At 50.7% G+C, this 57,095-nt stretch carries 59 protein-coding genes (1 of these 59 running past the window's edge); 41 read left to right on the top strand and 18 right to left on the bottom strand.

Going from position 1 to position 57,095, the window contains the following annotated elements:
* Positions 1–50 carry the 5' end (the start) of an AAA family ATPase gene (locus tag B3355_RS10170; RefSeq protein WP_422655875.1) on the bottom strand. Its footprint begins 2,110 nt before the window's first position, so 50 of the gene's 2,160 nt are visible here — the first part of the coding sequence; it begins with the start codon at positions 48–50; its stop codon lies beyond the left edge, outside the window.
* A gap of 238 nt (positions 51–288) precedes the next feature.
* On the opposite strand from B3355_RS10170, the gene B3355_RS10165 reads away from it, so the two are divergent.
* The 3 genes from B3355_RS10165 (at position 289) to pepN (ending at position 3,524) form a co-directional block, all read left to right on the top strand.
* A complete protein-coding gene (locus tag B3355_RS10165) occupies positions 289–468 on the top strand; it encodes a hypothetical protein (RefSeq protein ID WP_019883446.1) in 180 nt (59 codons plus the stop codon).
* A 48-nt stretch (positions 469–516) separates the two neighbouring features.
* Positions 517–774, top strand: a complete 258-nt coding sequence (locus B3355_RS10160) for a hypothetical protein (protein ID WP_194754838.1) — start codon at positions 517–519, stop codon at positions 772–774.
* A gap of 143 nt (positions 775–917) precedes the next feature.
* Positions 918–3,524, top strand: coding sequence for an aminopeptidase N (gene pepN, locus B3355_RS10155; protein ID WP_292783386.1), 2,607 nt, complete (start codon positions 918–920; stop codon positions 3,522–3,524).
* Between the two features lie 49 nt (positions 3,525–3,573).
* On the opposite strand, the gene asd is transcribed toward pepN, so the two are convergent.
* The 4 genes from asd to ilvB form a co-directional block, all read right to left on the bottom strand.
* Positions 3,574–4,422, bottom strand: a complete 849-nt coding sequence (gene asd, locus B3355_RS10150; protein WP_292783383.1) for an archaetidylserine decarboxylase — start codon at positions 4,420–4,422, stop codon at positions 3,574–3,576.
* Between the two features lie 163 nt (positions 4,423–4,585).
* Complete coding sequence (gene ilvC, locus B3355_RS10145; protein ID WP_019883440.1) at positions 4,586–5,602, bottom strand: ketol-acid reductoisomerase; 1,017 nt, start codon at positions 5,600–5,602, stop codon at positions 4,586–4,588.
* A 56-nt stretch (positions 5,603–5,658) separates the two neighbouring features.
* Positions 5,659–6,150, bottom strand: a complete 492-nt coding sequence (gene ilvN, locus B3355_RS10140) for an acetolactate synthase small subunit (RefSeq protein WP_018987330.1) — start codon at positions 6,148–6,150, stop codon at positions 5,659–5,661.
* Positions 6,150–7,913: a biosynthetic-type acetolactate synthase large subunit gene (gene ilvB / locus B3355_RS10135; protein ID WP_024930601.1), complete on the bottom strand. Its 1,764-nt coding sequence runs from the start codon at positions 7,911–7,913 to the stop codon at positions 6,150–6,152. The genes ilvN and ilvB overlap by 1 nt, the downstream gene beginning before the upstream one ends.
* Positions 7,914–8,118: 205 nt before the next feature.
* On the opposite strand from ilvB, the gene B3355_RS10130 reads away from it, so the two are divergent.
* The 24 genes from B3355_RS10130 to B3355_RS10015 all read left to right on the top strand — a co-directional run bounded on the left by B3355_RS10130 (position 8,119) and on the right by B3355_RS10015 (position 31,564).
* Entirely contained in the window at positions 8,119–8,442 is a 324-nt protein-coding gene (locus tag B3355_RS10130; RefSeq protein WP_019883438.1) for a hypothetical protein, read from the top strand.
* 63 nt (positions 8,443–8,505) lie between these two features.
* Positions 8,506–9,123: a 30S ribosomal protein S4 gene (rpsD, locus tag B3355_RS10125; RefSeq protein ID WP_019883437.1), complete on the top strand. Its 618-nt coding sequence runs from the start codon at positions 8,506–8,508 to the stop codon at positions 9,121–9,123.
* Between the two features lie 194 nt (positions 9,124–9,317).
* Positions 9,318–9,539 carry a hemin uptake protein HemP gene (gene hemP, locus B3355_RS10120; protein ID WP_047516238.1) on the top strand — a complete coding sequence of 74 codons (222 nt, stop codon included), beginning with the start codon at positions 9,318–9,320 and terminating at the stop codon, positions 9,537–9,539.
* A 74-nt stretch (positions 9,540–9,613) separates the two neighbouring features.
* On the top strand, positions 9,614–10,489 hold the full coding sequence (locus tag B3355_RS10115) for an energy transducer TonB (protein ID WP_235273036.1): 876 nt from the start codon (positions 9,614–9,616) through the stop codon (positions 10,487–10,489).
* 63 nt (positions 10,490–10,552) lie between these two features.
* A complete protein-coding gene (locus tag B3355_RS10110) occupies positions 10,553–11,296 on the top strand; it encodes a MotA/TolQ/ExbB proton channel family protein (protein WP_019883434.1) in 744 nt (247 codons plus the stop codon).
* Positions 11,296–11,712 (top strand): ExbD/TolR family protein, encoded by a 417-nt coding sequence (locus B3355_RS10105; RefSeq protein WP_019883433.1) that lies wholly within the window; start codon positions 11,296–11,298, stop codon positions 11,710–11,712. The genes B3355_RS10110 and B3355_RS10105 overlap by 1 nt, the downstream gene beginning before the upstream one ends.
* A 21-nt stretch (positions 11,713–11,733) precedes the next feature.
* Positions 11,734–12,873: a PepSY-associated TM helix domain-containing protein gene (locus B3355_RS10100; RefSeq protein ID WP_292783365.1), complete on the top strand. Its 1,140-nt coding sequence runs from the start codon at positions 11,734–11,736 to the stop codon at positions 12,871–12,873.
* Positions 12,874–12,933: 60 nt separating this feature from the next.
* Positions 12,934–13,140, top strand: coding sequence for a hypothetical protein (locus B3355_RS10095; protein ID WP_019883428.1), 207 nt, complete (start codon positions 12,934–12,936; stop codon positions 13,138–13,140).
* A gap of 359 nt (positions 13,141–13,499) precedes the next feature.
* A complete protein-coding gene (locus B3355_RS10090; RefSeq protein WP_019883427.1) occupies positions 13,500–14,048 on the top strand; it encodes a HugZ family protein in 549 nt (182 codons plus the stop codon).
* 2 nt (positions 14,049–14,050) lie between these two features.
* Positions 14,051–15,094: a ChuX/HutX family heme-like substrate-binding protein gene (locus B3355_RS10085; protein WP_292783357.1), complete on the top strand. Its 1,044-nt coding sequence runs from the start codon at positions 14,051–14,053 to the stop codon at positions 15,092–15,094.
* Between the two features lie 5 nt (positions 15,095–15,099).
* Entirely contained in the window at positions 15,100–16,020 is a 921-nt protein-coding gene (locus B3355_RS10080) for a heme/hemin ABC transporter substrate-binding protein (protein ID WP_292783354.1), read from the top strand.
* Between the two features lie 46 nt (positions 16,021–16,066).
* Positions 16,067–17,143: a FecCD family ABC transporter permease gene (locus B3355_RS10075; RefSeq protein WP_292783351.1), complete on the top strand. Its 1,077-nt coding sequence runs from the start codon at positions 16,067–16,069 to the stop codon at positions 17,141–17,143.
* 2 nt (positions 17,144–17,145) lie between these two features.
* Positions 17,146–17,970, top strand: coding sequence for an ATP-binding cassette domain-containing protein (locus B3355_RS10070; RefSeq protein WP_292783348.1), 825 nt, complete (start codon positions 17,146–17,148; stop codon positions 17,968–17,970).
* A gap of 110 nt (positions 17,971–18,080) precedes the next feature.
* Entirely contained in the window at positions 18,081–20,258 is a 2,178-nt protein-coding gene (locus tag B3355_RS10065) for a TonB-dependent siderophore receptor (protein WP_292783345.1), read from the top strand.
* Positions 20,259–20,489: 231 nt separating this feature from the next.
* Positions 20,490–21,776: a PepSY-associated TM helix domain-containing protein gene (locus B3355_RS10060; protein ID WP_292783342.1), complete on the top strand. Its 1,287-nt coding sequence runs from the start codon at positions 20,490–20,492 to the stop codon at positions 21,774–21,776.
* A gap of 186 nt (positions 21,777–21,962) precedes the next feature.
* Entirely contained in the window at positions 21,963–24,155 is a 2,193-nt protein-coding gene (locus tag B3355_RS10055) for a TonB-dependent receptor (protein ID WP_081979319.1), read from the top strand.
* An 8-nt stretch (positions 24,156–24,163) separates the two neighbouring features.
* A complete protein-coding gene (locus tag B3355_RS10050; RefSeq protein WP_292783337.1) occupies positions 24,164–24,844 on the top strand; it encodes a Fe2+-dependent dioxygenase in 681 nt (226 codons plus the stop codon).
* Between the two features lie 6 nt (positions 24,845–24,850).
* Positions 24,851–25,891 (top strand): alpha-hydroxy acid oxidase, encoded by a 1,041-nt coding sequence (locus B3355_RS10045; RefSeq protein ID WP_292783334.1) that lies wholly within the window; start codon positions 24,851–24,853, stop codon positions 25,889–25,891.
* A gap of 18 nt (positions 25,892–25,909) precedes the next feature.
* Positions 25,910–26,191, top strand: a complete 282-nt coding sequence (locus tag B3355_RS10040) for a PepSY domain-containing protein (RefSeq protein WP_292783331.1) — start codon at positions 25,910–25,912, stop codon at positions 26,189–26,191.
* 7 nt (positions 26,192–26,198) lie between these two features.
* Entirely contained in the window at positions 26,199–26,744 is a 546-nt protein-coding gene (locus B3355_RS10035) for a cytochrome b/b6 domain-containing protein (RefSeq protein ID WP_292783328.1), read from the top strand.
* A 195-nt stretch (positions 26,745–26,939) separates the two neighbouring features.
* Positions 26,940–28,355 carry a TolC family protein gene (locus tag B3355_RS10030; RefSeq protein WP_292783324.1) on the top strand — a complete coding sequence of 472 codons (1,416 nt, stop codon included), beginning with the start codon at positions 26,940–26,942 and terminating at the stop codon, positions 28,353–28,355.
* Positions 28,356–28,370: 15 nt separating this feature from the next.
* Positions 28,371–29,621 (top strand): efflux RND transporter periplasmic adaptor subunit, encoded by a 1,251-nt coding sequence (locus tag B3355_RS10025; RefSeq protein WP_292783321.1) that lies wholly within the window; start codon positions 28,371–28,373, stop codon positions 29,619–29,621.
* Positions 29,622–29,625: 4 nt separating this feature from the next.
* The gene (locus B3355_RS10020; RefSeq protein ID WP_292783318.1) at positions 29,626–30,342 is read left to right on the top strand and encodes an ABC transporter ATP-binding protein; all 717 of its coding nucleotides are present in this window, start codon (positions 29,626–29,628) and stop codon (positions 30,340–30,342) included.
* On the top strand, positions 30,335–31,564 hold the full coding sequence (locus tag B3355_RS10015) for an ABC transporter permease (protein WP_292783399.1): 1,230 nt from the start codon (positions 30,335–30,337) through the stop codon (positions 31,562–31,564). Before B3355_RS10020 ends, B3355_RS10015 begins: the two co-directional genes overlap by 8 nt.
* A 25-nt stretch (positions 31,565–31,589) precedes the next feature.
* On the opposite strand, the gene B3355_RS10010 is transcribed toward B3355_RS10015, so the two are convergent.
* Together B3355_RS10010 and nadC are read right to left on the bottom strand one after the other, a co-directional pair.
* Positions 31,590–33,380 carry a GspE/PulE family protein gene (locus B3355_RS10010; RefSeq protein ID WP_292783315.1) on the bottom strand — a complete coding sequence of 597 codons (1,791 nt, stop codon included), beginning with the start codon at positions 33,378–33,380 and terminating at the stop codon, positions 31,590–31,592.
* A 309-nt stretch (positions 33,381–33,689) separates the two neighbouring features.
* Positions 33,690–34,562 carry a carboxylating nicotinate-nucleotide diphosphorylase gene (gene nadC, locus B3355_RS10005; RefSeq protein WP_292783313.1) on the bottom strand — a complete coding sequence of 291 codons (873 nt, stop codon included), beginning with the start codon at positions 34,560–34,562 and terminating at the stop codon, positions 33,690–33,692.
* Between the two features lie 176 nt (positions 34,563–34,738).
* Here nadC and B3355_RS10000 point away from each other — a divergent pair, with 176 nt between their 5' ends.
* The 4 genes from B3355_RS10000 to B3355_RS09985 all read left to right on the top strand — a co-directional run bounded on the left by B3355_RS10000 (position 34,739) and on the right by B3355_RS09985 (position 39,072).
* Positions 34,739–35,362: a glutathione S-transferase family protein gene (locus B3355_RS10000; RefSeq protein ID WP_047516283.1), complete on the top strand. Its 624-nt coding sequence runs from the start codon at positions 34,739–34,741 to the stop codon at positions 35,360–35,362.
* Between the two features lie 260 nt (positions 35,363–35,622).
* A complete protein-coding gene (locus B3355_RS09995) occupies positions 35,623–35,811 on the top strand; it encodes a hypothetical protein (protein ID WP_019883400.1) in 189 nt (62 codons plus the stop codon).
* Between the two features lie 158 nt (positions 35,812–35,969).
* Complete coding sequence (locus B3355_RS09990) at positions 35,970–36,632, top strand: PEP-CTERM sorting domain-containing protein (protein WP_019883399.1); 663 nt, start codon at positions 35,970–35,972, stop codon at positions 36,630–36,632.
* An 85-nt stretch (positions 36,633–36,717) separates the two neighbouring features.
* Positions 36,718–39,072: a TonB-dependent receptor domain-containing protein gene (locus B3355_RS09985; protein WP_292783304.1), complete on the top strand. Its 2,355-nt coding sequence runs from the start codon at positions 36,718–36,720 to the stop codon at positions 39,070–39,072.
* 66 nt (positions 39,073–39,138) lie between these two features.
* On the opposite strand, the gene B3355_RS09980 is transcribed toward B3355_RS09985, so the two are convergent.
* The 7 genes from B3355_RS09980 to B3355_RS09950 form a co-directional block, all read right to left on the bottom strand.
* Entirely contained in the window at positions 39,139–40,071 is a 933-nt protein-coding gene (locus B3355_RS09980; RefSeq protein ID WP_292783301.1) for a PEP-CTERM sorting domain-containing protein, read from the bottom strand.
* On the bottom strand, positions 40,068–40,907 hold the full coding sequence (locus tag B3355_RS09975; protein WP_292783298.1) for a PEP-CTERM sorting domain-containing protein: 840 nt from the start codon (positions 40,905–40,907) through the stop codon (positions 40,068–40,070). Before B3355_RS09975 ends, B3355_RS09980 begins: the two co-directional genes overlap by 4 nt.
* Positions 40,908–41,208: 301 nt before the next feature.
* Complete coding sequence (locus tag B3355_RS09970; protein ID WP_292783295.1) at positions 41,209–41,538, bottom strand: hypothetical protein; 330 nt, start codon at positions 41,536–41,538, stop codon at positions 41,209–41,211.
* 80 nt (positions 41,539–41,618) lie between these two features.
* A complete protein-coding gene (gene mnmA, locus B3355_RS09965) occupies positions 41,619–42,713 on the bottom strand; it encodes a tRNA 2-thiouridine(34) synthase MnmA (RefSeq protein ID WP_019883394.1) in 1,095 nt (364 codons plus the stop codon).
* Positions 42,710–43,141, bottom strand: coding sequence for an NUDIX hydrolase (locus B3355_RS09960; RefSeq protein WP_019883393.1), 432 nt, complete (start codon positions 43,139–43,141; stop codon positions 42,710–42,712). Before B3355_RS09960 ends, mnmA begins: the two co-directional genes overlap by 4 nt.
* Before the next feature lie 144 nt (positions 43,142–43,285).
* Complete coding sequence (locus B3355_RS09955; protein ID WP_019883392.1) at positions 43,286–43,927, bottom strand: YchE family NAAT transporter; 642 nt, start codon at positions 43,925–43,927, stop codon at positions 43,286–43,288.
* A gap of 74 nt (positions 43,928–44,001) precedes the next feature.
* Positions 44,002–45,936: a peptidase U32 family protein gene (locus tag B3355_RS09950; RefSeq protein WP_292783292.1), complete on the bottom strand. Its 1,935-nt coding sequence runs from the start codon at positions 45,934–45,936 to the stop codon at positions 44,002–44,004.
* Positions 45,937–46,013: 77 nt separating this feature from the next.
* On the opposite strand from B3355_RS09950, the gene B3355_RS09945 reads away from it, so the two are divergent.
* The 7 genes from B3355_RS09945 to B3355_RS09915 all read left to right on the top strand — a co-directional run bounded on the left by B3355_RS09945 (position 46,014) and on the right by B3355_RS09915 (position 50,931).
* On the top strand, positions 46,014–46,331 hold the full coding sequence (locus B3355_RS09945) for a CopG family ribbon-helix-helix protein (RefSeq protein ID WP_292783290.1): 318 nt from the start codon (positions 46,014–46,016) through the stop codon (positions 46,329–46,331).
* Positions 46,331–46,630, top strand: coding sequence for a type II toxin-antitoxin system RelE/ParE family toxin (locus tag B3355_RS09940; RefSeq protein WP_047516303.1), 300 nt, complete (start codon positions 46,331–46,333; stop codon positions 46,628–46,630). The genes B3355_RS09945 and B3355_RS09940 overlap by 1 nt, the downstream gene beginning before the upstream one ends.
* 134 nt (positions 46,631–46,764) lie before the next feature.
* A complete protein-coding gene (gene bioA, locus B3355_RS09935; protein WP_414683421.1) occupies positions 46,765–48,018 on the top strand; it encodes an adenosylmethionine--8-amino-7-oxononanoate transaminase in 1,254 nt (417 codons plus the stop codon).
* On the top strand, positions 48,019–49,428 hold the full coding sequence (gene dacB / locus B3355_RS09930) for a D-alanyl-D-alanine carboxypeptidase/D-alanyl-D-alanine endopeptidase (RefSeq protein ID WP_292783288.1): 1,410 nt from the start codon (positions 48,019–48,021) through the stop codon (positions 49,426–49,428).
* A 112-nt stretch (positions 49,429–49,540) separates the two neighbouring features.
* Positions 49,541–49,954, top strand: a complete 414-nt coding sequence (locus B3355_RS09925) for an FKBP-type peptidyl-prolyl cis-trans isomerase (protein WP_198289772.1) — start codon at positions 49,541–49,543, stop codon at positions 49,952–49,954.
* Between the two features lie 125 nt (positions 49,955–50,079).
* Positions 50,080–50,505 (top strand): OsmC family protein, encoded by a 426-nt coding sequence (locus B3355_RS09920; RefSeq protein WP_019883384.1) that lies wholly within the window; start codon positions 50,080–50,082, stop codon positions 50,503–50,505.
* A 21-nt stretch (positions 50,506–50,526) separates the two neighbouring features.
* A complete protein-coding gene (locus B3355_RS09915; RefSeq protein WP_292783285.1) occupies positions 50,527–50,931 on the top strand; it encodes a VOC family protein in 405 nt (134 codons plus the stop codon).
* Positions 50,932–51,017: 86 nt separating this feature from the next.
* On the opposite strand, the gene B3355_RS09910 is transcribed toward B3355_RS09915, so the two are convergent.
* From B3355_RS09910 to B3355_RS09900, 3 genes are all read right to left on the bottom strand, one after another.
* Positions 51,018–51,335 carry a DUF2322 family protein gene (locus tag B3355_RS09910; protein ID WP_019883382.1) on the bottom strand — a complete coding sequence of 106 codons (318 nt, stop codon included), beginning with the start codon at positions 51,333–51,335 and terminating at the stop codon, positions 51,018–51,020.
* A 25-nt stretch (positions 51,336–51,360) separates the two neighbouring features.
* Entirely contained in the window at positions 51,361–52,020 is a 660-nt protein-coding gene (gene coq7 / locus B3355_RS09905) for a 2-polyprenyl-3-methyl-6-methoxy-1,4-benzoquinone monooxygenase (protein ID WP_292783280.1), read from the bottom strand.
* A 61-nt stretch (positions 52,021–52,081) separates the two neighbouring features.
* A complete protein-coding gene (locus B3355_RS09900; protein ID WP_019883378.1) occupies positions 52,082–53,509 on the bottom strand; it encodes a S41 family peptidase in 1,428 nt (475 codons plus the stop codon).
* Between the two features lie 173 nt (positions 53,510–53,682).
* On the opposite strand from B3355_RS09900, the gene B3355_RS09895 reads away from it, so the two are divergent.
* Positions 53,683–53,979 carry a SelT/SelW/SelH family protein gene (locus B3355_RS09895; protein ID WP_292783276.1) on the top strand — a complete coding sequence of 99 codons (297 nt, stop codon included), beginning with the start codon at positions 53,683–53,685 and terminating at the stop codon, positions 53,977–53,979.
* A gap of 35 nt (positions 53,980–54,014) precedes the next feature.
* On the opposite strand, the gene B3355_RS09890 is transcribed toward B3355_RS09895, so the two are convergent.
* Entirely contained in the window at positions 54,015–54,569 is a 555-nt protein-coding gene (locus B3355_RS09890) for a C40 family peptidase (protein WP_019883375.1), read from the bottom strand.
* 186 nt (positions 54,570–54,755) lie between these two features.
* Between B3355_RS09890 and B3355_RS09885 the strand changes: the two genes are divergently transcribed.
* Both B3355_RS09885 and arfB read left to right on the top strand, forming a co-directional pair.
* On the top strand, positions 54,756–56,702 hold the full coding sequence (locus B3355_RS09885; protein ID WP_292783272.1) for an ATP-dependent DNA helicase: 1,947 nt from the start codon (positions 54,756–54,758) through the stop codon (positions 56,700–56,702).
* 2 nt (positions 56,703–56,704) lie between these two features.
* The coding region (gene arfB / locus B3355_RS09880; protein WP_292783270.1) for an alternative ribosome rescue aminoacyl-tRNA hydrolase ArfB at positions 56,705–57,095 on the top strand (391 nt) is incomplete at its 3' end.

Raw genomic sequence — 57,095 nt, 5'->3', positions numbered from 1 at the left:
TTATCAGTTATAAGTTTTGTTGAACTCTTAAAACTGGCAACTGCATTCATTTGAATTTCAGTAAGCATCAATAATCACCTTAATTTGGATTTTTAATTTTGAATGATGTGTTATTAAATTGATTGTAATGCACGTATTTATTGAATTGCCAGAAAGTATATGAGCTTTAATTGCGTTTAATAGAGTTTCCACTTTTCCTACACTGTTTTCAGCAACTGTCTGATACCACTATCTTTCTCAGAAACTATCATTTAACTACTAAAAATTTAAATTAAATGAGGAGGCTGTATGTCATCGTTCGTTCTGTATCTTATCGGGTTCGCTATTCTGATTGGCGGGATTGCATGGGCGCTGGTTGAAGCGGGCGTGCCGCATTTGTACATCGTGATTGCGTCAGTGATTCTCACAGGTATCGGCATATTAAAAGCAGTTTCTCATACAAGAACTAAAGATATTTCCCGTAGCTAAAAGGGCACAGCTTTGCTGTCGCCAGATCAAGTTTCTGAAGTGAGTGTAATGAATAATCTTAATAAAACCGATTTAACACTGGATGGCTTGAGTATTGTTGGCCTGTATTTGGAAGATGTATTTTCGGTATGGGAGCATTTCGACAAAAACGCGAATAAGTACTTTACCGTTTTTATGATCAATAATTCCCGCATCACAGTGCCAGCAACTGAAGCGAATGCGGCGTTGCTTTATAAGAGCGGCCAACCGGTGTCTGAATTTGTCGTGAACGATGGCATTGTGGATGAGATTGAAATTAGCAAATAGCAGCGTGGCCTAGCCAAACTGGGCAGCTGCTGCTCGATTCATGATAATTCGTAGCAACATTTGCATGCAATTGCATTAAACCAATTGGCCTGAGCCAACTCTCAAATATAATCCTTTATATTTCCTATTCTCAGGTTATCCAAATGCGAACCGAAAACGCTGTTGCACCAAAAACCATTTACCTCAAAGACTACACACCTGCGCCCTATAACGCTGCGCAGGTGAATTTGAGTTTTACCTTGTTGCCAGGTAAAACCATCGTCACGTCTGAAGTGAAATATGTGAAAAACCCGGCAGGTGTGTCGAATGATCTGGTGTTGGATGGTGATGACCAAACAATCGTTTCTGTTTCGATGAATGGCCAGCCATTTGATGGCTATACCGTCGTTGATGGACAAATGACAATAGTGAATCCAGGCGATGCATTCACGTTAACCATCGTCAGCGAAATTGACCCGGCGGCGAATACGGCGCTGGAAGGCTTGTATCAATCGCAGGGTAACTATTGCACGCAGTGCGAGGCGGAAGGCTTCCGGCGAATTACGTACTATCAAGATCGCCCTGATGTGCTGAGTGTGTTTACCGTGCGTATTGAGGCGGATGCCAAGTTATATCCGGTGTTGCTCTCAAACGGTAATTTGCAGGAAGAGGGCGGTTTGCCGGATGGCCGTCATTTCCGCGTCTGGCATGATCCTTTCCCCAAGCCTTGTTATTTGTTTGCGCTGGTTGCTGGTGATCTGGTGCGTGTGGCGGATACGTTTACGACCCTATCTGGTCGCAAGGTGGATTTGCATATTTATGTGCGGGCGGGCGATGAGAAGCAGTGCGACCATGCGATGGAATCACTGAAAAAGTCGATGCAGTGGGATGAGGAAGTGTATGGCCGCGAGTATCAGCTCGACTTGTTCAATATTGTTGCGGTGAGCGATTTTAATATGGGCGCGATGGAAAACACCTCGCTCAATATTTTCAATACGGCGCTAGTGCTGGCGCATCAGGAAACCGCGACCGACAGCGATTTTATGAGTGTGGAAGGCGTGATTGGTCACGAGTATTTTCACAACTGGACCGGTAACCGTGTGACGTGCCGTGACTGGTTCCAGCTATCACTCAAAGAAGGTTTTACTGTGTTCCGCGATCAGGAATTCAGCTCTGACTTGAACTCGCGTGCAGTGCAACGCATTGACGATGTGAACGGCTTGCGCCGCTTGCAGTTTGCTGAAGATGGCAGCCCGCTGGCGCATTCGGTGCAGCCGGACCAGTTTATTGAGATCAGCAACTTTTACACCAAAACCATTTATGAAAAAGGCGCTGAGCTAATCCGCATGCAGCATACGCTGCTGGGCGCGGAGACTTTCCGTAAAGCCACGGATTTGTATTTTGATCGCTATGACGGCCACGCTGTGACTTGTGATGATTTCGTGCAATGTATGGCGGATGCGTCTGGTCGCGATTTATCGCAGTTCTTCCGCTGGTATAAACAGGCCGGCACACCAACACTGCAAGCCAGCAGCCATTATGATGCGACGCAGAAGACTTATACGCTGACGTTCAAACAATCTCAGCTGGATACCCCAGGGCAGAGTGATAAACAGCCCTTACATATCCCGATTGCGGTTGGCTTGCTGGATGCTTCGGGTAAAGAAATTTTGCCAACACAAGTGCTGGAAATGACCGCACGTGAACAATCATTCACTTTCGAAGGGATTACCGCCAAGCCTGTGCCTTCCATTTTGCGCGGCTTCTCGGCGCCGGTGAAGCTGGAAACGGATTTAAGTGATGATGACCTGCGCTTGCTGCAAGTGCATGACACTGACGGCTTTAACAAATGGGAGGCGGGTCAAACATTGGCTTTGCGTACTATTCAGCGTGTGATGGCAGACCCGCAAGCTGATATTGGCCAGTTTGTGGCCGATTTTGGCCGCTTGATTGAGCAAGGTTTAAATGGGCAGGGCGATAAAGCCTTGCTGGCACGTGCGTTGAGTTTGCCGATGATAGGCGTGATTGGGCAGTATCTGCCCGTGGTCGACCCGGCAGCGATTGATGCGGCGCGCACCAGCATCCTGGCGCAGATTAAACGTGCCCATAAAGATACGTTAGCGGCGCTATATGACGCGAACAGCAATCCTGGCACATTCTCGGTAACGCCTGAAGCCATGGGCCGCCGTGCCTTGCAAAGTGCCGTGCTGGAAATTCTCACTGTGACCAACGGCACTGGCTGCGCTGCACGTGCCAAGGCGCACTATGACGCCGCTGATAATATGACGGATCGTGTCGCCGCGCTGGCCTGCCTGAGCGACAGTACGCAGCCGCAACGCGCAGAAGCATTCTCGGATTTCTACCAGGAATTTGAGGCTTATCCACTGGTGGTGGATAAGTGGTTCTCATTGCAAGCCTTGGCTAATCGCGAGGCGATTTTTGATGACCTGGCCATGTTGCGCAAGCATCCGGATTTTAATATCAAGAACCCAAATCGCGTTCGCTCACTGTATACCGCGTTTACGATTAATAACCCGGTCAAATTTCATGACCCTAGCGGCAAAGGGTATGCTTTTTTGCGCGATGCGATTATTGAGCTGAATACCATTAACCCGCAGATTGCCGCGCGTATGGTGACGCCGTTGCGTGAGTGGAAACGTTATACGCCTGCGTTACAAGCGCAGATGAAAGCGGCGCTGGAAGCGATTCTGGCGACGCCTAACCTGTCTGGCGATGTGTTTGAGATCGTCAGCAAGAGTTTGAACGGCTAATAAAAAAGCGGAGTTTACACTCCGCTTTTTTATAGGTTTCAGGGGGAAATTATTTGCCCATTGCTTCGCCCAGGCGTATCGGTTTGCCTGGGTGCCAGCTGGCATTAAAGTCCAGCACATCTTTTTCAAATAACATGACCACGGTAGAACCCAGCAGGAAGCGGCCCATTTCCTCTCCTTGTTTTAAGGTGATGTTGCGGTCACTGTAATCCCATTGCACCACTTTGCCCGGACGTGGCGGATTGATGATGCGGTCTTTGGCATCGTGCCAGACGGTGGCCATGCTGCCGACAATGGTGGCGCCGACCAGCACCAATACAAACTTGCCATGCTGCGCGGATTCAAACGTACACACCACGCGCTCGTTGCGCGCAAACAGGCCTGGCACATTGGCCGCAGTCAGTGGATTCACCGAGAATAAATCGCCAGGCACGTAAGTCATGCCCAGCAGTTTGCCATCGCAAGGCATATGGATGCGGTGATAGTCTTTCGGGCTTAAATACAGGCAGGCAAAACTGCCGCTATCAAAAATCGCCGCTAAATTAGCATCACCGCCGACTAACGCTTGTGCAGTGTAATGGTGACCTTTGGCCTGGAATATCTGGCCTTGTTCAACTTTGCCAAACTGGCTGATAGCACCATCTACCGGGCAGACAAAAGCATTGTCTGCCAACGGGCGGGCACCTGGTTTTAATGGGCGGGTAAAGAACAGGTTAAATGAGGCGTAGCTGGCAATATCACCATTGAGCGCTTCTTCCATATTGACATGGTATTTGCGCACAAACCAGCCGATAAACGCCGTGGTCAGGCCACCTGCTTGCCAGTGCGCCAGTTTGCCGGCGGCAGCGGTGAGTAATTGTTTGGGGGCGATGTATTGCAGCAGAATGGCGAGTTTCACTTCTATCCCTTATTGAGCAGTTCTTGTTTGTTGCAAGAGCTGGTTTTTCATCTTGTATTTATTCGTGATTCTACAAATAAAAAAGCACAGGCGATATATCGGCCTGTGCTTTTTGCCTATGACTGTTAAATTAAACAGTTTTCGGCTTGGTTAAATTCCAAAATTAGTTCTTGGATTGATCAACCAGTTTGTTTTTCGCAATCCAAGGCATCATGGCGCGCAGTTTGTTACCCACTTGCTCGATTGGATGAGCAGCGTTCAAACGACGGCGTGCAGTCATTTCTGGATAGTTAGTGCGGCCTTCCAGGATGAACTGTTTAGCGTAGTTGCCGTTCTGGATGTTAGCCAGGCATTGACGCATTGCATCTTTAGACTGGCTGTTGATCACTTGTGGGCCAGTCACGTACTCACCATACTCCGCGTTGTTGGAGATGGAGTAGTTCATGTTGGCGATGCCGCCTTCGTACATCAGGTCAACAATCAGTTTCAGCTCGTGCAAGCACTCGAAGTAGGCCATTTCTGGCGCATAGCCAGCTTCAACCAATGTTTCGAAACCGGCTTTAACCAGTTCAACCGCGCCACCACACAGTACCGCTTGTTCGCCGAACAAGTCAGTTTCTGTTTCTTCACGGAAGTCAGTCTCGATCACGCCACCTTTGGTGCCGCCGTTAGCTGCAGCGTATGACAAAGCGATGTCTTTGGCTTTGCCAGAGGTGTTTTGGTAAACCGCGATCAGTGAAGGAACGCCGCCGCCTTTGAGGTATTCGGAGCGTACAGTGTGGCCTGGGCCTTTAGGGGCGATCATGATCACGTCCAGATCGGCGCGTGGCACGATTTGGTTGTAGTGAATGTTAAAGCCGTGGGCGAATGCCAATGCTGCACCTTTTTTCAAGTTAGGTGCGATTTCGGCGTGGAAGATTTCTGCCATGGTTTCGTCTGGCAGCAATACCATCACAACATCAGCTTCTTTAACTGCTGCAGCGATTTCGAGTGTTGTGTGGCCAGCGCCTTCAGCTTTAGCCCATGAGCCGCCGCCTTTACGCAAACCGATGGTGACGTTGACGCCGCTGTCGCGCAGGTTAGCTGCGTGCGCGTGGCCTTGGGAGCCGTAGCCCACGATAGTCACTTTTTTGCCTTTAATGATGCTTAAGTCGGCGTCTTTGTCGTAATAAACGTTCATGTCTGCTTTTGCCTTTCAATACAAATGCTTAGGTAATTGTGTAGAAATACTGTCGATTAAACTTTGAGGATGCGGTCGCCACGACCAATGCCGGACGCGCCGGTACGCACGGTTTCCAGAATCGCACTGCGGTCGATGGCTTCAATAAACGCATCCAGTTTGCTGCAAGAGCCGGTAAGCTCAATGGTGTAACTATTGTCGGCCACATCGATAATACGGCCGCGGAAAATGTCGCACATGCGCTTCATTTCGTCTTTATGGACGCCGGTGGCTTTGACCTTGACCAGCATCAGTTCGCGCTCAATGTGCTTGCCATCGTTGAGGTCCAGCACTTTGACCACGTCAATCAACTTGTTGAGTTGCTTGATAATTTGTTCAATCACATCATCAGAGCCTGTCGTCACAATGGTCATGCGTGACAGGGTGGGGTCTTCAGTGACCGCCACCGTGAGTGATTCAATGTTGTAACCGCGTGCGGAAAACAGGCCTGCCACGCGTGACAGGGCGCCTGCTTCGTTTTCCATCAGCAGTGAAATGATATGACGCATTATTCTTCCCCTTTCAGGCGGCTGGCCGTGCGTGGGCTTAACACCATTTCGGATAAGCCCTTGCCGTTTTCAACCATAGGGAAGACGTTTTCGGTTTGGTCGGTTAAAAAGTTCATAAATACAAACTTGTCTTTTTTATCAAACGCTTCTTTGAGCGCACCTTCTACGTCGGCCGGATTGGTGATCTGCATGCCAACGTGGCCATAAGATTCAGCCAGTTTGACGAAGTCCGGCAGGCTGTCCATATAAGACTCGGAGTATCGGTTCTCATAAAAGAACTCTTGCCACTGACGCACCATGCCCAGGTAGCGGTTGTTAAGCAGAATCACCTTGATCGGCAGGCCGTATTGAGCACAGGTCGACAGTTCCTGGATGTTCATCTGGATACTGCCTTCACCGGTGATACAGGCCACTTGCGCGTTTTTATCGGCAAACTGACAGCCCATGGCGTATGGCAAGCCCACGCCCATGGTGCCAAGACCGCCAGAGTTGATCCAGCGACGTGGTTTGTCAAATTTATAGTATTGCGCTGCCCACATCTGGTGCTGGCCGACGTCAGAAGTCACATAGGCTTCGCCTTTGGTCACTTCCCATAGTTTCTGCACCACGTATTGTGGTTTGATCACGGTATCTGAATAGGCGTAATCCAGCGATTGCACGCCGCGCCATTCGTTAATCTGTGTCCACCAGTCAGCGGTATCCGTGGTCTGGTTTTCTTCCTGCGCCAGAATTTCATTCATGTCTGACAGGACCGACTGCACATCACCGACGATAGGCACGTCAACCTTCACGCGTTTGGAGATGCTGGACGGGTCAACGTCAATATGAATGATGGTGCGCTTCTGGCTGGAGAAGTGCTTCGGGTTGCCGATGACGCGGTCATCAAAGCGCGCGCCAACAGCCAGCAACACGTCACAGTGCTGCATGGACATATTGGCTTCATAGGTACCGTGCATGCCCAGCATGCCCACAAACTGCCTGTCTGTCGCCGGATAGCCGCCCAAACCCATCAAGGTGTTGGTGACCGGGAAGTTGAGTGCTCTGGCCAGCTTGACCAGCTCAGCTGCGCCGTTACCCAATACCAGGCCGCCGCCGGTGTAAATCATCGGACGTTTGGCACCCAGCAGCAATTTGACCGCTTTTTTGATCTGGCCGCTGTGACCTTTTAAAATCGGGTTGTAGGAACGCATTTCTACCGTTTTGGGGTAGATAAAGTCAGCCACGTGCGCAGTGATATCTTTAGGAATATCCACTACTACCGGGCCTGGACGGCCGGTTTTGGCAATGTAAAACGCTTTTTTAATCGTTGGCGCGATATCTTTTACGTGCTTCACCAAAAAGTTGTGTTTTACACAGGGGCGCGTTGCACCCACCATGTCTACTTCCTGAAAAGCATCCATGCCGATAGCAGGCACGGGTACCTGGCCACTGATGACGACCAGTGGGATTGAATCCATATACGCCGTGGCAATGCCGGTGACCGCATTGGTCGCCCCCGGGCCGCTGGTGACCAGCGCGACGCCGACGTCGCCGGTTGCACGTGAATAGGCATCTGCCGCATGGACGGCCGCCTGTTCGTGGCGCACCAGAATGTGTTTGAAACCATTCTGTTTATAGAGTGCGTCGTAAATGTGCAAGACCGCGCCACCTGGATAGCCAAATACGAATTTGACTTTCTCTTCATTCAGGCAGGAGACAACGATGTCCGCACCTGTCATGGATTTGGCGTGGGTGTCTGTCGCGGAGTGGGCTGAAGCGTCCATAAAACCTTGATTTTTCGGCTAATAAATGTTGAACCCTATACATTAGCTTGCTTTACTAATTTGGTCAAGATTGTCGATCAATCGAGGAGGGTGATATCGCCGGAATGTTGGGTGTATGCCTAATTGTCTGGTTGGCTGTGCTGTGGATTGCAAACAATAGTTGACATCATAAATGAGAAACATTATCATTTGCATAAACGATTAAATGAAAGTCATTGCAATGCAAGTGAATTACGCAGCGCCAGCCAGTCATTTGTTTGATCCGGATTTGCCAACAGCCAGTGCGGTGTTGGTCTCGCTGAGTTGTGTCGCCACACGTTATGCCGTGAATCCTTCTGAGGATCTGGCGTTGCTGGGTTGCAGTTTAGCGCAGACGCTGACAGCACCCGAGTATGCGGAAAGTGGTTTGATTCAATCTGCGGCCAAGCAATTGCTGCAGGATTGGCAAGCGTTGCTGCAGGCGCATCAGGAATTTGCGCTGCAGCAGGCAGTGACTGATTTTGTAGAGCAGTCGGCCACGCTGCAATAGCAGGCTGCTGACGGCAAATTTAAAGAATAGTAATAAAGATAAATCAAGAAAGGCTATAGATTCATGGCAAGAACCACAGGACCCAGACTGAAGATTATGCGCGCATTGGGCGTTGAACTGCCCGGATTGTCACGTAAGTCGATTGAAAATCGTCCTAATCCACCAGGTCAGCATGGCCAGCAGGCATCTCGCCGCCGCCGTTCTGACTTTGCAGTCAAGCTGGTGGAAAAGCAGAAGATTCGTTTTAACTATGGCGTGAGCGAAAAGCAAATGCGCCGTTTGATCCTCGAAGCCCGTAAAGGCAGCGAGCCAACGGGTGAAAAGTTGATGTCTTTGCTGGAGCGTCGTTTGGATAACGTCGTGTTCAGGGCTGGTTTTGCGCCGACAGGGATTGCCGCACGCCAACTGGTGAACCATGGTCATGTATTGCTCAATGGTAAATCGGCCAACATTGCGTCTATTCGCTTGCAAGTGGGTGATGTGGTGGCTGTGAAAGAGAAAAGCCGCAAGATCCCGATGGTGGTCGATGCATTGGCAACCCCAAGCCTGACGATTCCTGAGTGGTTGTCAGTAGAAGCAGCATCTGCAACCGCAAAAATCGGGCATTTGCCATCTATTGAAGATGTGCCGTTCCCGGTGGATGTGCAGCAAGTGGTTGAGTATTACTCAAACCGCGTTTAATTTTTCGCTGGTCAGGCCCTGATCAGGTTTGGCCGGTAAAGCATTTGAGCAGTGCTCCTAACCCCAACATGTCATTGCTCAAATTCGGCGTGATGTTATGCGCCAACCTATCCCTGGTAAGGGTGTTCCTTGAAATCCTATGCCGCAATGCTTTTGCATATAAGTCGGCCTTTTTTTAGACTGGGTGTTAATGCATGACCAATCGCTTGCAATCATCATTGGGTAAAGCGCAAAATGCGGCGAGTGTTTCTTTGCGTCGCATGCCGACCATTGAGGCAAGTCAATTGTTGGGCGATGCCGGAGTATTGGCCATTATGCATGGTGGCGAAACTTATCAGTTGACCCGTACCAAGCAGAATAAATTGCTGTTGACCAAGTGTCATGCGCTAGCGCCAGCACAGGTGCAACAAGATTAGTAGAGGTTTTTGCGTGAAATGTGTGTGTGATACTGGCAACCTAGCGTTGCCTTTTGTGGTTTTGCCGGAGGAGTATGCGAATGATGCAACGTGAGTCTTTGCAGGGGCTGTCATTGAAGCCTGCGCGCGCGTCAGCGTCTCAACTGCCTGAGTTTAGCCTGCATCGTCGGCAACTGGGTGAGTTGGCCGGAATTTTCCGCTGGTCTGTGCTGGCCACCGAAGATTGGCTACAACGCGATAAGCGCCAGGACTGGCATGGCTTGGGCATGCTGCTGGTGGTTGCCCTGCATGCCGCAGTTATTGCCTCGCTGCTGTTATATCAGGAGCCGATTGTGATTGAGCCAAAGCCGGAGCCAATGACGGTTTCCCTGATTACATTGCCGGCCAAGAAAGAAGAAGCGCCTGCGCCGGAAGTGGTGCCTATCATCAAGCAGCAGCCTGTTGTGAAGCCTGTGGTTAAACCTAAAGAAACGCCGGTGAAGCCGATAGAACGACCGGCACCCGTGGTGGAACGCATTGTGGAAACAACCCCAGACCAGCCCCGTTTTGAGGCCAGCACACAGCCTTCTGCGCCACCGCTGGAGGTACCTGTTGCAGCCGCGCCTAGCAAGCCTGCGCCAGTCGTCTCTCCGCCTCCCAAGCGGGAGGTGGTGGAAGAAAAAGAAGAGCCGCCCAAATTTGGCGTCGCTTACCTGAATAACCCTAGACCCGAATATCCTAGACTCTCCCAGCGTGCAGGTGAAGAAGGCAAAGTGCTGATGAAGGTGCTGGTCTCTGTGGAGGGTCGCCCGGAGTCGGTCGACGTGATTAGTAGCAGTGGTTTTGAGCGCTTGGACAAGGCGGCAGTTACCGCAGTTAAGCAATGGCGTTTTGAGCCAGCGCGTAAGGGTGGCAAAGCATTGAGTGCTTATGTCAATGTACCGCTGTCATTCTCGCTGACGCAAGAATAGGCAAGTTTCAAGAGTAAGTAAGTTTCAAGAATTAAGTTAAGTTTCAAGTGAAAGGGAATTTTGATGCAATCAACAAGTGGTTTGGCTTTTATCACCGAAGGCGGTGTGGTGTCGGTTTTAGTGGCACTGATTTTACTGACGATGTCGGTGCTGAGCTGGTATTTTATTCTGGTTAAAACCTGGCAAGTATTCAAGCGCAAGCGCGATGTGTCTGCTTATGTGCGTCAATTCTGGCGTAAAGCGACTTTGCAGGAAGCGCTGCAAGAGCCGCAGTTGCAATCGCCGGCGTTTCGCCTGGCAGTGACGGCAGCCGAATCTACCCAGCATCACCAGCAGTATGCCAGCCAGTCATTGGGTGCGGCTTGCAGCCAGGATGAGTTTATTGCGCGCCAATTGCGTCGCACTCTGTCGCAAGAACAAGCGGCATTAGAGAGTGGCCTGTCCGTGCTGGCTTCGGTTGGCAGCGTGGCACCGTTTGTAGGTTTGTTTGGTACGGTGTGGGGCATTTACCACGCTTTAACAGCGATCGGTCAATCTGGCGTTGCCACCATTGATAAAGTGGCCGGTCCGGTGGGTGAAGCGTTGATCATGACGGCGATTGGTCTGGCGGTGGCGATTCCTGCCGTGCTGGCTTATAACGCGTTTATCAAGGCTAATCGCGGCATCATGGCCGAGCTGGAGAGTTTTGCGCAAGACTTGCATACCTTGCTGACGACCGGCGCGCCATTAGTGATTAAAGCAGGCGGCAAACCAGCAAATGTGACTGAACTGCATGCCAAAGTGGCAAACAAAGGTGGCAATGTATGATGGGGCAAAATCCATTTAGCGCCGGTGAGCACACTCAACCCATGAGTGAAATCAACACCACGCCGTTGGTGGATGTGATGCTGGTGCTGTTGGTGATTTTTATTATTACTGCGCCATTGCTGACGCATGCGGTCAAGATTGATTTGCCGCAAGCAACCTCGCAACCGCTGGAAGAAAAACCGGAAGTGATTGACCTGGCAGTCGATGTGGATGGCAAAATTTTCTGGAATGACAGCGAAGTGTCAGTCGCTGATTTATCTGCACGTATGACAGATGAAGCGGCCAAGCAACAACAGCCGGAATTGCAGATTCGCGCTGATAAAAACACACGCTATCAAGTGTTGGCTGAGGTGCTGGCAAAAGCGCAAACGGCTGGCATGAAAAAAGTGGGTTTTGTTAGCCAGCCGCAACCATAAGCCAGCAAACTGAGTATTTCTATGTCGACGCAGTCCTCTATCCGTACCTGGGCGTGGGTGCATAAATGGTCCAGTCTGGTCTGCACGGTCTTTATGTTATTGCTGTGCCTGACCGGCCTGCCATTGATCTTCCACCACGAGATTGGTGACTGGCTGGGCAATCATATCGAAACACCACAGATTGCACATCAGGGGCCGCTGGCCAGTATGGATGCCTTGCTCGCATCGGCCAAAACCAAGCAGCCAGGTATGGTGCCTTTGTATATGTACCGTGAAGAGGATGAGCCGTTGCAATGGGTCATCAGCATGGCCAAAACTGCGACAGCCGAAAGTGGTTTCAAGCAGGTGGTGCTGGATGCACGTACCGCGCAAGTGCTTGGCGAGCCGCCAGTGGAAGAGGGCTTTATGTACGTCATGTTCAAGTTGCATGTCGACTTGTTCGCTGGCCTGCCTGGCATGCTGTTTCTAGGTTTGATGGGCTTTTTGCTATTGGTGGCGATTATCTCTGGCGTCGTGCTGTATGCGCCGTTTATGCGCAAGCTGGCATTTGGTGAGATTCGCCGCCAGCGTGGTAAAAAGCTCAAGCGGCTGGATCTGCATAATTTCCTCGGGATTGTCATTCTCAGTTGGGCCTTGGTGGTCGCTGCCACCGGCGTGATTAATGCCTGGTCAGACTTGCTGATTAAGTACTGGCAGTTTGACCAGATGTCGCAAATGATCGCGCCTTATAAAAACTTGCCGCCACCTGATCGCTTTGCCTCATTGCAGGCGTCTGTACAAGTGGCACAACAAACCGAGCCAGACATGCAATTGGGCTTTATTGCCTTCCCCGGTACGGCCTATGCCAGCTCGCATCACTACGGTATTTTCATGCGTGGCGATTCCCCTATCACCAAGCGTTTGTTTAAGCCTGTGCTGGTGGATGCGCGTACGGCAACCTTGACCGATAGTCGCGACTTGCCGTGGTACCTGGTGGCTTTGCTGGTGTCGCAGCCGCTGCATTTTGGCGATTACGGCGGCATGACCTTGAAATGGTTATGGGCCGTGCTGGATGTGATCACGATTATTGTGTTGTGGACCGGTTTGATGCTGTGGTGGAAAAAGCGGCATCAGTATGTGCCGGATATCCGTTCGAGAATTACGCTAAGTGAGGCCTATTAAACGCAGGACTACTGTGGGTTAGGCATTGCAAATGCGCTTAACCTACAAGTGAGGTGAATAATGGTGACACATCTATTTATGCCGAATAAACAACTTTCGCAAATCTTTTTCTGGCCGTTGCTGATCGCTGTGGTCTCAATGGCTGGCTTGATCTTCGCCCTGGTCGTCGATGATGCGCGCGAATACCTGGCTAATGCAGCTATCGCGATTCCTGTGCTGGTTGCGGTGTTTTTCTACTGGATATACCCGCTGTTTTCACGTCGCTAACCACCTCTTGGTGAGCGACCTGTGCTCGCTTTCGGGTGGCCAGTCTGCATTCGTTTTAATGATCTGGCGCTCGCCTGCTAGTGCTTCATATTTCACATCAGCTCGCTAGCGCTGATAGTGAGTCTCTTCGCTTGTTTCCTTTACCTCTATTTTGCACTGTATGCATGATTCATTAATTCTTTGTTGTGAATAAGAATGATTATCATATAGAATATCATTAATTGATATGTCACTCATTCATGGGTGAGATGGCGACCATAGCCCAAATCAGCACATGTTGAAGAAGCGTATTTTCAGCAAGCATTGTGCAAGCAAAAATAAACAATGCCTTGTTTCATGAATATAAGGAGAAGAAGTAGATGAGCGATACCGAAAAGTTGCAAGCCATAGGCGCGGAAGCCGCGGCATTTCAGGGCCAGTTTCAATCAATTCAGCTGGCCACTACCAACGCACAAGGTTTGCCAGAGGCCAGTTATGCTGCCTATGTGGCACATGAGCATAAATTCTATGTCTACGTGAGTGAATTGGCGACGCATTGTGCCAACCTGCGCGACACCGGCCGTTGCTCCATGATGTTTATTGAAGCAGAAAAAGAAGCGGCGCATTTGTTCGCCAGAAAACGTCTGGTATTTCAATGCGCTGCTCAAGAAGTGGCCAGGGATGATGCCAAATTCGACCTCGTCATGGGCTTGTTCTTTGACAAGTTTGGCAAGTTTATGGATGTGATCAGCAAGTTGACTGACTTTCACCTGATTGAATTAACGCCTGCGCATGGCAGCTATGTGTCCGGGTTTGCCAAAGCCTATCACTTGAATGGCCAGGACTTGACGCAAGTCACGCACCGCAATGATCAGGGCCACGCGTCTCCAGACAAGGCCACACAGCAAAAGATGGATCAATTGGCCTGATCATGAATTTGCCGTTAACGAATGACCCTTTAGCCGCTATTTGCGAACAGTTTGCACTGGCACGGAAGGCTGGTCTCGCGCGTCATCGTGAGATTGCAGAAAACTTGCATATTTCTGAAGGGGAGCTGATTGCCGCACATATTGGTGCAGAAGCTACCACTTTGATGCGGGCAACACGGTTACAACCGCGCTGGGCTGAGGTGCTGACGGCTCTGGAATCTTTGGGCGAGGTGATGGCACTCACACGAAATGCCTCCTGTGTGCATGAGAAAGAAGGTCGCTATGCGGTGGTGACTGGCGCCAGTGTGCGTGGCGTGCATATTGATTTGCATTGCCATTTTGCGCAGTGGCAGCATGGGTTTGCGGTAGAGGAGTCTGGTGAAAAAGGCGCGCAACGTAGCCTGCAGTTTTATGATGCGACAGGGACTGCGGTGCATAAAGTGTTTTTACGGCCGCATAGTGATTTGTCTGCATATCTGGCGCTCGTTGATCACTATGCCGATGCAAATCAGCAGCCTGGAATCACTGTGCAGTCACTGCCAGTCACAGGAGTGGAGGCAGATTTCCCTGCATTCCTGGCCGCCTGGGATGCGGTGAGTGATGCCCGTGACCTGCATGCGCTGCTGGCGCAAAGCCAGGGCGGCGCGCTGTCTTATTTGCAGCAAATGTGCGCTGAATCGGTGCTAGCTGTGTCCGTCAATGCAGCCAGAACATTGCTGGAAAATGCGGCGACTGAGGCTGTTTCAGTATGTATCCTGGTGGGTAATGCTGGTGTCACGCAAGCGCATCAAGGTGCCGTAGATAAAGTTGTCGTCATGGGGCCATGGCTGAATGTACTGGATCCTGGCTTCAACTTGCATTTGCGCGAAGATCATATTGCGTCTGCATGGGTGGTGGTGCAGTCCAGTGTGCAAGGCATGTTCTCAGCGCTTACTTTATTGGACCAGTCTGGCGGCTTAATTGCATTATTCGCTGCTGATCGTGTGGCTGACAAGCCCGAGGCTGTCGCCTGGGCAGCACTGATCGATCGTTTACCAAAGGCTTAATCTGTATGTTGACTCTTGATGACTTAGAAAAAATTGTCAAACCGCTGCCTCGCCGTCGTTTTTTAACCCAATTGGGCGCTGTGGCGGCGGTAGTTTCTTTGCCGCAGCTTGCATTCGCGAATGAGCCTGGCAAAAAAGCCGCCCGCCGCATTGTCAGTGTGGGTGGCGGGCTGACTGAAATCATTTATGCCTTGGGTGCCGAAAAAGAGCTGGTAGGGGTCGATACGACCTCTCTGTATCCGCAGGCAGCGACCAAGCTGCCTAGCGTGGGCTATGCCAGAGCATTATCCAGCGAAGGCATTTTGGCTTTGAGTCCGACGCTGGTATTGGCCAGTGAAGATGCCGGGCCACCAACCGTGTTAAGGCAGATTGGCACGGCAGGCGTGCCGGTGACCGTATTGTCTGCCAATGATAGATTCGAGGGCGTGGTTGAACGCATCCAGCGCGTAGGCGCATTGATTGACCGTGGAGCACAAGCCAGCCAGCTCGAAAACCAGCTAAAACAGGATTGGCAGCGCGCACGTGCGCCTATCATCGCGCGCAAAACGCCAGCCCCTCGCGTGTTGTTTATCTTATCGCATAGCCCGGGGCAGGTGATGGTCGGCGGTAAAGGCAGTAGTGCGGATGCCATGATTGCCTATGTCGGTGCGCGTAATGCCATCGATGGCTTCGAGGGCTTTAAGCCATTAACACCAGAGGCGGTGATTGCCGCCCAGCCGGATATCATCTTGCTGACAGAGCAGGGCATGAGTGTGGTCGGCGGCGTGGATGGGGTCTTGAAGTTACCCGGTCTGGCTCAGACAACCGCCGGTCAAAAACGTCGCGTGGTCGCACTGGAAGCCATGTTTATGTTGGGCTTTGGCCCACGCTTGCCGCAAGCCGTTTCGGCATTGGATCAAGTGCTCACGAAAGCCATGCAAGGCTAGCTCTCCACAAGGAAGGTCATGCCTGCGACAGGCATGACCGATAACTATGACACTTTCAATTTCACCGCCATCCCGTATGGTCAAATCACGTTTGTTTTTCTCTCAACAGCTCACACACCGGCCGGCATGGTTGCTCATGCTGGTATTGATATTGAGCGTATGGGCGGCCGCTACCATGGGCGCAGTCACCATCACCTGGAGTGATTGGTTGGCGATATTGCAAGGCGACGATGAGCCGCTGTCAGGCGGGGCTTATGTCTTGTGGCATTTACGGCTACCACGCATCTTGTTTGCCGTGATGATAGGCGCGGCTTTGGCTTTATCTGGTGCGCTTACGCAGGGCTTGTTTCGTAACCCGCTGGCTGATCCGGGCTTGCTGGGCGTGACGAGCGGCGCCGCCTGTGCTGCCGCACTGACCATTGTGCTATTGGCGGGCAGCGGCATTGAAGTCCCGGTTGCCTTGCGTTACTGGTTGCTACCGGCAACGGCTTTTGCTGGCGCAGTCGCCGTCTGTTTTATTTTAGATAGCGTGGCACGCTGGCTAACAGCAGATTCGATCGCCGGATTGTTATTGACCGGCATTGCACTAAACGCCCTGGCGGCGGCAGTGATCGGCTTATGCACCTATCTTGCCACAGACGAGCAATTGCGCAGTTTGACTTTCTGGACACTGGGCTCACTGGCTGGTGCAAACTGGGCATTAACCACGGCATTGCTGCTTGCGCTTATATTGGCTTTCTGGGCATTGCGTCGCTTGACGCATACGATGAATGCATTGGCACTGGGTGAGGCCGCAGCCGCGCATGTGGGCGTTAATGTGCGCGCGTTGCGGGTGCGTGTCATCATGCTGGTGGCCGTCTTGTGTGGATTCGCGGTGGCATGGTGCGGCATGATTGGCTTTATCGGCCTGGTCGCGCCGCACATAGTGCGTTTGCTGGTCGGACCAGACCAGCGCCGGCTGGCACCGCTGGCCATGTTGGTTGGCGCCATTTTGCTGCTGCTGGCGGATACTGCTGCCAGAACCGTGGCCATTCCGGCTGAAATCCCGGTCGGTATTTTTACCGCATTGCTAGGCGCGCCTTTTTTCCTCATCCTGTTAGCCAGAATGCGTAGAGGGAGTTAGGCATGTCACATTTGCACACGTCTGCAACCGCGTTGCTGTCATTTAACCAGGTCACCGTCGCGCTTGGTAAACGTCAATTTGGCCCGTTCACCCTGTCTATTCAGCCGGGAGAGCAAGTTGCTATTTTAGGCCCCAGTGGCGCGGGTAAGTCTACCTTGCTCAAGCTGCTGGCGCGTGAATTAACGCCTGCCAGCGGGCAGGCACAGTTTGAACAACGGTCCCTGCATGACTGGTCACTGGCAGAGCTCAGCCGTCGCCGGGCCATTTTGCCGCAGTCGCATGAGGTCGCCTTCGGTTTGCCGGTTGATTTGGTTATTGGCCTCGGACGTGTGGCGCGCACTTATGACCCGCAGTTAAGCAGCATTGTGCAGCAGGCGGCCGAACAGGCCTGTGCGGCACATCTGCTTGGCCGCCGTTTTGATACCTTATCCGGTGGTGAAAAAGCGCGCGTGCAAATGGCCCGGGTATTTGCCCAGCTGTGGGATGTTGAGCAAGGGTTACTGTTAGTGGATGAACCGTTGGCTGCGTTGGACCCTGGCCTGCAGTTCAGCCTCATGGACGCCATTTATACCTTCGCCTCCAAACGCGGTCACGCCATTTTGGCCATCCTGCATGATATTAACCAAGCCTTGCAAGGGTTTGAGCGCCTGATCTTTATCAAACATGGCGCCATGGTGGGCGACTATCAAACGCCGCATGTCACTCTGCCATTGCTTGAGGCCTTGTATGAGGTCAGATTGGCCAGCGCCGTGACCGAGACTGGTGAGGTGATTGTGGCGCCCAGTTTGAAGCAGGTAGCTGCTGCATCGTTGCAAATTGTGCGATAAATAATGACGTTGGCTTGATTAAATTAATGAGAATTGTTATCATTTAATGCTTTAGTGCAAGCCAACGAGTCCTCACTCCTGTAGCCAGCAGTTCAATACAGGGGAATCTCGTGCGTCATCCGCAAACAGTCTATTCATTCCGTCACCGCAGCCTGGTAGCAGCGCTTCTGCTTGCTATTCCTTACTTAAGTTTTGCAGAAGAATCTGGGCGCAAAGAAGAGGTAGAGTCTCTACCTGAAGTAAAAGTGACTTCCAAAGCCGAAAAAAATCAGTCTTCAGAAAAAACGAAATCATATACGGTTAACTCCACTTCAAGCGCGACCCGCTTGAATACAAGCATTCGGGATACACCTCAATCTATCTCGGTGATTACGCGAGAGTTGATGGATGATTTTCGTGTACTGACCGTCAATGATGCATTGTCATTGGCGACGGGTGTGCGCGTTGAACAGTTTGAGACCGACCGTAGTGAATATACGGCACGTGGCTTCAATATCACTAATTTTCAAGTGGATGGATTGAGTATCCCGATCACCTATGGCACACAATACGGCGATCTCGATGTGGCCTTGTATGACCGTATTGAAGTGTTGCGCGGGGCGAATGGTTTATTAACGGCGATGGGTAATCCGTCTGCCACGATTAACTTTATTCGCAAACGCCCGACAACAGAGTTTAAAGCCAAGGTGGATGCTTCACTAGGCACATGGGATAACAGGCGCTTGGATGCCGATGTTTCAGGAGCACTCAATGCTGATGGCAGTGTGCGAGCGCGTTTGGTGATGGCGCATCAAGAAAAAAATTCATACCTGGATAGATACAGCAACGAGAGAAACGTTATTTATGGTGTGATTGAGGCTGATTTGTCAGATAACACTAGTATGGCTGTTGGTCACACTTATCATCAAAATAACTCCAGCGGTAATAACTGGGGTAGCTTGCCTTTGCTGTATGTGGATGGCAGCAAGCGCCATTACAAGCGCTCAGACTCAACTGCGCCAAGCTGGAGTTACTGGGATGTTGATACCAATATTACTTTTGCTGAGCTAACGCATAATTTCTCCAATGGCTGGAAAGCTAAAGGACAATTAACGCACAGGCAAATCGATTCCGATTCCAGGTTGCATTATATCTATGGTAACGAAGATCGTGCGACAGGGCTTGGCTTGAAAAGCTACCCGGGAATGTATCGCACCCGGACCGAGGATAATGTAGCTGATTTTTATGCCAATGGCCCATTCGACCTCGCAGGTCGCAAGCATGAAATGGTGTTTGGCACCACCTGGAGTAAGGCTGCTGTGAGAGATTTCTCAAGGTTTGGCCCGATTGGAACGTCGCTAAGTAGTTTTGAAAATGCGGGTGATTTTCCGCTACCTACCTTTGATGCTGAAAACAAGTCGGCGGACTTTACGATGCGTACCATTAACTCCTATGCGGCTGCCAAGTTTAATCCGACAGATGCATTAAAGGTCACTGCAGGCGCCAGTTTGGTCAGCTATAACCTGGAAGGTGTCAGTTTCGGTGATCCACAGGCCTCAAAGGCGAATAATAAAGTTACTCCTTATGCTGGGGCAGTGTATGACCTGAATGATGATCACTCGGTTTATGCCAGCTATGCCGGTATTTACAAACCTCAGGTTGAACGTAGTGTTAACGGAGGGGTTTTGGCGCCGTTAGAAGGCAAGAACTATGAGGCGGGTGTGAAGAGTGAGTGGTTCAATGGTCGTCTCAACAGTACTTTTGCATTGTTTAAAACAGAACAGGAGAATCAGCCACAACCGGCTGGTATGCTTGGGGGAGTGACCACCTATAAAGGCATACAGGCGACTAGCAAAGGCTTTGAGTTTGATGTCTCCGGTGAGTTGTCTGACTCGCTTAGTGTGAATGCTGGCTATACACGTTTGATGAGTCTCAAAGGTGCCAATAATCAGAATGTGAATCCATTTACACCTCGCAATCAGGCCCATGTGGCTGCGGTATATAAAGTCCCATCTATTCAGAATCTGAAGTTAGGCGCAAACGTCTATTGGCAGAGTGATACACATGTCGATATCGACCTCTCTGATGGCAATGGCGACCCTGTCGGCACATTCCGCTATAAACAGGATAGCTACGCCACACTCAATTTGTCGGCGAATTATAAGATTGACGAGCATTGGCATACTGCACTCAACTTGTATAACGTGACCAATGAGAAGTATTTAACAAGCTTGAGATATGCCTATTCGGGTCAGGCATATTACGCTGCGCCGATGAGTGCATTAGCGACACTTACATGGACATATTAGCTTTAACGTCAGCCTCCAGGCGGATGTGGGTGTTTGAGCTGTGGCGAGCCTTAGGAAGCATGATTGTTGGTGACAAGCGTATTTTAATACTCAAGTGATTTTTGTACCCAGGCACTTTTTCAAGTGCTTGGTTTTTAATTGTTGTCGAGGGTCGGTATTGGCGGATTTACCCTCATGCATTTAAAAAACTATAGATGTATCTCTACAATTCGATCAATGATTTTTAATGGTATGCGCGCTTATTTCTTGTTGTTGCATCGCTGGCTAGGCCTGGCAAGCGCCCTATTCTTATTGCTTGCCGGCCTGACTGGCGCAGTGATTTCCTGGGATCACGAGTTAGACGAGTGGCTGAACCCCGCATGGATGCATAGTGAGTCACAAGGGTTGCATCAATCGACACTAGCACTTGCAAAACAGGTGGCCGAGCGCTATCCACAAGTGCAGGTCAGTTCTATTCCGCTGGCGGTGGAACCGGGGCATACGCTGGCGATTGGTGTGCGGCCGCTACCGAACCCTCCCAATGGCCTTGCGCCAGTCACGTTTAACCAGGTGTTTATCGACCCCGTGACTGGTGAAGAGTTGGGCAAGCGTGAATGGGGCGCAGTATGGCCTGTGGATCGCACCAATGCGGTCTCTTTTCTGTATAAATTGCATTACAGCCTGCACCTGCCCGAAATGTGGGGCATAGACCGCTGGGGCATCTGGTTGTTAGGTGGCGTTGCGATCATTTGGCTGATGGATAGTTTTGTAGGTTTTTACCTGACCTTGCCCAAGTCTGCCAATAAGCCTAAAACCAAGCTGCATAAAGCACAGCGACATAGCCATCAAGCAACATTTTTGCAGCGCTGGTGGCCAGCCTGGAAAATGCGCTGGAACAGCAGTACGCATAAACGTTATTTTGATATGCATCGCGCATTTGGCTTATGGACATGGCTGTTGCTGATTATTCTGGCATTTTCGGCGTTTGCGCTGAATTTGCGGCGAGAAGTATTTATGCCCGTCATGCAGTCTGCTTTCACGCTGACACCTACGCCTTCGGATATGCGTCCACGTTTACCCGGGCCGCAACAATTGCCGCCGAAGGTGGATTATGAAAAGGTGCTGGATCTAGCAATCAATGACGCGCGTGCGCAAGGTTGGCAAGAGCCTGCTGGGCGTATTTCATATAGCGCGGCTTACCAATTATTTAATGTGGATTTTTATCACCCTGATGCCGATCATGGCGTGGCAGGCGCTGGGCATAAGCGGTTGTATTACGATGGGCTGGATGCACACTATGTTGGCAAGCGTATTCCTTGGCAGGGTGGTGTTGGCGATGTGATCGTGCAAGCACAGTTTCCGCTGCATTCTGGCCGGATTCTCGGCTTGCCAGGCCGCATCCTTATTTCTGTGATGGGCCTGGTGGTTGCCATGCTTTCTGTGACAGGTGTTTATCTCTGGTGGAAAAAGCGTAAAGCCAGAAAGGTATCCCAGGTGATTGTCCGTGAGTCTGCCATTTCGACGAAAATGGCTCGTTAACCACTTACCTCCCAACCTACTGATTAGCAGGTTTTTATTATTTATATCAATATACTAGCAAGCTATTTTTGATTGATTTCAAAAATGAGAATTGTTATCATTAGCGATTAACCAATTTGCAAGCCAACGACGGTTGTTTCCAGTAGCCAGCAATCCAAAAACACAAGAGTGAATTAGGGAAAGATTATGCCATCCGGCTTTAACAAAAAAACCATGACATTAGCGCTGATGATGGCGCTACCAGCAGTTGCAATGGCGGCTGACGAAGAAAAAAAGGCAGATGCTGCGCAAACGATGACCGAAGTGAAGGTTAAGTCACAACGTGTGCAAGATACGCCAAACAAAGGCTATCAAGCGACAAAAACCCGCGTAGGTAAAACTTATCAGGATCCGCATGATATTCCTCAAGCGGTCACTACCGTAACTAAAGAGTTGATGCATGATCAGCAAGTCGGGTCGTTGCGCGAAGCATTACGTAATGTGTCGGGTTTAAGCTTTAATGCGGCTGAAGGTGGCCGAGGCGGCGATAACTTTAATTTGCGTGGTTTTTATACCTTTGGTGATATCTATTTGGATAACATGCGTGATACTGCTCAGTATTACCGTGAGACGTTTAACCTCGAGCAAGTTGACGTATTACGTGGTTCTGCAGCGATGTTGTTTGGTCGCGGCCAGGCGGGTGGCGTGATCAATCAAGTTACCAAAATGGCTGAGTTAAATGACAAAAATACAATTACAGGTAGTGTAGGGCAATATGACTATCATCAGTTTACTGGCGACTTTAATAAAAAGTTAACAGAAACAGCGGCGATTCGTGTCAATGTGATGGATCGTCATGATGAGACTTATCGAACAAACCCGGCAACTGGGGATCATCCTGAGTTTGACCGCTCGGGTATTGCCATCAGCTTCGGTGCAGGGATTGGGACTGAAAACGAATTTTTCTTAAATCATGTCACCACAAGAACTCGTGATGTGCCAGATTTTGGTATTGGTTTTGTAAATAAACGACCAGTAGATCGAACCGTAGCAACAGGCGTGCAAGATGACAAAACTTTCTATGGTGGATCAAAAAACTTTGATGACAGTGATGTTCATATCACCACAGGTATTTTTACGCACAAATTTACTGATGATACCCAGTTACGTACGCAATTGAGAAGCGGCAGCTATAAGCGTGCCTATTGGGCCAAAACTCCACAAGGAACAGCAGCAAATGCGGTGCCAACCGATGGAACCTTATTCTTGGGTGGTAACCAAGCAGCCAAATTGGATTACGATACACTGAATTTGCAATCTGATTTCAGTACAAAATTCAAATTGTCTGGCATGGAGCATCAGTTGCTTGCTGGCGTTGAGTATTTAAAAGAGGATCAATATCGTCAGAACCTGGCTAATATTGGTACTACCGCTAATCCGTTATATACCCAAAGTAATGTGACTGGCAATCCGACCAAGTTCAATGCAGATAACTATGCTGTTTATGCCCAAGACTCGATCGAGTTCATCCCTGATTGGAATTTCTTGTTTGGTATTCGTCGGGATGAAATGCGCGCTGATTACAGTAGCGCTACTTCACCAAAATTGAGCTATGGTGAGAACAGCTATCGTAGTGGTATTTCTTGGCATCAAACACCTGATGTACACTACTATTTGAGCTGGAGTGACTCGTTCAGCCCTACGGCGGACTTGTATCAACTGACTGTTACCCCTCAGCCACCTGAGCGTAGTAGAACAACAGAGTTAGGTGCTAAATGGCTGTTCTTAGATGGTGATCTGGCATTTAGAACTGCTTTGTACCACACAGTAAAAGACTGGGAGCGCAACACTGATTTGCAGTCAACGTCAACTATTCTGACGAAGAGAAGACGTACAGACGGTTTGGAGCTTGAGTTGACTGGTAAAGTGACCGAGAACTGGGATATTTTTGCGGGCCTGGCTTTTATGGATGCAAAAATTCTTGAAGTGGCAGAGAACGTCAATGCAACGACAGGTGTGATTACTCCGGCTTTTGCAGGATATAAAGGTCAGCGTGCTCGAAATACGCCGCCGATGACAGCCAACCTGTGGACTACTTATGCGTTTGCAGGTAATTGGAAAGTTGGCGGTGGTTTTGAGTCGAAAGGTGAGCGTTACGGCTATAATCCAAGCGGCGGAGCAGGAACGAATTTCGTAAACGGAAAATTTAGTCCAAATGTGGCGCCAGGCTATACTCGTTGGGACGCGATGGTTGCCTACGAAGAGAAAAAGTGGGCTGTTCGCTTGAATGTTAAAAACGTATTTAACAAAGTGTATTATGGCGATATTTACGATAACGGGCCTTTCTCTGTACCAGGTAACCGCCGTCAGGCAATCCTGACAACCGAGTATAAATTCTAGGAGTTGATTTGCTGCTGACGTTACCGGATGTATTGCTGAAAGAAGAACTCACTTCCATCCGAGGCCTGCTTAAACAGGCGCAATGGATAGATGGTCGCAATACCGCCGGGGCGCAGGCAGCACAAGTCAAAAATAACCAGCAACTGGCCGAACAGGATCCGTTGCTGGCAAACATTCGAGGGATCGTGTTGCAGGCATTGCATCGCGATCCTTTATTTTTTTCGGCAGCCTTGCCGGACAAAATTTTGCCACCGTTTGTGAACCGTTATGCGGGGCAAAACAATCACTACGGCTTTCATGTGGATAGTGCGATGCGTAGCATGCCGGATGGCAGTGCGCGCGTGCGGGCAGATGTGTCTGCCACCTTGTTTTTTAATGATCCGGATGAGTATGATGGCGGCGAACTGGTGGTGCAGGATGTGTTTGGCGATCAGCGCATCAAGCTCAAGGCCGGGTCTATTGTGATTTACCCTTCCAGCTCAGTGCACGCGGTGACGCCTGTGACGCGTGGCGAGCGCTTGGCCAGTTTTATGTTTATCCAGAGCATGGTGCGTGATGCTGCGCATAGGCGCATGTTGTTTGATATGGATATGGCGCTGGTCAGGCTGCGTCAGCAGCACGGTGAAACGGCTGAAGTGGTTCAGCTCACTGGGATTTATCACAATCTTTTACGGCAGTGGGCTTTATAAACACGCATGCAAGTACTTCCCTTATTGCAACACTACGCGCAACAAGCGCAATCTGGTTTGCCTGCTGATATCTGGCACTATTTGCAATCTGATGCAGGCAGCGGGCAGCAGAGCCTGGCGAATGTGCAAGCCTGGCAGTCGATCAAGCTTTACCCACGCCCGCTGGCGACTTTAAACCATCCTAATACTCGTTGCGAGCTGTTTGGTGAGCGTTGGGAGCACCCGATTATGCTGGCGCCGGTGGCTTATCAAAAGTTGTTTCATGCTGACGGCGAAGTAGGCACTGCGGTGGCGTGTAATGCCCAGCAGGGGCAAATGCTGGTGAGCAGCCTGGCTAGCCAGCCACTTGAAGAGATTATTACGCAGGCACAGCAACCATTATGGTTTCAGTTGTATTGGCAGGGTGACCGTCCGCGCACATTGGCCTTGCTGCAAAAAGCCCTGGCTGCCGGATATAGCGTCGTGGTGTTTACTGTGGATGCGCCAGTCAAGCAGGCGGTGATGGATTTGCCCGAAGGTATTGCTGCTGTTAATTTGAGCCAACCCTTGACGCCTAATGCGATTGGGCCTGGGCAAAGCCAGGTGTTTGATGGCTGGATGTCGCAAGCCCCTGATTGGGAGGATGTCGCCTGGCTGCGCGAGCAATGCCCCGTGCCGTTTTTACTTAAGGGTCTGATGCATGTCGAAGACGCCATACAAGCCGCAGGCCTTGGCTGTGATGGGCTTGTTATTTCCAACCACGGTGGGCGCGTACTGGATACGACGCCCACCGTGGTGGACGTATTGCCTGCGATTGCGGATGCTGTCGGCGGACAATGCAAACTGATTGTCGATAGCGGTATACGTAGTGGGCAAGATGTATTTAAAGCGCTGGCATTGGGCGCGGATGCAGTCTGTATCGGGCGGCCTTATGTCTGGGGGCTGGCAGCAGAGGGGGCGCTGGGTGTCGCTAAAGTCATCCGCACACTACGTGATGAACTGGAAATGACCATGGCATTGACCGGGGTTGCCAATTTAAAAGCGCTACACAAAGTAGCCCTGTTTTAATGATTGAAAGGAAGTAACGTGAATACATTATTCATCCGCATAGTATTGGCTGCAACACTCTCTATCTCAGCCACGAGCGCGTTTGCCGCTGCAGACTGCAAATCCTACCCTAAAGAAGAGTGGGCTGCTGAAGATACACTGAAAGAGGCGATGGAGGCTGAAGGATATACCATCAAGAAATTCAAGATTGATGGTAACTGCTATGAAATTTATGGCCGTAGCAAAGAGGGTAAAAAGGTCGAGATTTATTTCGATATGAAAACGCTGGCGATTGTGAAAGCGATTGGCCTTAAAGACTAATATTTTCATGCAAGCACGCGCGGATATCTTGTGGCCCTGGTGGCTGCGGCTTAGTCACTGGCTGATGGCTGCGGGCGTGATTGCTTTGTGGTTGATGAGCTATGCCTGGTATGAAACCGACTGGATACACCGTTCAGTCGGCTATACGGTGCTGGGCATTGTGGCTGTGCGTATCACGCTAGGCTGTTGCACCAGGCTCAGCAGTGGGCGTTTTTATCTGCCGCGCTGGCGTGCTATACGCACGCATATCGCCGAGATGCGGCAAGGACATCTTAGCCCTCATCAAGGGCACAATCCCTTGGGGCAATGGTCAGTCTACCTGATCTGGTTACTGATTGCCGCGCTCGCCCTGACTGGCTGGCTCAGCCGTACAGATGCCTTATGGGGCGAAGACTGGCCGGTAGAACTGCATGCTTTGCTTAGCATGGGTTTGCTTGGTCTGATTGTGATACATGTGCTGGCAGTGGTCGTGGTGTCACGGCTGTCTGGCCAGCATTTGTTATCACAAATGATACATGGGCGTTCGGCGCCACTTAAACGCAAATCTCGCTGAATGCGGATGCCAGCTGGCATGATCTCCGTATTCTCCCCCCAAATCCTGCCTGTTTTTACTTTGTATAAAAGTATCAAAATGTATCGCTCTCTTTAGTCGCGCAGCGGCTTCATTTAAGATGGCACATCTGCTGATATCCGTGATGATTTATGAATCTTATTCTGTGGCGCTGTCTTGTTGATTTCGAGTGATCGCATGCGCAAATATTTATGTTTAATGTTGCTGCCGGGCCTGGTGTATGCGCAGGAGTCGCTTTGGTACGATGATGGTGATCCGCTGGACACACAGGTATACACGCTGCCAAAAATCCCGGGCGAGTATCGCGGTAATGCTACTGACTGCAGCCCTGTAGACTTGCAGCAGCCACTGACGCTGGCCGATGTGGTCGATATCAGTTTGTGCCATAACCCGCAGACCAGCGAAGTATGGGCCAGCGCCCGTGTGCAGGCAGCGCAATTGGGTGTGGCTAAATCGGCCTATTTACCCAGCGTAACCAATACTGTTTCTAGTAATATGGGCGTGCTCAGCCCTGAATCTGCGACGCGCGGTAATCCCAACCTGAATATCGCTAACAGTGTGGTGGCGAGCTATCTTTTGTATGACTTCGGCAACCGTAAGGCCAATGTAGAGAATGCGCGCCAGTTACTGCTAGCTGCCAGTGCTACCCAGAGCAGTACGGTACAAACCGTGTTGCTGAATACCATTATTGCTTACTACCAGGTACAGGCCAATATTGCGGCACTGACAGCCGCCCAACAGGCAGAGCGTGCAGCAGAAGAAAGTTTTAAAGCGGCCAATGCGCGTTACCAGGCTGGTGTGGCGACGCCCGCCGATAAATTACAGGCGCAAACTGCCTATGCCCAGCTCACGTTGCAACGCATTACCATAGAAGGCACACTCCGCGTCGCTTATGGTGCATTGGTGAACCTGATGGGATTGCCTGCCAACCGGCCTGTGAAGTTAGCCGCGAGTATGAATGACGCACCGCCCAGCATTCTTGACGATGTCAGCGCATTGATTGAGCAGGCCGGGCAGCGCCGCCCGGATTTGATGGCCAGTGAAGCACAGGTACGCGCGGCCGAGGCCAGCATTGCTGCCAGTCAAGCGGCCAGCAAACCGACCATCAGCATGGGTGTTTCCAATAATCTGCAAGATGGCTCACAGTATGCAGCCAATAGCGCAACCACATTGGGCGTCACCGTTTCTATTCCACTGTTTGCCGGCTACGCGCCCACCTACCGCATACGCGCGGCTGAGGCGACGGCTGACCTGCGGCTTGCCCAGCGTGACCGTTTACGTTTGCAGATTTCGCTGGATGTGTGGAGTGCCTATCAAAACTTGCGCACCGCATTGCAAGCGATGACAGCTAGCAAAACCCTGCTGGAAAGTGCCGAGCAATCGTATCGGGTGGCGCTAGGGCGGTATAAGGCCGGTGTCGGCAATATCATTGATACACTCAATGCGCAAAGCGCACTGGCGTTGGCACGTCAGCAAACCATCCAGGCCGGACTGAATGCCAATATCGCACGTGCCACCCTGGCACAAGCCATTGGCGAGCTTGACCATGCCATGATTCAGTCACTGCCAGGCGCTCACGCGACCTCTCACTAAAACGGACACGTATTTATGAAGCGCATCAAAAACATACTGGTGGTATTGCTGTTAATCGCGATAGCCGCGACAGCCTATTGGTATTACAAGCAGACCCACCAGCCCAAGCCGGAAGATTTATACCGCCTGGATGAAGTGACACAAGGGCATGTTGAGCAAACGGTATCGGCGAATGGTACGCTCAACCCGGTTAGCCTGATCAGCGTTGGTACCCAGGTCTCGGGTATTGTGAGAAAAATGTATGTCGATTTTAATGATGTGGTTAAAAAAGACCAGGTGCTGCTAGAGCTGGACAGTACTTTATTCAATGCGCAGATTGCGCAATCTAAAGGCAGCGTCAGGAATAATGAGGCTGCGGTGGAACTGGCGATTGCCAATGAAAAACGTATGCGCCAGTTATATGCGCAAGAGTATGTGTCCAAGCAGGAGCTGGATACCGCCGTGCAGGTATTGAAGTCAGCCAGGGCGCAACTGGAGACTGCACGCGGCTTACTGGCACGCGATGTGACCAACCTCAATTTCAGTATTATCCGCTCGCCGGTCTCTGGTGTTGTTGTCAACCGGGTGGTCGATGTGGGGCAAACGGTGGCTGCCAGTTTCCAGACGCCGACCTTGATCCAAATTGCACAAGACTTGGCCAATATGCAGATTGACACCAGTTTTGCCGAGGCGGATATCGGTAAGATTAAAGAAGGGCAGAAAGTGAATTTTAATGTCGATGCCTTCCCTGACCGTAGCTTTGAAGGCGTGGTGAAACAACTGCGTTTGAATTCAACTAATACTTCGAATGTGGTGACCTATAACGTGGTAGTGTCAGTTGATAACCAGGATCTAACCTTGCTGCCTGGCATGACTGCCTACGTGAATATTATCGTGGATAAAGCCCGGCATGCTTTGCTGGTACCGAATGCCGCCTTGCGCTATAAACCAAAACTGAGTGCCTCTGCGCCGCCCGATCGGTCAGCACCAGAGGTGGGTGGCGGTGAAGGCAAGCGAGGCTGGCGCAAGCACGGTGCTAAAGGCGAAGGGCAAGGCCCATCCACTAGCGCAACAATGGGCGGGGCCATGGGCAAGATTTATGTATTGAGGGCTGGCCAACCGGTGATGATACGCGTGCATACCGGCATTACCGATGGTCGCTCAACCGCGGTGTCTGGTGAGGGCCTGGCGGTGGGTGATAAGGTGATTGTCAGCGAATTGCAAAGTGATAACTCTGCCAATAAAGGGCAGGGTAATAATGGCCCACGTGGGCCGAGAATGTTCTAAACGCATGCAAAAGTCAGTGATTGAGGTACATCATCTCTACAAAGCCTATCAAACGGCGGCAGGCGATTTTCCGGTATTAAAGGATGTCAACTTGCAGGTGTTGGCTGGGGATTATGTTGCCATCATGGGGCCTTCCGGCTCTGGAAAATCGACCTTTATGAATATTCTTGGTTGCCTCGATATGCCTACGGCAGGCAGTTATGTGCTGGATGGCTACGCGGTGGCGACCATGGCTGCGGATCAGGTGGCAAAGGTGCGCAATCAAACGATAGGCTTTGTGTTTCAGGGGTTTAACCTGCTGGCACGCGCCAGCTTGCTGGATAACGTGGCCTTGCCGCTGGTTTATGCCGGTGTCAGCAAAGAAGAGCGTCATGCACGTGCCAGGGTATTGCTGGAGAAAGTGGGGCTGAGCAAGCACATGCATTCCCATCCCAACCAGATTTCTGGCGGGCAGCAACAGCGGGTTGCCATTGCCCGTGCTTTGGTTAATCAGCCACGCTTGATTCTGGCTGATGAGCCCACTGGTAACTTGGACAGTACCACCAGTGAAGAAATCATGGCCATTTTTCACAGCCTCAACCAGGAAGGCATCACCATTGTGCTGGTCACACACGAAACCGATATTGCTGAACATGCCAAGCGGCAGGTGCGGTTTCTGGATGGCAAGATAGTGCAGGATACCGGTAGTGCATCAAGTGTCGCCGGTAGTGAGTATGTTTAGCGCCATGCTGGGGGAAGCCTGGCACGCCATGGGCGCTAATCGCTTACGCACGTTTCTGACCATGCTGGGGATGGTGATCGGTGTGGGTGCGGTGGTGCTGATGATGGCGATCGGGCAAGGGGCTGAGGCTTCGGTCAAACGCTCTATCAGCGCCATGGGCAGCCATTTGTTCGTGGTACTTTCCGGCCCACCAAGAATGGGCGGGGCTCGCACCGCAACCGGCAATGCGCCTTCGCTCAATGTGCGTGATGCGAATGCGATTGGTGAGCTGTATGGCGTGGTCGGCGTCGCGCCAGTGACCATGGGCAAAGGGCAAGTCGTCTATGCCAGCAATAACTGGAATACCGATATTATTGGCACCACGGCAGAGTATATGGACATCCGTGGCTGGGGATTATCGGCCGGCTATCCGTTTTCAGCTTCGGACACCCGCTCTGCCACACGCGTTGCCTTGCTGGGTAAAACCGTGGTGCAAAACCTGTTTGGCGAAGAAGAGGATGTTGACCCCATCGGCAAAACAATCCGTATTAACCAGCGCCCATTTGTGGTGCTAGGCGTGCTGGATAGCAAGGGGCAGACACTGGACGGGCGTGACCAGGATGACACTATTATTGTGCCGCTAACAACGGCGCAGCGAAAATTATTTGGTAACCAGTTGCCTGGTACGGTGCGGCAGATCATGGTGCAGGCCGAGTCTGATAACGTCATGAGCATGGTAGAAGAGGCGCTGAATAGCTTGCTCAACCAGCGTCACAATATTCGCGAAGGCGCTGACAGCGATTTTTCGGTACGTAACCTGACGGCGATTGCCAATTCGGCGGCCGAAACTGCGCGCACCATGTCTTTGCTGTTAGGGGCGATTGCTTCAGTGTCTTTACTGGTCGGTGGCATCGGCATTATGAATATTATGCTGGTGTCCGTGACTGAGCGTACGCGCGAAATTGGTATCCGCATGGCCATTGGGGCGAGGGAAGCAGATATTCTGATGCAGTTTTTGCTGGAGGCCATCATGATCTCCATTGTGGGCTGCCTGATCGGCATCGTCATTGGTGTGACGGGCGCGGTGCTGGTGAGTGTGTTCACGCAGGCCGAGGTGATTATCTCAAGCGCATCAGTATTGATTGCATTTAGTGTCGCCGCCAGTATTGGTGTCTTTTTCGGTTTTTATCCGGCCAGAAAAGCGGCCCGCTTAAACCCGATTGAAGCCCTGCGCTATCAATAGCAATGTGCGGTTCTGGATAGGATCGCTAGTCCATTTCAATCGGTGGGGCGACTTTAAGCACTTCCTCTACCGTGGTCAGGCCAGCTGCCACTTTTTCTGCCCCATTTAACATCAATGGTTGCAGGCCAGCCTGGGTGGCTGCTTGCCGCAACTGCAACAAGTCCGTTTCCGGGGTAATCAGCTTGCGCAGGGTCGGTGTAAGGGTCAGCATTTCATAAATGCCGGTGCGGCCACGGTAGCCGGTTTTCCGGCACTCCTGACATCCCACTGCCTTCATGACTTTTGCCGGTTTTTTGGCTTTAAACGGGCGCGTGACGCTGGCCCATTCATCCTCTGAAATCTCGGCTTCGGTTTTGCAGTGCGGGCATAGCGTGCGTACCAGGCGTTGTGCCATGATGCCAAGCAAACTGGAGTGAATCAGGTAGGCCGGCACGCCCAGGTCCAGTAAGCGGGTCACGGCAGAAGGGGCATCGTTAGTGTGCAGGGTGGATAACACCAGGTGGCCAGTCAGTGCAGCCTGGATCGCCATATCCGCAGTTTCCTGATCGCGAATCTCGCCCACCATAATAATGTCCGGGTCCTGCCGCATTAGGGTGCGTATGCCTTCGGCAAAGCCCAGTCCGATATTCTGCGTCACCTGCATCTGGTTGAAAGCAGGTTCTATCATTTCAATCGGGTCTTCCACCGTACACACATTCACTTCATCGGTCGCCAGTTGTTTCAGCGTGGTGTAGAGCGTGGTGGTTTTACCAGAACCCGTCGGCCCGGTGACCAGAATGATGCCATTCGGTTGACGCGTCCATTGCGCCCATTGTTCACTCTGGCGTTTAGAAAAACCGAGTAGCTGGAAGTCCTGTACCAGAATATCAGGTTTGAAAATCCGCATCACCAGCTTCTCGCCAAACGCAGTGGGCATGGTCGATAAACGCAATTCGATTTCCTTGCCATCCCCGCTGACCGTTTTGACACGGCCATCTTGCGGGCGGCGTTTTTCCACCATGTCCATACGGCCCAGCAGTTTAATGCGGCTGGTAATCGCGTTCATGATATTGCTGGGCAACTGGTACACCTGATGCAATACGCCATCAATACGAAAGCGCATCAAGCCCATATTGCGGCGCGGTTCGAGGTGGATATCACTGGCACGTTGTTCAAACGCATATTTAAACAACCAGTCGACGATATTCACTACATGTTGTTCATTGGCATCCAGCTGGCGGTCCTTGCCCAGCTCAATCAATTGTTCAAAGTTTTGTACGCCGACAATTTGCCCAGCCTTGGCTGCATTGGCAGATTGAATTGCAGCAGAGAGTTGGTATATCTCGGGCAAATAGCGCTGCAAGTCCAGCGGATTAACCATCACCACCTGTATGCGCAATTTGAGCAGGCGCTCCAGGTCGTGTAGCCACTCCTGGTGAAACGGGTCAGCGGTGGCAATGGTCGCGATGCCATCCTTGACCGTGATGGGCATAATGCGCAAACGTTCGGCATAGGCCTGCGACACAATCTGCGCGGCGGCACTGAAATCGAGTTTCAGCGGGTCAATATGGTAGTAAGGGACTTCGGCCTTATCCGCCACATAGCGGCTTAGGCTCTCCACCGTCAGTAATTGTGACGGCTGCTGCTGGTCTGGCCATTTTTGTTCAGCCACAATCACAATCGGGTGAATTTTGGAGCTGTCCCGCTTGCGGTCCTGATGCAGTTTCTCTGCCCATGCCTTGTCGATGTGACCATCGGAAACCAGCATGCGCAGCAAATCACCCAGACGCAGGCTTTCCAAGGTTTTGGGTAGATTAAATGGGGCTGGGCTATTCATGTCATGTTTGGGCAGGAGTACCAGCTTATGGTGCAAAAATCATGCCATGGAAAAGTGGCAGGAATGGTCACTTTGGGATAGGCGAGAGCTTCAGAGAGTTGGGGTAGAAAGTCATTCTTTTTTGATTTCTTTGGTTTATGGATTGGTGTGGGGGTTCTTTTCGCCTTGTCGGCGAGTTACTTTTCTTTGCTTGCACAAAGCGAAGACTATTCTATGATCGATCTATTTCGCCCTTTCGGCGACCATTCTTTCTNNACTCGCCTAGAGGCGAAAAGGAGTTTTTGCTCAATGAATTACTTTTAAGCTGATCTATAGCTTCATCTGAATCCGCATACTCAAGTCCACCGCTTGTATATTTTTAGTCAACGCACCAATCGAAATCCTGTCCACGCCTGTTTCTGCAATCGCCCGCACCGTTGTTAAATCCACATTGCCCGAGGCCTCGAGCAAAGCGCGTTTCTGATTCATGGCGACGGCTTGACGCAGCGCTTCGAGCGTAAAGTTATCCAGCAAAATGCTGGTGGCACCAGCAGCCAGCGCTTGTTGCAGTTCATCCAGGTTTTCCACCTCAATCTGGATATTCTCAGTCTGCCGTAATGCAAACGCGGCTTGTAACACGGCGGTGATTGAGCCTGCAGCAGCAATATGATTTTCCTTGATCAGAATGCCGTCGTATAAAGCCAGCCGCTGGTTGGCGCCACCGCCGGTGAGCACGGCGTACTTTTGCGCCAGGCGTAAGCCGGGCAGCGTTTTTCGCGTGTCGAGAATCTGTGCCGGTAAACCAGCAATGGCATCTACATAGCGACGGGTATGTGTTGCCACGGCCGATAAGGTTTGCAGGAAATTAAGGGCTGGCCGTTCTGCACTCAGCATGGCGCGCGCATCCCCCTGAATATTGACCAATGGCTGATTGGCTTGCACACGCTCACCATCCTTTACCAGCCAGGTCAGTTGTATCGCCGGGTCCAGCTGCTCAAAGCACTGTGCGAGCCAGGCGCAGCCACAAATGACGGCGTCTTCGCGGCTAATGATGGTCGCTGAGGCTTGTGTGCCAGCCGGGATCAGGGCGGCTGTCAGGTCGCCGTTACCGATGTCTTCTGCCAGGGTCGCTTGTACCTGTTCAGCGATGATGGTCTGGTCGAGATAATCGGGTAAGTGTTGGTAAAGCGGGAATGTGGTCATCTGGTTGCCAGCAAGGTTAAAAAATATGCATGTGACATTCTAAGCCCATGCTAAAAGCTATTATAATAAAAGCGCCCCAAGACATGCGATAAGACCAGCGTTTTTTAAGCATAAGCTTTTCGTGATGGGGTATTTTTTTCGGTTAAAAGTATCAATCTTCTGGCTCACATCACACTATGCAGCTTTTATATACGGTAAACAGTCCTTACGCGCGCAAAGTGCGTATTGTGGCCATCGAAAAACATGTCGATCTGACCTTAACCGAGGTGGTGTTGTCGGCACCGGATTGCCCGGTGAGCCAGCATAATCCCTTAGGTAAAGTGCCTGTGTTGGTATTGGATGATGGCGATGCCTTGTATGACTCGCGTGTCATTGTTGAATACCTGGATCACCGTACGCCGGTGGCGCACCTGATTCCACAAGATCATTCAGCCAAGATTAAAGTACGCCGCTGGGAAGCTCTGGCGGATGGCATCTGTGATGCGGCGGTCGCGGTGATGCTGGAACAACGCAAACCAGAGGCACAACAGTCTGCTGGCTGGATTGAAAAGCAGTTTGCCAAGGTGACCGCTGGTTTGACCGCGCTGGATGAAGATTTGCTCAAAAAGAAGTGGTGTGTCAACGAAACCTTCAGCTTGGCCGATATTGCGCTGGGCACCGCCCTGGGTTACCTGGATTTGCGTTTTAAGAGTGTCCAGTGGGAAGGTAAATACTGGCAAGAGAAGTTTCCCAACCTGGCCAAGCATTATGGCGTGCTGGTGAAACGCCCTAGCTTCAAACAAACCATGCCACAGCCCTAACCTGGCTTCATGACAGAGTGCCTGCTATCAATGCGGGTATTCTGCTTCGTTTTTCCTCTCATTCACGGTCTTGTTCCTGACGATAGTCACAGGGTGAGACTCTATTCGCCTAAGCCATTGTTCCGGTTTTGTTTTTCTCTGAAACTCGCATTTTTACCATTAACCATTCTTTACGCGTGCACTTTGTTAATTTATTATTGATAAACTAAATGATAATTGTTATCATTTAAAAATAAACAAGACAATGATGAATAAATTCTATGCAAGCTGTCAATGCGCCGGTTAAAAAAAGATTGCTCGAATTATTGGATGAGCTGATTGCTCATGATGGTTTTGGCAGCATCAAGGTGGATATTCGCTTGTTAAAACGTGGGCAAAAAGAAGTGATTATCGATTGCGGCAAGCAGTACCGCTTTGTGGTCGACTTTGACGCCATCGTAGAAAAATAAGCAGAACTTATTCTCTCCATTTCAGTTTTACAACCATGCGAATATCAGCATGGAGATTGAAATACTCAACGGTGTGGGTCCGTGAGACTTAATTTTAGAGGTAGCGCGATGGCCTTCGAGAGGAAGGGGAACAAGCGCTCGTTGAGGAGAATTAAATTATGAAAGTTTCAGCGTTAATTATCGCTTTGGGTATGGCATTCAGCAGTTCTGCTTTTGCGACGACGGAAAAATGGGACTCAGCAACCCCTTGGGGTAGCGCGACTACTGCGCAATATGCAGAGTGGAATGTATTTTCTTATGTAGATCCTTTCGTCAAGCAAGACAATACACCTGACGTTGCATTGACTGGCGCCACTGCCACGCTGACCGAAACGTCTGGTACAAGCTTTATTACCGGCAGCCAGAATATTTACAGCTTCTCATCTCCAACTGCCTTCACAGCAACGTTAACTGGCGCCACTAGTGGTGTTTTTGATGTTTACCTGCGTGTGGCTGCATTTGGTGTGATGCCTTCATTGACTGCAACCTTAAACGGTACTTCTGCGACGGCAGTGACTCAGCTTTTAGGTACCACTAACAGTTCATTCGGTACTGTGGATGAAGGTGAGTACTACTGGAAATGGAGCAATGTCACAGCTTCGTCCTTGTATACCTTTAAATTCAACGCTTCTAGCTCAAGCATGAGCTTGGATCAGTTGGCATTGGCCACTGTTTCTGTTCCAACTGTGACACCTGTTCCAGAACCAGAAGCATTCAGCATGATGGCCTTGGGCTTGGGCCTGATGGCATTTGCTGCACGCCGCTCTGCAAAAAAAGCCTAATTTAGCTTAGTGCGATGACAACAAAGGGGCTGATAAAGCCCCTTTGTTTTTATATACCGCTTATGAATGAAGTAGTGAACGCTTTATGATGACACGTCTCAACGATTACTGGCGATTGATAATAAAAAACACTCACGCTGTTTGCCAATGCGGTCTGGTCTGTTTAGTGTTGGTATTTTCGCTGCAGCATCAGGTGCTAGCAGCAGAAGATGCTGTGAAAGATAAAGCGCCTGACAAAGTTGAGAACTCTTCAGAAAATCTCGAACAACAGGCAGTCACGCCTAAACAGAATAAAAAAGCGGAGTTGGACGATGTTGATACCTTACCTGAAGTGTCCGTCAAAGACGTCAGAGTAAAAGAGGATTCTGGGATTAACTCAACGCAATCCATCACAACAATTACCTCAGAGCAATTACAACGCTCACAGTTCAGTAATATTTTTGAGGCAGTGCGATCCGTGCCTGGCGTTTCTACCTCTGGCGGACCACGTGCCAGCGGCATGACTTTCAGTATACGTGGCTTTGCGGATAACGAAGATGTTGTGGTTAAAGTAGATGGCGCACCGAAGGCTTTTGAGAAGTACCGAATGGGAGGGACTTTTATTGAGCCAGAGCTGCTTAGAAGTATTGAAGTGCAGCGTGGGCCTCAAATTTCCAGTGGTTCTGGTGCCCTGGGCGGCACTATTATTGCGCAGACAAAAAATGCTGCCGACTTTTTGCGGCCAGGGCAAACCGTTGGTGCTAAAGCCAAATTCGGCTATGGCAATAATAATGATGAATATTCGCGCTCATACATGCTTTATGCACGCCCTCATGAGCGTATAGATATTCTTTACAATTACTCTAACCGTCAGTCCAATAATATCACCCTGGCAGACAAAACTAAGCTCGACAATTCTGCCATTGAGTCCATCTCGCAGTTACTTAAAGTTTCAATCTTTCCTACAGATGATCTGGAAATGATTACCTCTCTGGTGAAGTTTACTGATACAGGTATGCAGCCTTATGATGCCACTGGCGGTCAACCAGGGTTTTTTGGATATGTGCGTCGCGCGACTGATGATTTCAGTTGGACCGAAACTTTAAATTACACGCCGGACAATCCATTGCTTAATCTGAAGGCAGTGTTTGCCGGGGGCTATACAAACTTACACGATCTTCTGAAACCTGGCTGGTCCAACATTAACCCCAGCAATAGTTTCTGTAATGGCATCATTTTTACACCTAATCCCAGTAATAAAACAATTTGTCCGGGTGACCTGAATGATTACTACAATTACAAAACCAGAACGATAGACTTAAGTAATACCGCTATCATTGCCAAAACTGACAATGTGGAGCTGAGCCTTCTGGCTGGCTGGCAATACAATAGTCGCGAGCGCGAAGTGTCAAGGTTCTATGAGAACAGTAATTCATCTGTCCAGGTGAATAGTTATCCCGGAGGGCAAAACCTCACTGCGCCATCAGGTAATCGGTCCTATAAGGCGTTTTATCTGCAGCCAAATATACAATGGGGGCAGCTCAATATTAAACCCGGTTACCGGCGAGATGATTATGAGGTGGAGGTCACTGGTGCACTCACGAAAAAGCGGCTGGCTCAATTTGGCCAGTCAGACAAAATAGAGTTTACTGCGGAGACTTTTAGTCTGGGTCTCGCTTATGACCTGTTCCGGCGTAATAGCCCTGAAAAATTGACGATTTATAGTAATTATGCGCAAGGTTTCAGGCCGCCTTTGTTAGATGAGTATTTTACTGCTGGTGGTTTTGGCAGCAGATGCCTGTTTCCACAAACACCGTCAACAATCTGTGGTGATTTATATAATTTGCAGAATTCCGAGTCAACTGAGGCAGGCATCAGTTATCAGAACCCAAGGCTATGGGGGACGAATGTTTTTCTGAGTAGCAAACTTAACTTTTACCATATCTATACTGGAAATTTATTTACTTCAATGCGCTATGATACCGCGCAAGGAAAATATACGCAGGATGGCTGGGAGCGGCGTAATGGCATAGAGTTTGAGAGTTTCCTGCAATACCAAGGGTGGTTTATGCGAGGATCTTACTCAAAGATCTCGGGTGAGTTGAACAATGGATTAACGGCTGTGCCTTTGTATACCGTGCCTGGCAATGCATTGAATATCAATATCGGTAAAGAAATTACGAGCAGTATTGATGCCAATCTGACTTTCCGTAAGATATCAGATCGTGATGTGATTTTGTCAGGGGACGGCAGCGCTTCTTCCCCTTATACCTATGGTATACAGAACGGTTATGTATTATGGAATGCGGGTGTTAACTGGCGAGCATCGCCGAATGTGACTTTGCGGCTGATTGGTGAGAATTTGACTAACAATCAATATCGATTTGACAATGCCATGGGAGGCTCGGGTATTCTTGGCCCCGGTCGTAATGTGAAGTTTTTTGCTGAACTCATGTATTAATCTTGCAAAAGAGCTGGTCAAAAAAAGCCCCAGAAAAATTCTGGGGCTTTTTTACGGGTGGCGAATTTAAGCTGTCCGGCGACGCGCTGATAAACCGATCAAAGCCAACCCTGTCAGTAGCAGGGCGTAAGTATCAGGTTCAGGCACAGTGGTTACATTGACCTGCCAGCCAATATCTTTGAAGGCGGCATAATCTAATAGGGTTGGTAGTTCACGGGTGCCTGGCGTTGTGCTTGGATCCATCAATGTTTCCTGTGCCACGCCCTGATAGGTGCTCATGGTGTCATTGGCCCAATGACTGCCATATTGATCAAGTGGCACGGCGCTGCCGTAAGCAGCCACGGAGGCGGCTCCGGTGAAGTAGCCGTTATCAATTTGTGCTAGCCAGGAGTCTGCTTCGCCGTAACCCAGAATGTGCCCAAGTTCATGTGTTGCTGTGGTCAGGAAGTCTGGGTGGCCTGCGGTCAAGCCGCTGGTATCACTGCCGAAATACCAGTCATTGGCGGCATTGAACCAGATCATCCCGCCCCAAACTCCATAATCTGTTGCTGTTGATCCAGTGGTATTTTCTTGTCCACGCGTGGTGACTGCATCAATAAAGGTATCAGAACCACTGGCTGTCAGATTGAATCCTGTGTTGGCAAAGCCCAGAACGCCGGGCGCAGAGTTTGAGCCGCCGACATAAATGCGCAAGGTGTCCGCAGCAATATCGATATTGCTCAGTGTGATCAAGGGGCCGCCTAAGCTTGGATGCGTGATTTGCACCGACCAGCTATCGCCTGCTTGTGGTGTAATGGCGGTCAGGGAGTCTGTAAAGCCACTATAGAATGACGCAGCTTGCTCTAGTAAAGCCCTGCGTTCAGTCATCGGCGTGCCTGTCGTCAGGTCGGTAAAAAAGCCTCTGGTGTCATAAGTGTAGTCAAACTCTATGGTCAAGGCATGTGCAGGCAGGGCGAGCAGCAAGCCTGCTGCCGTGAGTACTTTGTGTAATGATTTCATGTGGGCTTTCTTTCTCGTCGGCCAAGTATTAACAGTGACAGTCCGGCCATCAGTAATGTCCAGGTATTCGGTTCAGGCACCGCTGACAGTGGTGTGACTGAGCCAAGACCTGCGCCATATACATTTTGGAGTGCCGTGATCATCATGCTATCTAATGGGAAAATGGGGCCCGTATATGCAGCATTTGCTATTGTGTCGTCAGGCGACTCATCTGCATTAATGTAATGGCCCATGCCTAAAGAGTGCCCAAGTTCATGTTGGGCAACTGAATAGAAAATTGTTTGCGTCCAGCCCAGGCCAAAACGCTGGCCATTAAAGACGACATCACCAGCCAGTCCATTGACCGCTGTATTTTGTGGAAAATAAGCATAGGCATTTGCATCGCTGATGTAAGGGACGACACCGATACGGATATCTGCCAAGCCTGTGGGGTCGTATTGCCCGGTTTCCGGCAATGGGCCGCCGGCGTCAGCAACTTCAATAAAGTGAATGGGCAAGACTGCCGCGTAATCAGCAAACGCCTGTTCAAATGCGCTGCGCATGATGTCTACTGAAAGCGATTGCCCATTGGTGCTGATTACGCCGCCGTCGAACAGGTTGCTGTAACTGTAGGTCAGCGTGATGTCTGAGCCTATGCCATTAGGCTGTGGCCAGCTCGCGTACATAGGATAGTAACCACCCCACGCGGTGCCAGAGAGCAGGTATGTCAGTAGCGATGCGTTTCGTATACGTTTCAACCAGGGGCTCATCGCTGCCCCCTGCTTCTTTTCGCGGCAAATATGCATGCCAGTGAAATCAGTACGCTGTGAGTGCGTGTCATGTGAACCTCTCCTCATTATTTTATAAATCCTTTGGGAATCTATATGCTAATTGATAATGAGAATGATTGTCAATTTCATTTGTAAGTGACAATAGGAATTGAGGTTATGCGACATGGGTGAGCAACGATGCTGTATTAAAAGCTTTGTCGATTGCTGAGGTAGGGCGTAAGTGAGTGGACGCTTTTGTAGCTGGTGAAGCTGTCTGCTCTTGTAAACAAAGCGCTACATGTATAGATATCAGGCAGGAGGGTGAGGCGTACAGTATTGTTACAGGAATTTTCTGATTAAGCAGACAATTCCTGCACGTGCATAGGGATTACAGCGGCGGTATGTCGTCGTCAGCCAGCAATTGCAGATTGTTTTTATGACGCAGGGTTTGCCGCTCATTCAGGCGTTTTTGCGCAGGGCTTGGGAAGTCGGTAAAGCTGATCAGGCTACGGTCGATCAGAATACTGATTAAGTCTTCCAGCACACGTGCCAACTGGATATCACTTTCACGAAAGGTGTGATGTTTTTTTAGCTCATCATCCAGAAAACACAGATATTCGGTATCTGCATTATCAATTTCAACCCAGTCCGCGGCCACTTGCGTATCTGGGCTTGCCGCAATAATTGCACCTTCTTTATTTTTTAATACGTAGGCCATTAGGTGTCATTCCTCGTCACTTGGCGTTCATTTTGATTATATTATGCAAGCAGAAGCAATAACCATGCCTTGCGAATAGGTTAAATGGCGCCGGTAATAATGCCGCCGCCCAGGCAGACATTGCTTTCATACACCACCACGCTCTGACCAGGGGTAATGGCCCACTGGTGCTGGCCAAAGCGAATGGTGGCTTCTTCAGCATTCACCGCATCCACTTCACAAGGCGCATCAGGTTGGCGGTAACGTGTTTTGGCCGCATATACCCAGTTAGTTTGAGGCTCTTCACCGCTGATCCAATGTAACTGGCCCGCTTTTAAACCATCGCTTTGTAATAGTGGGTGATCGTGACCTTGCACCACAATCAATTCGTTATCCGCCATATGCTTGGCGGCAACAAACCATGGCTCGCCATTGCTCTCGCGGCTACCGCCAATTTTAAGGCCCTGGCGCTGGCCGATGGTGTAATACATCAAGCCTTCGTGTTCACCAACCACTTTGCCTTCTGGCGTACGCATGATGCCAGGATGGCGTGGTAAATAGCGTTGCAAAAACTCCTGGAACGGACGTTCGCCAATAAAGCAAATACCGGTGGAATCCTTTTTTTCTGCATTGGCCAGGCCATGCTCACGTGCAATTTCACGTACTTCACGTTTAAGGTGTTTGCCCAGCGGAAACAGTGTTTTTGAAAGCTGTGCCTGATTCAGGCGCGACAAAAAGTAACTTTGGTCTTTACTGCCGTCATCGGCTTTGAGCAGTTGAAAGTTGCCAGGTTGAATCGGGTTTTCACGTACTTGCGCATAGTGGCCGGTGGCGATCAAATCCGCCCCCATGCCCATGGCATGGTCTAAAAATGCCTTGAATTTGATTTCGGCATTACACAGAATATCCGGATTAGGCGTGCGGCCAGCCTGGTATTCCTGTAAAAAGTTAGCGAACACTCGCTCTTTATACTCGGCGCTAAAATTCACGGTTTCGATGTCGATACCGATCTTGTCAGCCGCCGAAACGGCATCAATCAAATCCTGACGTGAAGAACAGTATTCGTCAGTATCATCGTCTTCCCAGTTCTTCATAAACAAACCGGTGACCTGGTAGCCTTGTTGTTTCAACAACAAGGCCGTGACGGAGGAATCTACGCCGCCGGACAATCCGACGATGACATGTGGCTTACTCATAATGCTTGGCCCAAATGCTTCAAAATGTCTAAAGAATAACGTTTACCTGCCAGGTAATCCTGCACACACAATAACACTTGCGGACTACGCATCAGCTCGCCTTCGGCGGCGATCTCGGCTTCAGATTTCCACACCGTGCGGAGTATGCCATCGTCCAATGCCTGCGCTGGGTAATGCGCGCCCAGCTTGCCAGTAAAGGCAAAGCGCAAATAGGTAATACCGTTGAGCGGATGCTGCCAGTGATAAATGCCCACCAATGCTTCAGGCGTGAAGTCGTAAGCGGTTTCTTCCAGCGTTTCACGGATCGCCGCAGCGATAATCGTCTCATTTTCTTCCAGGTGCCCGGCAGGTTGGTTAAAGCGGTTACCACGGTCGGTGGTTTCTTCAACCAGCAAAAACTTGCCGTCCTGTTCAATGATGGCAGCCACGGTGACGTTAGGCTTCCATTGCTGGGAGGATTTCGATGGAGTTGAAACGGTGGAATTCAAAATGCGCAGGTTTCGTTAAAAGCGCTATTTTACCGCTAAGTGATTGATTGGGGGAGGGTTAATTTAGCTGTGTGCGACTGTTTTCTATGCAGCTCCAGCGAGTTGCGGAAACAACCCGGTCAAGCCATGCGCGATAAATTCCACCGACATTGCCGCCAGAATCAGCCCCATCAAGCGCGTCACGATATTGATGCCTATGGTGCCCAGGTAGTGCGTAATGCCATCGGCGAGCTGCAATAATCCCCAGATAAATAGTGCAATGAGTGCAATCGGTAGCATCAGGCTGATGTGCCCCCAAAAGCCGGGATGCTGTTGTGCGGTAAGAATCATGCTGGAAATTGCCCCTGGCCCGGCCAGTAGCGGGATGCTGAGCGGCACAATTGCAATTACCTCACGCTCGCTCAAGTCTTGTGCTTCTTCGGCGGTTTGGCGTGTGCCGCTTTGTTTGCCATGCATCATTGAGATCGAAATCAGCAGGAGCAGGATGCCACCGCCGACTTGAAACGAGGGAATGGTGATGCCGAAGAAATCCAGAATCAGGTCGCCAATAAAAGCGGAGACACCTAATACAATCATGACGGTGATCGCTACCGTGCGTGCGGTGCGCGCCCGTTCAGCCTTGCTCCAGCCGCTGGTGGCGCTGATAAAGATCGGCAGGCTGCCAATCGGGTTGACAATGGCGATGAGGGCGATTGCGACTTTGAGCAGGTAAGCGTATTCAGTCATGGCCGATAATAATGTTAAGGTGCTCAAAGCTTGCCTGAAAACAATAGCCTTGGCAAATGACCAAGGCGATGCATTTAGGCTGGGCGTTTTTCGAAGAAGGTAATCGGCTGTGGTGGTGCAATCTGCAGGATATGTTTGCGCACTTTGCCCATCACATGCATTTCGCATGGTTTGCAGTCGAATTTGAGCGTATAGCGATCATTGCCGCTGATAAGCGTCATCGGCTCCGCCGTGACAGTGCCTTGTACGCCAATCACGCCTTTGGCTTCTTTTGGACACAAGCCATGGCTAAATCGTAAACAGTGTTTGGTGATCATGACCGGCACTTCGTCCAGTTCTTCATTGGCTTCATAAGCGCTGGCGATGAGTTTGACGCCGTGTTTGTGATAAAAGTCGCGTGCTTTCTGGTTGTAGACGTTGGCCAGGTAGCTCAGGCTATCTTGCGGGTAAATGGCTGGTGGTTCGGCCGTAGCGCGTAGTGGCGGGCGCTCATAGCCCATGGTTCTTATTTCCAGCAATTGTTCAACAGCATCACGGCGTAATTGATTGACCACAGAGGCAGGCAAGAACCAGAATTGAGTGAGCTCCAGGCTGATTTCTCTGGCAACAAAGTCGGTATTGCCTAGTTTGGCTAGATTCTCCCTGAGCGAGGCTTCGGCTTTTTGCGTGTCGTTAGCAAGCTGTTTCTCGGCATCGTATTGGGCTGTGGCGCTAAAGCCTTGTTCGTCATTCAGTGTGAGTGCAAAGCCATCTTTGGTTTCGTAAAACACGACATCCAGTGCGATTTTACGTGTGGCTGAGTCTTTTTCCAGCAGACGCATAAACGCATGGTCGCGGTTGCGATACAGTTGCGTATTGTTGCGGATATCCGCTGGCATTTCGTTTGGAAACAGGCGGTACGTGTATTTGTCCAGTGCCTGTACCGTGTTCACACGCAAGCCGACCAACTCTTTATGCACATCAAAAAAGCAGACGCCGTCGCCATTGTGCAATGCAATATCGGTGGCAACATCGATAAAATCCTTACCGACTTTGCGTACCGTACCCAATGTTTCTCCCGAGAATTTTGGAGTATCAAACGCACCAATATCCGCCTGGCGGCCATTGGCAAAATAATCGGTGGCACTACGGTTAAAGGTTTTTTCCGGCTGCGGCGTGAAGGTGTAAGTAGCGTGACCGGCGGAAGATTTAGCGTATTGCGGCATCTCTTCCAGAATCTCGTCCAGCAACTGGCGATAATGCGCCGTGGCATTTTTGACATAAGGCAGGTCTTTGTAGCGACCTTCAATCTTGAAGCTGCTTACTCCCGCCGCGATCAGGGCGCGCAGGTTGGCACTCTGGTCGTTATCTTTCATCGACAGATAATGTTTGTCTTTGCCGATGATGCGGCCTTTCTGGTCTTCCAGCGTATAAGGCAAGCGGCATTCCTGCGAGCATTCGCCGCGGTTGGCGCTACGCCCCGTATGCGCGTGGCTGATAAAGCACTGACCGCTAAACGCCACACATAGTGCGCCGTGGATAAAGTATTCCAGATTGGCAGTGGTCGCGTCTGCGATTTTTCTCACCGTGGCAATATCCAGCTCACGCGCCAGCACAATCTGGCTAAAACCTACCTGGTCCAGAAACTGCGCTTTTTCAACGGTGCGGATATCAGTTTGTGTACTGGCGTGTAGCTGGATCGGCGGTAAATCCAGTTCCAGCAAGCCCATGTCCTGCACAATCAGGGCGTCGACGCCGCTGTCATACAGTTGATGCACCAGCTGGCGCACACCTTCAAGCTCGTTATCGTGAAAGATGGTATTCAGTGCGACAAACACTTCGGCATGAAATTTATGCGCATGTTGCACCAGGCGCGCAATGTCCTGCACAGTATTCGGCGCCTTGGCGCGCGCACCAAAGGCCGGGCCGCCGATATACACCGCATCGGCGCCGTGGTTAATGGCTTCAATGCCGTAATCGGCATTTTTGGCCGGGGCGAGCAGTTCGAGATGTTTGCGGGTTTTTTGCATGGATTATGCATATAAATCAATAAGATGCGAACTATATCACAAAGCGGCGTTTGACAGGTAAAGGTTGAGGTGTTACCTTGGTAACACTTTTGTATATGAAAGGCCCTGCAATGGCTACAACCAGTTTAAAGCTTTCGGACGAACTTAAAGAGCGCGTGGCGAAACTTGCAGAAGCGAGTGGCAAAAGTGCGCATGCATTCATGGTGGATGCGATCGCGACGGAGGCTCAGCGCATCGAAGAGGATCAAGCATTTTTGGCGCGTGCAGAAGCTTCGCTCAAACATTACAAAGAAACTGGTATTTCTTACGCTGCAGAGGATGTGCATGCTTACATCTATGCAAAGCTCAAGGGTGAACCACTGCCAGCGCTTATCCCGGTAAGAGATAAGAAATAATGGTTGCTAAAGCCGCACTTGAATACTCGTTAGAGTCACAAAGTGACCTTCTCAGATTAAGTCTTTTTCTGTTTGAAAAAGATCCAGAAGCGGCCTTGGACGTATTTGAAATTATCAAAAGTGCGATAGCAATGCTTGCAGACCACCCGTTGGCCGGTCGCTTAGTCGGACTTGCATTGAGAGAGCTAGTGATTTCTCACGGAAGGACTGGATATGTGGCCAGCTACCATTACGACAGGCTGGAACATAAAGTACTCATTCTTGCGATCAAACACCAGCGGGAAAATGATTACCATTAGTCGCATGCACATGGTGTTACCTACTGCCGCTCAAGTCATGGAACTCAAAGCTCTTGAAAAATAATAGCCAGCCTTTATCAAATCAATTTCTTCTGTCTCGCTCCCTGCAAGCCGTCTGGCATCCTTGCACGCAAATGAAACACCACGAACGTTACCCGCTGGTGCCTATCGCCCGCGGCGAAGGTACATGGCTGTTCGATAGCGAAGGCAAAGCTTATCTGGATGCGGTGAGTAGCTGGTGGGTGAATCTGTTTGGGCATAATCAGCCGGTGATTAAAGATGCGATCAAAGCGCAGCTTGATCAGTTGGAGCACGTGATGCTGGCCGGGTTTACACATGCGCCCGTCGTTGAGTTGTCAGAAAAACTTGCCGCGTTAACCGGCTTGGGCCACGCGTTTTATGGCTCAGACGGCGCCAGTGCTACCGAGATTGCGCTCAAAATGAGTTTTCATTATTGGCGCAATATTGGGCAGCCGCAAAAAACCAAATTTATCAGCCTGCAAAATAGTTATCACGGTGAAACGCTGGGGGCGCTTAGTGTCACCGATGTAGCGATTTTTAAAGATACCTATGCGCCATTGATTCTGCAATCGGCGCAAATGCCGAGTCCGGATAGCCGTTTGGCTGAATCAGGTGAATCAGACGAGGCTTACGCTTTACGTTGTGCCGAGGCGCTGGAAACGTATGTGGCTGAGCATCATGCCGAATTAGCCGCGTTTATTATTGAGCCGCTAGTACAAGGCGCTGCGGGTATGGCGATGTATCACACGGTGTATTTGCAGCGGGCACGTGAAATTTGCAGCCGTTACCAGGTGCATATCATCGCCGATGAAATCGCCGTCGGTTTTGGCCGTACCGGCACCTTGTTTGCATGTGAGCAAGCGGGTGACCGCGTGAGTGATACCGCAGACTTTATTTGTCTCTCAAAAGGCATTACCGGCGGTTATTTGCCGTTGTCGGTGGTGCTGACGACCGATGCGATTTATCAGGCCTTTTATCACGACCAGACCGTAAAAGGGTTTTTGCATAGCCATAGCTATACGGGCAATCCGCTGGCGTGCAGTGCTGCACTGGCGACATTGCAATTGTTTGAGGCATCTGATGTGCTGGCGCATAACCGTGTGACAGCGCAGGCATTGCTGGCTGGCATTGAAGGCTATGGTTTCGGCATGCATCATGTGCGCCAGCGTGGCATGATCACGGCGTTTGAAGTCACTACAAAAAATCCACAGTTCGCGCGCGACTGCTATGCCGCGGCGCTCAAACATGGCTTGCTATTACGGCCGATTGGTAACACCGTGTACTGGATGCCGCCTTACTGCATGACAGCACAAGATATTCACCACCTGGTACAAACGACACGTGCTGCCGTTGAGGAGAGCATGTAAATGCGCTGGTTACTGGTTGTGTGCAGTTGTTGGGCAGCTTTGGCCCAGGCCGCCTTACCAATCAACTTGCAGGAGGCATTAAGCAAAGCACAATTGCCCGCCGATAGCGTGGCCATTGTGGTGCAACCGCTGGATGGTACTGCGCCATTAATCAGCCACAACGCAGCCAAAGCCATGAACCCGGCCAGTGTGATGAAATTGGTGACCACCTATGCGGCGCTGGAAGCACTGACACCTGCCTACCGCTGGAAAACTGACGTTTATCGCACTGGCACGCTGACTCAGGGGGTCTTGGATGGCGATTTAATCATCAAGGGTGCTGGCGATCCGGCACTCAATATCGCAGAATTCTGGCGTTTATTGCAGCAGGTGCAACAGCAAGGCATTCGCCAGATCAAAGGCAATCTCGTGTTGGATTTGTCGGTATATGCGCCTGAAGTCAGCCAGCGGCCCGTGCTGGACGATGAGCCATGGCGTGCCTATAACGCTAACCCGAGCGCCTTATTACTCAATGGCCGCAATACCAGTTTCCGTTTTGCGGTCTCTAGTCAGGCCAATAAGCCAGTGGTACAAATCTCGCAAGAATTCGAGTTACCGCAAATCCGTGTGATCAATACCATGCAAATCCGTAAAGGTGCGTGTAATGATTGGCGCGGTGACTTGCGCTATAGCGTGACGCCACAGGCTGATGGCGTCACGGTGGCCTTTAGCGGCACCTTGCCCGAGCAGTGTGATGAGCGCTATCTGGAACTCAGTGTACTCAATGACACGCAATACGTGTTTTTCAGTTTTAAAAAACTGTGGGCGCAGCTGGGTGGGCAGTTTAATGGGCAGGTGTTGTTGGCACCGGTCACCGACGTCGCCACGCTGGTGGCCACATGGTCATCGCCACCGCTGGATAGCGTGGTGCGCGATATCAACAAATGGAGCAATAATGTGATGGCGCGCCAGTTGCTGCTGAGCATCGGGCAAGAGGCTGGATTTACGCCAGCAGATGAGGCGGGTGCGGCACTGGCGCTTAAACAGGTTTTACGTCAGCGTGGCTTGCAGTTCCCTGAGCTGGTGCTGGAAAATGGTTCCGGCTTGTCGCGCAATGAGCGTATCAGTGCGGAACATTTGGCTCAGTTGCTCGTCACAGCCTACCAGCGCCCGGTGATGCCGGTACTTATGGCATCCATGCCCATACTGGGTCTGGATGGCACCACCAAAAAGCGCTTGGCAGAGGGGGGTAGCAAAGGCATGGCTTACCTCAAAACCGGCTCGCTGGAGGGGGTGAGCAGCATTGCAGGTTATGTGCAGGATATGGCTGGTAAACGTTATGTGCTGGTGGTGATTGCCAATCACGCGCGTGCTTCTGCAGTACGCGCGGTGCAGGATGCCTTGCTTAAACAATTGATTGAAGGCCGTTAGCCTGTGTCTGATAATTTGTGGTTAAAAGCGCGTAAAATAATGGTCGTTTTCTGGGAGTAAACAAGTGAAATCTGCAATCAAACTAATCGGTCTCAGCGTATTGCTGCTGGCCATGACAGGTTGCCAAGCGCAATCTAACTCGTCAAATACGAAGGAATCTGCACAAATGTCTGCCAATGTGACTGAATTACAAAAAATTGATACGGTGGTCGGTTCAGGTCGCGAAGCTGAAGTCGGCTTTAACGTCACCGTGCATTACACCGGCTGGCTGTATGACGCCAGCAAAGAAGACCACAAAGGCCAAAAGTTCGACAGCAGCCTGGACCGTAATTCGCCATTCAATTTCTTTTTAGGTGGCAGCCAGGTCATCGAGGGTTGGGATGTCGGTGTGCAAGGCATGAAAGTCGGCGGCAAGCGTACGCTGATTATTCCTTCTGACATGGGCTATGGCGCGCGTGGTGCAGGTGGCGTGATTCCACCGAATGCGGCCTTGGTGTTTGATGTTGAACTACTGGGCGTGAAATAAAAATAATTCTGTTTATCGCAACAACTTGGTGGGCAGCAATATTTGTGTGGCTTGTGTCTATGGTGCATCGCCCCCAAGTAGAGAATGTTGGCGATAGATAAACACTCAATGATTGGAAAGTCATAATGCAAGTCCAAGTGAAATGGATAGATGGTGTCAGTTTTGTCGGTGAATCCGAAACGGGTCATGCCGTGGTATTAGACGGCGCGCCTGAAAATGGCGGCCGCAATATTGGTATGCGCCCAATGGAAATGTTGCTGATAGGCATGGGCGCGTGTACTTCGTTTGATGTGGTGACCATATTGAAAAAGTCCCGTCAGCCGATTGTCGACTGCGTTGCCGAGATTCAGGCGGAACGTGCCGACACGGTGCCTAAGGTATTCACCAAGATTCACGTGCATTTTGTGGTGACCGGTGAAGGCTTGAATGAGTCACAGGTGGAGCGTGCAGTGAAACTGTCTGCCGAGAAGTATTGCTCGGCCAGCATCATGCTGCAAAAAGCGTGTGAGATTACGCACGGCTATGAAATCAAAGCGCCCAGCTTTGAGTGAGCTTGATTAACGGAGCATTGCATGAGCATTCCTAAAGGCATGGTAGGCATCCGCCATGTGGCCTTGTTTATCAAAGAGCTTGAGTCTGCGATTGATTTTTATACGCGGATTGTCGGTATGCACATTGAGTGGCAGCCTGATCCGGACAATATTTATTTAAGCAATCATGGCGATGTGTTTGCTTTGCATCGCGTAGATTACAAAGCAGACCCATTGCAGCGACTGGATCATATCGGCTTTGTGCTGACAGATGCACAGGCCGTGGATGACTGGTATGCGCATATGGTCGCCAATGGGGTGCGGATTACCGAGGCGCCAAAAAGTCATCGCGATGGTTCACGCGGGTTTTATTGCCTGGACAGTGTGGGGCATTTGCTGGAGTTTATTTACCACCCGCCTATTACACGCCATTTGCAAAGTGCATGATGTCTGGTGCGCGGGTACATTGACCTTGCCAGATAGTAAAAAAGCCTCCAATCATTGGAGGCTTTTTTATGGCTGCTTGTGCGGGCTTATTCGGTCACAAGCTTGATTGAAAGCGTTTGCTCTTTATCCAGTACATTGAGCAGGCGATCAATATTCGGGTGTTTTCCCGGGTGGTCTTCGGCATCCTCGGTGTGCTCGGCGTAAAGCGCCAGGCCTTCTACCGCCGCATCGGTATTGATCTCACCAAACACCTTGAACAGGTGATGATAGACTTTGATGGAGCCCTGGGTGCCTGGCTTGTTTTCAAGCACACCAACTGGCTGGTTGTTTTCATCATACAGTTCAATGCGTTTCACGTGATCGGCATTGTCCAGTGTGAGGAGGTTGTCACTAAATTTTTGCATGGTTGACTCTAGGTTACTACAAATCTTACAAGTGATACGCCGTGCGGGTCATCACTTTTGAGGCCAAGCGCATCGCCAGCTTGACCGGGGCAGGTAAGGCGGCACCGCCCAATTGTTCGGCTGTTTGCGCGTGGTGTTCTTCGTCTTCTTTCATCTGAGCGACAATGGCGCGCGAAGCATGATCTTGTACAGGCAGTTCCTGCAAATGGCTCTGCAAATGTGTTGAGACTTGATGTTCAGTTTCTGCCAAAAAGCCCAGATTCCATTTGTCGCCCAGCAGGCCTGCTGTGACGCCCAGGCCAAAGCTGGCGCCAAACCACAGAGGGTTCAACAGGCTCTTGCGGCCACCCAATTCCTGCATGCGCTGCTCACACCAGGCCAAATGGTCGACTTCATCCCGTGAGGCTTGTTTCAAGGCTTCCACATTGGCTGGGTCACGCGACACTAGTGCCTGGCCGCTATACAGTGCTTGTGCACAGACTTCACCGACATGATTGATGCGCATCAGTGCCGCCGCATGTTTGCGTTCACTCTCCGTGAGTGTCGAGTCAGCGCCGATGTCGGCTGCCGGATAAGGTCGACTGGCAATGGCCGGGCTAAACACCGTGCGTAGGCCCATATCCAGCACATTGATGGCTTTATCCAAGCTTAGTGGAGGTAGGCTCAATGGTGGTAAAGTCAACATGTACTCTTCCTTAGAGTGGCGTCTGCTTACCAAGCTTGCTGGTCGGTAAGCAGAACCGGCATCATGGTTTGGCTGTGCTTACTTTAGCAGGTTCTTGCGACTTCTGAACTGGCAAGCCTTTTAACAAGTTCATGGCTTGCGTGAACTGGAAGTCATCTTTGCTGGCTGGTTCAATCGGGCCGCGTGTTTCGGCATGTTTCTCTTCTTTCAGCTTTTCAGCGGCTGCGCGAGATTTTGCTTCATCTGCTGCTTTGCTGTCCACATTGCCTTTGGCATCGGTCGGGTTAGACAGGTGACGTTTCAGGTCAGCTTCATGCAAGCTCAGGCTTGGATCAGAACCGTCATCTACCGTGATATCCGGCACAATGCCCTTGGCCTGAATCGAACGACCGTTAGGGGTAAAGTAACGTGCTGTCGTCAGTTTGATGGCGCTGCCGTTATTCATCGGCAGAATGGTTTGTACTGAACCCTTACCAAAGCTCTGGATACCCATGATGGTGGCGCGCTTATGGTCTTGCAAGGCACCGGCCACAATTTCAGATGCAGAAGCAGAACCGGCGTTAATCAGCACCACGATAGGCACAGACTTGAACTCTTCAGGCAAGTCTTTCAGGTAATCTGATTTGCCGCGACGTGCATAATCCATCGGCGTTGCATTCAGGCGCATTTTGGAATCGACTACACGGCCTTCTGTGTACACCACCAGGTCATCTTTAGGTAAAAATGCGGCCGATACACCAACGGCTGCATCCAGCAAACCACCAGGGTTGTTACGCAGGTCGAGTACCAGGCCTTTCAGTGGCGTTTTGTTTTCAGTCTGCAAGCTTTTCAGCGCTTTGGCCAGGTCTTCACCGGTGCGTTCCTGAAACTGTGTGATGCGGACATAGCCATAGCCTTGTTCAATCCATTTGTTTTTCACGCTTTGTGATTTGATGATGGCGCGAGTCAAGGTGAAAGTGAGTGGTTTGTCCTCGCCCTTGCGAATCACCGTCAACACGATTTTGGTATCCGGTGTGCCGCGCATGCGTTTCACTGCATCGTTAAGTGTCAGGCCACGCACCTGGGTATCGTCCAGTTTCATGATCAGGTCGCCGGATTTCAGGCCTGCTTTGTAAGCAGGGCTGTCTTCAATCGGCGTCACTACTTTGACCAGGCCGTCTTCCATGGCGACTTCAATGCCCAGGCCGCCAAATTCACCTTGTGTGCCTGCCTGCAGTTCTTTGTAAGCATCGGCATCCATAAACGTAGAGTGCGGGTCCAGGCCTTGCAGCATGCCGGACAATGCCTCGTTGATCAGTTTTTTGTCTTCTACCGGTTCAACGTAGTCAGATTTAACTTTAGCGAACACTTCGGCAAATACACGCAACTCATCGATAGGCAGTTGCGACACGGAGGTTCTGTCTGCCCAGGCGGAAATGTTGATACTCACCAGGATACCTACAAACACGCCTGCACCCAGCAAGCTGAATTTTTCTAATTTGGAACGCATACCATGCCTTGTGTGATCAATTAAGCGAAGAATATTACTTTAATAAGAGTCAAGTTGCATCTGTTGATGACAGCCTGTTTGCAGAGAGTGGACAGAACGCTGTTAAGTTCATTTTCCGCTATTTCAATAAAATTGACTATACTCTTCACGCAAATAAATGTTTAGAGTGAAATATGCAAAAGCCTATCGTAGAAATTGAGTTTTGTACACAGTGCCGTTGGTTGTTACGCGCCGCCTGGCTGGCGCAGGAGTTGTTGACGACGTTTGATACGGATTTAAAGTCCGTGAGCCTGGTGCCGGGGACCGGCGGTATTCTTGAAGTGCGCTGTGATGGCGCTGTGATTTTTTCCCGCAAAGAAGCCGGGCGTTTTCCTGAGGCTAAAGAATTGAAGCAATTAATCCGCGACCTCATCGATCCGGAGCGCTCGCTGGGGCATAGTGATACGCCAGTGAAGGGCGCAGGCGAGTAAAAACAGGGGATAAACGCGTGCTGTGCAAAGAAGCGTTATTTTGACGCTTCTACTTCCATGCGCTTGGCGCCGTTATAGCGTGTGCTCCAGTAGCGTTCGTCCATGTTTTCGATACGCACTTTGGCGCCCGCTCTCGGGGCGTGAATAAACTGATTGTTGCCGACGTAGATGCCGACATGCGAAAACGCCGATTTCAATGTGTTGAAAAATACCAGGTCGCCGGGCTGTAATTCTTCGCGTTTGACAGTATTGCCCATTTCGCTAATGGTGCGTGCCGAGGGCGGCAGGGAAATCTGGGCAGCGTGTTTAAATACATATTGCACGAAGCCACTGCAATCAAAGCCGGTTTCCGGGCTGCGGCCGCCATATTTATAGTCAACGCCAGTCAGGCTCAGGGCGCGAATCATGATTTCTTCCACTTTTTCTGACCAGGAACCCGCAATGCCGGACTGGCTTTCCATCACTTGCTCTTGCGAGTAGCTGTAAGCGTTTTGCCAGCGCTTATCATCGCCGGGCGCGGCGACACTTTTGCATTGGCATAACAGCACGCTGACCAGTAAAGCAGCCAGCCGAATAAATGATTTATTCATCACAATCAAGGGTTTGGATAAGAGGATTTTTGGTGACACAGAAGTGACTACGGCCTAAACCTTGCCATACTTTAACAGCATGCGCAAGTTTTTTAGCCTTTTTACTGTTGTTGTGACTGCTTTTAACCGATGTATTTCTTGAAAAATGCTTGTCTGATTTATTCTGGCTCGTGGGATAATTAGCGTATGTCTTTACAGCAACAGGTCAGTTCCGCGTTTTTAGAGAATGGGTGTTTGGCGCAAGCCATGCCTGATTTCCGCAGCCGTCCGCAACAGCAGGAAATGGCACAAGCGATTGCTGAGGCCATTGAACAGCAGCAGCAATTGGTAGCCGAAGCGGGTACAGGTACCGGTAAAACGTATGCTTACCTGGTGCCTGCCTTACTCTCTGGTGGTAAGGTGATTATTTCTACCGGCACCAAAACCCTGCAAGACCAATTGTATCAACGCGACCTGCCCGCGGTGCGCGAAGCACTTAAAGTGCCAGTGACGGTGGCCATGCTTAAAGGCCGTGCCAACTATATCTGCCATTATCACTTGCAACGCGCCAGCCAGGAAGGCCGCTTTCAGTCGCGCGAAGATGCGCAATACATTCCCATCCTGCAAAGCTTTGCCGAGAACAGCACAAGTGGCGATAAAGCCGAACTGGTTGAAGTGCCCGAGCAAGCCACGGTGTGGCAACAAGTCACCTCGACACGTGATAACTGCGTCGGCCAGGATTGCCAGTTTTACAAACAGTGTTTTGTGATGGAGGCGCGCAAACAGGCGCTGGCTGCCGATGTGGTGGTAGTCAATCACCACCTGTTTTTTGCCGATGTCATGCTGCGTGATGAAGGCGTGGCTGAGTTATTGCCCAGCGCCAATACTGTGGTGTTTGACGAAGCGCACCAATTGCCAGAAGTCGCCGGCCTGTTTTTTGGCGAAGATATTTCCACCTCACAATTGATGGACCTGGCGCGTGATAGCCAGATGGCGTACTTGACGCTGGCCAAAGACTGCGTGCCGCTGAGTGAGGCGGTGCCGCCACTGGAGAAAGCCTGTCGTGATTTCAGGTTGGTATTCCAGTTTGAAGGCGCGCGCATGCCGGTGCAGAAAGCGCAATCATTAAAGAACTTTGACGCCGCCTACCAGCGCTTACTGGAGACGTTGAGTGCCTTGACTGCTGTGCTTGAAACGCAGGCAGGCCGCGATCCTTTGCTCGAAAAATGCTGGCAACGTGGCGAGGCGCTGTTGGCCTTGCTTGAGGCCTGGTTAAAAGGTAATCATGCCAATCTGGTACGCTGGGTCGAAGTATTCAGCCAAAGTGTGCAATTACACGCAACACCACTGAGTGTGGCCGATGGTTTTGGCAAACAACTCAATGCGCAGCCGCGCGCCTGGATTTTTACTTCCGCGACGCTGGCGGTGAAAAGTGACTTTAGCCATTACCAGGGCCAGATGGGCTTGCTGGCGGCGCAAACCAGGCATTGGCAAAGCCCGTTTGATTATGGTCAACAGGCTTTGCTCTACGTGCCTTCTGGTATGCCTGAGCCTAATAGCACTGCCTATACAGCTGCGGTGGCATCTGTCAGTCTGCCGGTGTTGCAAGCCAGCCGTGGCCGGGCGTTTGTATTATGCACTTCGCTCAAGGCCATGCGCGAAGTGCACGCTTTGCTCAAGCAGGCATTTGAAGAGCATGGCCTGGATTATCCTTTGCTCATGCAAGGCGAGAGTAACCGTACCGAGTTGCTGGATAGGTTCCGTGCCCACGGCAACGCCGTGCTGGTCGGCTCGCAAAGCTTCTGGGAAGGCGTCGATGTGCGTGGTGAAGCGTTGTCATGCGTCATTATCGACAAGTTGCCATTTGCGCCGCCAGACGACCCGGTGCTTTCGGCACGTATTGAGAAAATGAACGCCGAAGGCAAAAATGCCTTTATGGAGTATCAGCTACCTTATGCTGTGATTACGCTTAAGCAAGGTGCCGGGCGGCTCATCCGCGATGAACAGGATTTAGGTGTGCTCATGATTTGCGACCCACGCCTGGTTGATAAACCTTACGGGCGCCGTATCTGGCAAAGCCTGCCCCCCTTCAAACGCACACGCGTACAGCAAGAGGTGGAAGACTTTTTCGCACTCATCAATAGCCTCTCATAGCCATGTTGGAGATCGCCTTTCACGAATACAGCCTCACCGCCATTCGCGCGCAGGGGGCCGGCGGACAAAACGTCAATAAGGTATCTTCAGCCATTCATCTGCGTTTTGATATTCATGCTTCCAGCTTGAGTGAAGTGGTTAAAACACGATTGTTACATAGCAAAGACCAACGCATCACGGCGGAAGGTGTGCTGGTGATCAAAGCGCAGCAATACCGTACGCAAGAGGCCAATAAACGGGATGCGATTGCACGGTTGCATGAGGTTGTACGTGCGGCTAGCCACGTGCATGCGGTGCGCTATGCGACACGGCCGACGCTGGCATCGAAGAAACGGCGGGTAGCGGGGAAGATGCAACGTGGGGTGGTGAAGCAGGGGCGGGGTAGGGTTGTTG

It is taken from the genome of Methylophilus sp. UBA6697, assembly GCF_002454655.1.
Taxonomy (GTDB): Bacteria; Pseudomonadota; Gammaproteobacteria; order Burkholderiales; family Methylophilaceae; genus Methylophilus.
This window is presented reverse-complemented; position numbering and strand designations above follow the sequence as displayed.

Excerpts from the sequence above, each read along its gene's own strand:
- B3355_RS10165 (WP_019883446.1), top strand. The coding sequence starts at position 289 with ATGTCATCGTTCGTTCTGTATCTTATCGGGTTCGCTATTCTGATTGGC.
- B3355_RS10160 (WP_194754838.1), top strand. The coding sequence starts at position 517 with ATGAATAATCTTAATAAAACCGATTTAACACTGGATGGCTTGAGTATT.
- pepN (WP_292783386.1), top strand. The coding sequence starts at position 918 with ATGCGAACCGAAAACGCTGTTGCACCAAAAACCATTTACCTCAAAGAC.
- ilvC (WP_019883440.1), bottom strand. The coding sequence starts at position 5,602 with ATGAACGTTTATTACGACAAAGACGCCGACTTAAGCATCATTAAAGGC.
- ilvN (WP_018987330.1), bottom strand. The coding sequence starts at position 6,150 with ATGCGTCATATCATTTCACTGCTGATGGAAAACGAAGCAGGCGCCCTG.
- ilvB (WP_024930601.1), bottom strand. The coding sequence starts at position 7,913 with ATGGACGCTTCAGCCCACTCCGCGACAGACACCCACGCCAAATCCATG.
- B3355_RS10130 (WP_019883438.1), top strand. The coding sequence starts at position 8,119 with ATGAAAGTCATTGCAATGCAAGTGAATTACGCAGCGCCAGCCAGTCAT.
- rpsD (WP_019883437.1), top strand. The coding sequence starts at position 8,506 with ATGGCAAGAACCACAGGACCCAGACTGAAGATTATGCGCGCATTGGGC.
- hemP (WP_047516238.1), top strand. The coding sequence starts at position 9,318 with ATGACCAATCGCTTGCAATCATCATTGGGTAAAGCGCAAAATGCGGCG.
- B3355_RS10115 (WP_235273036.1), top strand. The coding sequence starts at position 9,614 with ATGCGAATGATGCAACGTGAGTCTTTGCAGGGGCTGTCATTGAAGCCT.
- B3355_RS10110 (WP_019883434.1), top strand. The coding sequence starts at position 10,553 with ATGCAATCAACAAGTGGTTTGGCTTTTATCACCGAAGGCGGTGTGGTG.
- B3355_RS10105 (WP_019883433.1), top strand. The coding sequence starts at position 11,296 with ATGGGGCAAAATCCATTTAGCGCCGGTGAGCACACTCAACCCATGAGT.
- B3355_RS10100 (WP_292783365.1), top strand. The coding sequence starts at position 11,734 with ATGTCGACGCAGTCCTCTATCCGTACCTGGGCGTGGGTGCATAAATGG.
- B3355_RS10095 (WP_019883428.1), top strand. The coding sequence starts at position 12,934 with ATGGTGACACATCTATTTATGCCGAATAAACAACTTTCGCAAATCTTT.
- B3355_RS10090 (WP_019883427.1), top strand. The coding sequence starts at position 13,500 with ATGAGCGATACCGAAAAGTTGCAAGCCATAGGCGCGGAAGCCGCGGCA.
- B3355_RS10085 (WP_292783357.1), top strand. The coding sequence starts at position 14,051 with ATGAATTTGCCGTTAACGAATGACCCTTTAGCCGCTATTTGCGAACAG.
- B3355_RS10080 (WP_292783354.1), top strand. The coding sequence starts at position 15,100 with ATGTTGACTCTTGATGACTTAGAAAAAATTGTCAAACCGCTGCCTCGC.
- B3355_RS10075 (WP_292783351.1), top strand. The coding sequence starts at position 16,067 with ATGACACTTTCAATTTCACCGCCATCCCGTATGGTCAAATCACGTTTG.
- B3355_RS10070 (WP_292783348.1), top strand. The coding sequence starts at position 17,146 with ATGTCACATTTGCACACGTCTGCAACCGCGTTGCTGTCATTTAACCAG.
- B3355_RS10060 (WP_292783342.1), top strand. The coding sequence starts at position 20,490 with ATGCGCGCTTATTTCTTGTTGTTGCATCGCTGGCTAGGCCTGGCAAGC.
- B3355_RS10055 (WP_081979319.1), top strand. The coding sequence starts at position 21,963 with ATGCCATCCGGCTTTAACAAAAAAACCATGACATTAGCGCTGATGATG.
- B3355_RS10045 (WP_292783334.1), top strand. The coding sequence starts at position 24,851 with ATGCAAGTACTTCCCTTATTGCAACACTACGCGCAACAAGCGCAATCT.
- B3355_RS10035 (WP_292783328.1), top strand. The coding sequence starts at position 26,199 with ATGCAAGCACGCGCGGATATCTTGTGGCCCTGGTGGCTGCGGCTTAGT.
- B3355_RS10030 (WP_292783324.1), top strand. The coding sequence starts at position 26,940 with ATGCGCAAATATTTATGTTTAATGTTGCTGCCGGGCCTGGTGTATGCG.
- B3355_RS10025 (WP_292783321.1), top strand. The coding sequence starts at position 28,371 with ATGAAGCGCATCAAAAACATACTGGTGGTATTGCTGTTAATCGCGATA.
- B3355_RS10020 (WP_292783318.1), top strand. The coding sequence starts at position 29,626 with ATGCAAAAGTCAGTGATTGAGGTACATCATCTCTACAAAGCCTATCAA.
- B3355_RS10015 (WP_292783399.1), top strand. The coding sequence starts at position 30,335 with ATGTTTAGCGCCATGCTGGGGGAAGCCTGGCACGCCATGGGCGCTAAT.
- B3355_RS10010 (WP_292783315.1), bottom strand. The coding sequence starts at position 33,380 with ATGAATAGCCCAGCCCCATTTAATCTACCCAAAACCTTGGAAAGCCTG.
- nadC (WP_292783313.1), bottom strand. The coding sequence starts at position 34,562 with ATGACCACATTCCCGCTTTACCAACACTTACCCGATTATCTCGACCAG.
- B3355_RS10000 (WP_047516283.1), top strand. The coding sequence starts at position 34,739 with ATGCAGCTTTTATATACGGTAAACAGTCCTTACGCGCGCAAAGTGCGT.
- B3355_RS09995 (WP_019883400.1), top strand. The coding sequence starts at position 35,623 with ATGCAAGCTGTCAATGCGCCGGTTAAAAAAAGATTGCTCGAATTATTG.
- B3355_RS09990 (WP_019883399.1), top strand. The coding sequence starts at position 35,970 with ATGAAAGTTTCAGCGTTAATTATCGCTTTGGGTATGGCATTCAGCAGT.
- B3355_RS09985 (WP_292783304.1), top strand. The coding sequence starts at position 36,718 with ATGATGACACGTCTCAACGATTACTGGCGATTGATAATAAAAAACACT.
- B3355_RS09980 (WP_292783301.1), bottom strand. The coding sequence starts at position 40,071 with ATGAAATCATTACACAAAGTACTCACGGCAGCAGGCTTGCTGCTCGCC.
- B3355_RS09975 (WP_292783298.1), bottom strand. The coding sequence starts at position 40,907 with ATGAGGAGAGGTTCACATGACACGCACTCACAGCGTACTGATTTCACT.
- B3355_RS09970 (WP_292783295.1), bottom strand. The coding sequence starts at position 41,538 with ATGGCCTACGTATTAAAAAATAAAGAAGGTGCAATTATTGCGGCAAGC.
- mnmA (WP_019883394.1), bottom strand. The coding sequence starts at position 42,713 with ATGAGTAAGCCACATGTCATCGTCGGATTGTCCGGCGGCGTAGATTCC.
- B3355_RS09955 (WP_019883392.1), bottom strand. The coding sequence starts at position 43,927 with ATGACTGAATACGCTTACCTGCTCAAAGTCGCAATCGCCCTCATCGCC.
- B3355_RS09950 (WP_292783292.1), bottom strand. The coding sequence starts at position 45,936 with ATGCAAAAAACCCGCAAACATCTCGAACTGCTCGCCCCGGCCAAAAAT.
- B3355_RS09940 (WP_047516303.1), top strand. The coding sequence starts at position 46,331 with ATGGTTGCTAAAGCCGCACTTGAATACTCGTTAGAGTCACAAAGTGAC.
- bioA (WP_414683421.1), top strand. The coding sequence starts at position 46,765 with ATGAAACACCACGAACGTTACCCGCTGGTGCCTATCGCCCGCGGCGAA.
- dacB (WP_292783288.1), top strand. The coding sequence starts at position 48,019 with ATGCGCTGGTTACTGGTTGTGTGCAGTTGTTGGGCAGCTTTGGCCCAG.
- B3355_RS09925 (WP_198289772.1), top strand. The coding sequence starts at position 49,541 with ATGACAGGTTGCCAAGCGCAATCTAACTCGTCAAATACGAAGGAATCT.
- B3355_RS09920 (WP_019883384.1), top strand. The coding sequence starts at position 50,080 with ATGCAAGTCCAAGTGAAATGGATAGATGGTGTCAGTTTTGTCGGTGAA.
- B3355_RS09915 (WP_292783285.1), top strand. The coding sequence starts at position 50,527 with ATGAGCATTCCTAAAGGCATGGTAGGCATCCGCCATGTGGCCTTGTTT.
- B3355_RS09910 (WP_019883382.1), bottom strand. The coding sequence starts at position 51,335 with ATGCAAAAATTTAGTGACAACCTCCTCACACTGGACAATGCCGATCAC.
- coq7 (WP_292783280.1), bottom strand. The coding sequence starts at position 52,020 with ATGTTGACTTTACCACCATTGAGCCTACCTCCACTAAGCTTGGATAAA.
- B3355_RS09900 (WP_019883378.1), bottom strand. The coding sequence starts at position 53,509 with ATGCGTTCCAAATTAGAAAAATTCAGCTTGCTGGGTGCAGGCGTGTTT.
- B3355_RS09895 (WP_292783276.1), top strand. The coding sequence starts at position 53,683 with ATGCAAAAGCCTATCGTAGAAATTGAGTTTTGTACACAGTGCCGTTGG.
- B3355_RS09890 (WP_019883375.1), bottom strand. The coding sequence starts at position 54,569 with ATGAATAAATCATTTATTCGGCTGGCTGCTTTACTGGTCAGCGTGCTG.
- B3355_RS09885 (WP_292783272.1), top strand. The coding sequence starts at position 54,756 with ATGTCTTTACAGCAACAGGTCAGTTCCGCGTTTTTAGAGAATGGGTGT.